This is a genomic window from Marinovum sp. (assembly GCF_034669705.1).
GTDB lineage: Bacteria > Pseudomonadota > Alphaproteobacteria > Rhodobacterales > Rhodobacteraceae > Marinovum.
The window spans coordinates 54,822-110,991 of record NZ_JAXMOR010000002.1; the positions used below are offsets into that span (position 1 = coordinate 54,822).

At 67.1% G+C, this 56,170-nt stretch carries 53 protein-coding genes (2 of these 53 only partly in view); 18 read left to right on the forward strand and 35 right to left on the reverse strand.

Annotation, left to right across the window (positions count from 1 at the left end; translation table 11 throughout):
• Positions 1-1,608, forward strand: the 3' portion of a protein-coding gene (locus tag VOI27_RS01695; RefSeq protein WP_323763554.1) for an acetyl/propionyl/methylcrotonyl-CoA carboxylase subunit alpha. 438 nt of this gene lie to the left of the window's left edge; only the last 1,608 of its 2,046 coding nucleotides appear in the window; its start codon lies beyond the left edge, outside the window; the stop codon is at positions 1,606-1,608.
• A gap of 90 nt (positions 1,609-1,698) precedes the next feature.
• Here VOI27_RS01695 and VOI27_RS23130 read toward each other — a convergent pair whose 3' ends face one another.
• Positions 1,699-2,268 (reverse strand): DUF4174 domain-containing protein, encoded by a 570-nt coding sequence (locus VOI27_RS23130; protein ID WP_416374631.1) that lies wholly within the window; start codon positions 2,266-2,268, stop codon positions 1,699-1,701.
• Positions 2,269-2,423: 155 nt separating this feature from the next.
• Here VOI27_RS23130 and scpA point away from each other — a divergent pair, with 155 nt between their 5' ends.
• On the forward strand, positions 2,424-4,553 hold the full coding sequence (gene scpA / locus VOI27_RS01705; RefSeq protein ID WP_323763555.1) for a methylmalonyl-CoA mutase: 2,130 nt from the start codon (positions 2,424-2,426) through the stop codon (positions 4,551-4,553).
• A 324-nt stretch (positions 4,554-4,877) separates the two neighbouring features.
• Here scpA and VOI27_RS01710 read toward each other — a convergent pair whose 3' ends face one another.
• Positions 4,878-5,549 (reverse strand): thermonuclease family protein, encoded by a 672-nt coding sequence (locus tag VOI27_RS01710; protein WP_323763556.1) that lies wholly within the window; start codon positions 5,547-5,549, stop codon positions 4,878-4,880.
• An 86-nt stretch (positions 5,550-5,635) separates the two neighbouring features.
• Complete coding sequence (locus tag VOI27_RS01715; protein ID WP_323763557.1) at positions 5,636-6,679, reverse strand: aldo/keto reductase; 1,044 nt, start codon at positions 6,677-6,679, stop codon at positions 5,636-5,638.
• A 126-nt stretch (positions 6,680-6,805) separates the two neighbouring features.
• On the opposite strand from VOI27_RS01715, the gene VOI27_RS01720 reads away from it, so the two are divergent.
• Positions 6,806-7,429, forward strand: a complete 624-nt coding sequence (locus VOI27_RS01720) for a hypothetical protein (protein WP_323763558.1) — start codon at positions 6,806-6,808, stop codon at positions 7,427-7,429.
• A gap of 44 nt (positions 7,430-7,473) precedes the next feature.
• Here the strand turns inward: VOI27_RS01720 and VOI27_RS01725 are convergent, their stop codons facing one another.
• The gene (locus VOI27_RS01725; protein ID WP_323763741.1) at positions 7,474-7,752 is read right to left on the reverse strand and encodes a metalloregulator ArsR/SmtB family transcription factor; all 279 of its coding nucleotides are present in this window, start codon (positions 7,750-7,752) and stop codon (positions 7,474-7,476) included.
• A 117-nt stretch (positions 7,753-7,869) separates the two neighbouring features.
• Positions 7,870-9,102, reverse strand: a complete 1,233-nt coding sequence (locus VOI27_RS01730; protein WP_323763559.1) for a mandelate racemase/muconate lactonizing enzyme family protein — start codon at positions 9,100-9,102, stop codon at positions 7,870-7,872.
• Between the two features lie 27 nt (positions 9,103-9,129).
• Between VOI27_RS01730 and VOI27_RS01735 the strand changes: the two genes are divergently transcribed.
• Positions 9,130-9,558, forward strand: coding sequence for a GNAT family N-acetyltransferase (locus VOI27_RS01735; RefSeq protein WP_323763560.1), 429 nt, complete (start codon positions 9,130-9,132; stop codon positions 9,556-9,558).
• A 5-nt stretch (positions 9,559-9,563) separates the two neighbouring features.
• On the opposite strand, the gene VOI27_RS01740 is transcribed toward VOI27_RS01735, so the two are convergent.
• The 7 genes from VOI27_RS01740 to VOI27_RS01770 all read right to left on the reverse strand — a co-directional run bounded on the left by VOI27_RS01740 (position 9,564) and on the right by VOI27_RS01770 (position 16,991).
• On the reverse strand, positions 9,564-10,658 hold the full coding sequence (locus VOI27_RS01740) for a Zn-dependent alcohol dehydrogenase (RefSeq protein ID WP_323763561.1): 1,095 nt from the start codon (positions 10,656-10,658) through the stop codon (positions 9,564-9,566).
• A 151-nt stretch (positions 10,659-10,809) separates the two neighbouring features.
• The gene (pcaD, locus tag VOI27_RS01745) at positions 10,810-11,601 is read right to left on the reverse strand and encodes a 3-oxoadipate enol-lactonase (RefSeq protein ID WP_323763562.1); all 792 of its coding nucleotides are present in this window, start codon (positions 11,599-11,601) and stop codon (positions 10,810-10,812) included.
• 114 nt (positions 11,602-11,715) lie between these two features.
• Complete coding sequence (locus VOI27_RS01750) at positions 11,716-12,921, reverse strand: endonuclease/exonuclease/phosphatase family protein (RefSeq protein ID WP_323763563.1); 1,206 nt, start codon at positions 12,919-12,921, stop codon at positions 11,716-11,718.
• 87 nt (positions 12,922-13,008) lie between these two features.
• Complete coding sequence (locus VOI27_RS01755; protein ID WP_323763564.1) at positions 13,009-13,983, reverse strand: threonine/serine dehydratase; 975 nt, start codon at positions 13,981-13,983, stop codon at positions 13,009-13,011.
• Positions 13,980-14,804, reverse strand: coding sequence for an alpha/beta hydrolase (locus tag VOI27_RS01760; RefSeq protein ID WP_323763565.1), 825 nt, complete (start codon positions 14,802-14,804; stop codon positions 13,980-13,982). Before VOI27_RS01760 ends, VOI27_RS01755 begins: the two co-directional genes overlap by 4 nt.
• 1 nt (position 14,805) lies before the next feature.
• Positions 14,806-15,492 carry a haloacid dehalogenase type II gene (locus tag VOI27_RS01765; RefSeq protein WP_323763566.1) on the reverse strand — a complete coding sequence of 229 codons (687 nt, stop codon included), beginning with the start codon at positions 15,490-15,492 and terminating at the stop codon, positions 14,806-14,808.
• Positions 15,493-15,584: 92 nt separating this feature from the next.
• Positions 15,585-16,991: a PAS domain S-box protein gene (locus tag VOI27_RS01770; protein WP_323763567.1), complete on the reverse strand. Its 1,407-nt coding sequence runs from the start codon at positions 16,989-16,991 to the stop codon at positions 15,585-15,587.
• 292 nt (positions 16,992-17,283) lie between these two features.
• Between VOI27_RS01770 and VOI27_RS01775 the strand changes: the two genes are divergently transcribed.
• A complete protein-coding gene (locus VOI27_RS01775; protein WP_323763568.1) occupies positions 17,284-17,718 on the forward strand; it encodes a peptidylprolyl isomerase in 435 nt (144 codons plus the stop codon).
• Between the two features lie 39 nt (positions 17,719-17,757).
• On the opposite strand, the gene VOI27_RS01780 is transcribed toward VOI27_RS01775, so the two are convergent.
• The 13 genes from VOI27_RS01780 to VOI27_RS01840 form a co-directional block, all read right to left on the reverse strand.
• On the reverse strand, positions 17,758-17,913 hold the full coding sequence (locus VOI27_RS01780) for a hypothetical protein (protein WP_323763569.1): 156 nt from the start codon (positions 17,911-17,913) through the stop codon (positions 17,758-17,760).
• 366 nt (positions 17,914-18,279) lie between these two features.
• The gene (locus VOI27_RS01785; protein ID WP_323763570.1) at positions 18,280-19,209 is read right to left on the reverse strand and encodes a spore coat U domain-containing protein; all 930 of its coding nucleotides are present in this window, start codon (positions 19,207-19,209) and stop codon (positions 18,280-18,282) included.
• Positions 19,209-21,608, reverse strand: coding sequence for a fimbria/pilus outer membrane usher protein (locus VOI27_RS01790; protein WP_323763571.1), 2,400 nt, complete (start codon positions 21,606-21,608; stop codon positions 19,209-19,211). Before VOI27_RS01790 ends, VOI27_RS01785 begins: the two co-directional genes overlap by 1 nt.
• A gap of 60 nt (positions 21,609-21,668) precedes the next feature.
• Positions 21,669-22,112, reverse strand: a complete 444-nt coding sequence (locus tag VOI27_RS01795) for a molecular chaperone (protein WP_323763572.1) — start codon at positions 22,110-22,112, stop codon at positions 21,669-21,671.
• A 32-nt stretch (positions 22,113-22,144) separates the two neighbouring features.
• Positions 22,145-22,642 (reverse strand): spore coat U domain-containing protein, encoded by a 498-nt coding sequence (locus tag VOI27_RS01800; RefSeq protein WP_323763573.1) that lies wholly within the window; start codon positions 22,640-22,642, stop codon positions 22,145-22,147.
• Between the two features lie 257 nt (positions 22,643-22,899).
• The gene (metG, locus tag VOI27_RS01805; RefSeq protein ID WP_323763574.1) at positions 22,900-24,618 is read right to left on the reverse strand and encodes a methionine--tRNA ligase; all 1,719 of its coding nucleotides are present in this window, start codon (positions 24,616-24,618) and stop codon (positions 22,900-22,902) included.
• 334 nt (positions 24,619-24,952) lie between these two features.
• Positions 24,953-26,185: a tryptophan synthase subunit beta gene (gene trpB, locus VOI27_RS01810; protein WP_323763575.1), complete on the reverse strand. Its 1,233-nt coding sequence runs from the start codon at positions 26,183-26,185 to the stop codon at positions 24,953-24,955.
• Positions 26,186-26,629: 444 nt separating this feature from the next.
• Positions 26,630-27,064: a F0F1 ATP synthase subunit epsilon gene (locus tag VOI27_RS01815; RefSeq protein WP_323763576.1), complete on the reverse strand. Its 435-nt coding sequence runs from the start codon at positions 27,062-27,064 to the stop codon at positions 26,630-26,632.
• A gap of 72 nt (positions 27,065-27,136) precedes the next feature.
• On the reverse strand, positions 27,137-28,561 hold the full coding sequence (gene atpD, locus VOI27_RS01820) for a F0F1 ATP synthase subunit beta (protein ID WP_323763577.1): 1,425 nt from the start codon (positions 28,559-28,561) through the stop codon (positions 27,137-27,139).
• A gap of 17 nt (positions 28,562-28,578) precedes the next feature.
• Positions 28,579-29,463: a F0F1 ATP synthase subunit gamma gene (locus VOI27_RS01825; RefSeq protein WP_323763578.1), complete on the reverse strand. Its 885-nt coding sequence runs from the start codon at positions 29,461-29,463 to the stop codon at positions 28,579-28,581.
• Between the two features lie 12 nt (positions 29,464-29,475).
• Positions 29,476-31,014, reverse strand: a complete 1,539-nt coding sequence (gene atpA / locus VOI27_RS01830) for a F0F1 ATP synthase subunit alpha (protein WP_323763579.1) — start codon at positions 31,012-31,014, stop codon at positions 29,476-29,478.
• Positions 31,015-31,581 carry a F0F1 ATP synthase subunit delta gene (locus VOI27_RS01835; protein ID WP_323763580.1) on the reverse strand — a complete coding sequence of 189 codons (567 nt, stop codon included), beginning with the start codon at positions 31,579-31,581 and terminating at the stop codon, positions 31,015-31,017. It lies immediately after the preceding gene.
• A 273-nt stretch (positions 31,582-31,854) separates the two neighbouring features.
• On the reverse strand, positions 31,855-32,601 hold the full coding sequence (locus tag VOI27_RS01840) for a class I SAM-dependent methyltransferase (protein WP_323763581.1): 747 nt from the start codon (positions 32,599-32,601) through the stop codon (positions 31,855-31,857).
• Between the two features lie 63 nt (positions 32,602-32,664).
• Between VOI27_RS01840 and gloB the strand changes: the two genes are divergently transcribed.
• The 3 genes from gloB (at position 32,665) to VOI27_RS01855 (ending at position 36,887) form a co-directional block, all read left to right on the forward strand.
• Positions 32,665-33,435, forward strand: a complete 771-nt coding sequence (gene gloB, locus VOI27_RS01845) for a hydroxyacylglutathione hydrolase (RefSeq protein ID WP_323763582.1) — start codon at positions 32,665-32,667, stop codon at positions 33,433-33,435.
• Positions 33,436-33,609: 174 nt separating this feature from the next.
• Complete coding sequence (clpA, locus tag VOI27_RS01850; protein WP_323763583.1) at positions 33,610-35,940, forward strand: ATP-dependent Clp protease ATP-binding subunit ClpA; 2,331 nt, start codon at positions 33,610-33,612, stop codon at positions 35,938-35,940.
• Positions 35,937-36,887 (forward strand): M23 family metallopeptidase, encoded by a 951-nt coding sequence (locus VOI27_RS01855; RefSeq protein WP_323763584.1) that lies wholly within the window; start codon positions 35,937-35,939, stop codon positions 36,885-36,887. The genes clpA and VOI27_RS01855 overlap by 4 nt, the downstream gene beginning before the upstream one ends.
• On the opposite strand, the gene VOI27_RS01860 is transcribed toward VOI27_RS01855, so the two are convergent.
• The 5 genes from VOI27_RS01860 to lgt form a co-directional block, all read right to left on the reverse strand.
• Positions 36,884-37,681, reverse strand: coding sequence for a Hint domain-containing protein (locus VOI27_RS01860; protein WP_323763585.1), 798 nt, complete (start codon positions 37,679-37,681; stop codon positions 36,884-36,886). The genes VOI27_RS01855 and VOI27_RS01860 overlap by 4 nt on opposite strands.
• Before the next feature lie 300 nt (positions 37,682-37,981).
• The gene (locus VOI27_RS01865) at positions 37,982-38,119 is read right to left on the reverse strand and encodes a hypothetical protein (protein ID WP_323763586.1); all 138 of its coding nucleotides are present in this window, start codon (positions 38,117-38,119) and stop codon (positions 37,982-37,984) included.
• 251 nt (positions 38,120-38,370) lie between these two features.
• Positions 38,371-39,126 (reverse strand): peptidoglycan editing factor PgeF, encoded by a 756-nt coding sequence (gene pgeF / locus VOI27_RS01870; protein ID WP_323763587.1) that lies wholly within the window; start codon positions 39,124-39,126, stop codon positions 38,371-38,373.
• Positions 39,123-40,181, reverse strand: coding sequence for a class I SAM-dependent methyltransferase (locus VOI27_RS01875; RefSeq protein WP_323763588.1), 1,059 nt, complete (start codon positions 40,179-40,181; stop codon positions 39,123-39,125). The genes pgeF and VOI27_RS01875 overlap by 4 nt, the downstream gene beginning before the upstream one ends.
• The gene (lgt, locus tag VOI27_RS01880) at positions 40,178-41,062 is read right to left on the reverse strand and encodes a prolipoprotein diacylglyceryl transferase (protein ID WP_323763589.1); all 885 of its coding nucleotides are present in this window, start codon (positions 41,060-41,062) and stop codon (positions 40,178-40,180) included. The genes VOI27_RS01875 and lgt overlap by 4 nt, the downstream gene beginning before the upstream one ends.
• A gap of 92 nt (positions 41,063-41,154) precedes the next feature.
• Between lgt and VOI27_RS01885 the strand changes: the two genes are divergently transcribed.
• The gene (locus VOI27_RS01885) at positions 41,155-41,400 is read left to right on the forward strand and encodes an accessory factor UbiK family protein (protein WP_323763590.1); all 246 of its coding nucleotides are present in this window, start codon (positions 41,155-41,157) and stop codon (positions 41,398-41,400) included.
• Between the two features lie 639 nt (positions 41,401-42,039).
• On the forward strand, positions 42,040-43,692 hold the full coding sequence (locus tag VOI27_RS01890) for a BCCT family transporter (protein WP_323763591.1): 1,653 nt from the start codon (positions 42,040-42,042) through the stop codon (positions 43,690-43,692).
• 43 nt (positions 43,693-43,735) lie between these two features.
• Here the strand turns inward: VOI27_RS01890 and VOI27_RS01895 are convergent, their stop codons facing one another.
• Positions 43,736-44,884, reverse strand: coding sequence for an HWE histidine kinase domain-containing protein (locus tag VOI27_RS01895; RefSeq protein WP_323763592.1), 1,149 nt, complete (start codon positions 44,882-44,884; stop codon positions 43,736-43,738).
• Positions 44,885-45,204: 320 nt separating this feature from the next.
• On the opposite strand from VOI27_RS01895, the gene VOI27_RS01900 reads away from it, so the two are divergent.
• Genes VOI27_RS01900 through VOI27_RS01910 form a run of 3 tightly spaced genes read left to right on the forward strand, consistent with a single transcriptional unit; the run spans position 45,205 to position 46,886 of the window.
• Entirely contained in the window at positions 45,205-45,705 is a 501-nt protein-coding gene (locus VOI27_RS01900) for a YbjN domain-containing protein (protein WP_323763593.1), read from the forward strand.
• A 34-nt stretch (positions 45,706-45,739) separates the two neighbouring features.
• Entirely contained in the window at positions 45,740-46,555 is an 816-nt protein-coding gene (gene proC, locus VOI27_RS01905) for a pyrroline-5-carboxylate reductase (protein ID WP_323763594.1), read from the forward strand.
• Positions 46,548-46,886, forward strand: coding sequence for a tRNA-binding protein (locus VOI27_RS01910; RefSeq protein WP_323763595.1), 339 nt, complete (start codon positions 46,548-46,550; stop codon positions 46,884-46,886). Before proC ends, VOI27_RS01910 begins: the two co-directional genes overlap by 8 nt.
• Positions 46,887-46,976: 90 nt before the next feature.
• Here the strand turns inward: VOI27_RS01910 and gltX are convergent, their stop codons facing one another.
• On the reverse strand, positions 46,977-48,302 hold the full coding sequence (gltX, locus tag VOI27_RS01915) for a glutamate--tRNA ligase (RefSeq protein WP_323763596.1): 1,326 nt from the start codon (positions 48,300-48,302) through the stop codon (positions 46,977-46,979).
• Between the two features lie 387 nt (positions 48,303-48,689).
• On the reverse strand, positions 48,690-49,124 hold the full coding sequence (locus VOI27_RS01920; RefSeq protein ID WP_323763597.1) for a DUF1801 domain-containing protein: 435 nt from the start codon (positions 49,122-49,124) through the stop codon (positions 48,690-48,692).
• Positions 49,125-49,227: 103 nt separating this feature from the next.
• Between VOI27_RS01920 and VOI27_RS01925 the strand changes: the two genes are divergently transcribed.
• Entirely contained in the window at positions 49,228-50,148 is a 921-nt protein-coding gene (locus VOI27_RS01925) for an MBL fold metallo-hydrolase (protein ID WP_323763598.1), read from the forward strand.
• A 152-nt stretch (positions 50,149-50,300) separates the two neighbouring features.
• On the opposite strand, the gene VOI27_RS01930 is transcribed toward VOI27_RS01925, so the two are convergent.
• Positions 50,301-50,852: a 2OG-Fe(II) oxygenase gene (locus VOI27_RS01930; RefSeq protein ID WP_323763599.1), complete on the reverse strand. Its 552-nt coding sequence runs from the start codon at positions 50,850-50,852 to the stop codon at positions 50,301-50,303.
• A gap of 182 nt (positions 50,853-51,034) precedes the next feature.
• On the opposite strand from VOI27_RS01930, the gene VOI27_RS01935 reads away from it, so the two are divergent.
• Genes VOI27_RS01935 through VOI27_RS01945 form a run of 3 tightly spaced genes read left to right on the forward strand, consistent with a single transcriptional unit; the run spans position 51,035 to position 53,058 of the window.
• On the forward strand, positions 51,035-51,985 hold the full coding sequence (locus tag VOI27_RS01935; protein ID WP_323763600.1) for a 1-phosphofructokinase family hexose kinase: 951 nt from the start codon (positions 51,035-51,037) through the stop codon (positions 51,983-51,985).
• Positions 51,982-52,368, forward strand: coding sequence for a metallopeptidase family protein (locus VOI27_RS01940; protein ID WP_323763601.1), 387 nt, complete (start codon positions 51,982-51,984; stop codon positions 52,366-52,368). Before VOI27_RS01935 ends, VOI27_RS01940 begins: the two co-directional genes overlap by 4 nt.
• A 27-nt stretch (positions 52,369-52,395) precedes the next feature.
• Entirely contained in the window at positions 52,396-53,058 is a 663-nt protein-coding gene (locus VOI27_RS01945; RefSeq protein WP_323763602.1) for an SGNH/GDSL hydrolase family protein, read from the forward strand.
• A 40-nt stretch (positions 53,059-53,098) separates the two neighbouring features.
• Here the strand turns inward: VOI27_RS01945 and VOI27_RS01950 are convergent, their stop codons facing one another.
• Positions 53,099-54,757: an NAD+ synthase gene (locus tag VOI27_RS01950; protein ID WP_323763603.1), complete on the reverse strand. Its 1,659-nt coding sequence runs from the start codon at positions 54,755-54,757 to the stop codon at positions 53,099-53,101.
• Positions 54,758-55,050: 293 nt separating this feature from the next.
• Here VOI27_RS01950 and VOI27_RS01955 point away from each other — a divergent pair, with 293 nt between their 5' ends.
• Positions 55,051-56,170, forward strand: the 5' portion of a protein-coding gene (locus VOI27_RS01955; protein WP_323763604.1) for a 2-isopropylmalate synthase. It continues 338 nt past the right edge of the window; the window shows 1,120 of its 1,458 coding nt (coding positions 1-1,120); it begins with the start codon at positions 55,051-55,053; the stop codon falls past the right edge of the window.

The following is a 56,170-nucleotide window of genomic DNA, read 5'->3' on the forward strand; positions in this document are numbered from 1 at the left end:
ATCTCGAACGAGATCGGCTATCCGGTGATGATCAAGGCCAGCGCCGGCGGCGGCGGCAAGGGCATGCGCATTGCCTGGAACGACGCCGAGGCGCGCGAGGGCTTTCAGTCGTCAAAGAACGAAGCGGCGAGCAGCTTTGGCGACGACCGCATCTTCATCGAGAAATTCGTCACCCAGCCGCGCCACATCGAGATCCAGGTGCTGGCCGATGGCCATGGCAACGCGGTCTATCTGGGCGAGCGGGAATGTTCGATCCAGCGCCGCAACCAGAAGGTCATCGAAGAGGCGCCCTCGCCCTTCCTCGACGAAGAGACCCGCCGCGCCATGGGCGAACAGGCGGTCGCACTGGCCAAGGCGGTGGGCTATGCCAGCGCCGGCACGGTCGAGTTCATTGTCGACGGTCAGAAGAACTTCTTTTTCCTCGAGATGAACACCCGGTTGCAGGTGGAGCACCCGGTCACCGAGCTGATCACCGGCGTCGACCTGGTCGAGCAGATGATCCGCGTGGCGGCCGGCGAAAAGCTCTCGATCACCCAAGACGACGTCACGCTCACCGGCTGGTCGATCGAAAGCCGGCTCTATGCCGAGGACCCCTATCGCAACTTCCTGCCCTCGATCGGCCGGTTGACCCGCTATCGCCCGCCGGCGGAAGTGGCCGCCGGTCCGCTGCTCGACAACGACAAGTGGCAGGGCGCGGCGCCCGAGGGCGAGACCGCGGTGCGCAATGACACCGGCGTCTTCGAGGGCGGCGAGATCAGCATGTACTACGACCCGATGATCGCCAAGCTCTGCACCTGGGCACCGACCCGGGGCGCGGCGATCGAGGCGATGCGCGTGGCGCTCGACAGTTTCGAGGTCGAGGGCATCGGCCATAACATCCCCTTCCTGTCGGCGGTGATGGACCATCCGAAGTTCGTCTCTGGCGAAATGACCACCGCCTTCATCGCCGAGGAATACCCCGAGGGCTTTGACGGCGTGACGCTGGACGAGACGGCCCTGCGCCAGATCGCGGCCTGCTGCGCGGCGATGAACCGGGTGGCCGAGATCCGCCGCACCCGGGTCTCGGGCCGGCTCGACAACCACGAACGCCGGGTCGACAACAAGGCCACGGTGACGCTTCAGGGCACCACCTATCACCTGGCGATCGACGCCGACCATGACGGCGCCACGGTGCACTTCGAGGACGGGCCCAGCCTGCGCATCGACGGCGCCTGGACGCCCGGCCAGACGCTAACGCGGATGACGGTGGACGGCGCGCCGCTGGTGCTCAAGGTCGACAAGATCACCCATGGCTTCCGTATCCGCAGCCGCGGTGCCGAGCTGAAGGTGCATGTGCGGTCCCGCCGGCAGGCCGAGCTGGCCGCGCTGATGCCCGAGAAACAGGCGCCGGACACCTCGAAGATGCTGCTCTGCCCGATGCCGGGGCTGATCGTGAAGGTCGACGTCGAGGTCGGTGAAGAGGTGCAGGAGGGCCAGGCGCTCTGCACCGTCGAGGCGATGAAGATGGAGAACATCCTGCGCGCCGAACGGACCGGCGTGGTGTCGCAGATCAACGCCAATGCCGGCGACAGCCTGGCGGTGGATGACGTGATCATGGAATTCGAATGATCGCGCGATGGCAATGCCGGGCTGGACAGAGGTGACAGGGCACGGCGGGGCGCAGGTGCGGCCCGCCATGGTGCGCGTCCGGCTGCCGGGTCAGCCGCCAGTGCGGCGGTCGCGGATTTCCTGCTGGCGCAGCGGCAGCTTGTCGATCGACCGGGTGATCTCGCGCACCGACCAGGGGAAGGGCTTGCGCAGGTATACCGATCCGTCCTTGCCGATCAGCACCAGCATGAAACCGCGCGGCCGCAGCTTTTCGCGCAGGGGGGTAAGCACCGAGGCATCGGTGTCGGTGAGCACCACCACGTCGCGCTGCGCCAGATCGTCCAGCCGCTCGCGCAAGAGGTCCATCTGCTGGTTGAATCGCGGGTCGGCCGGGCTGTCGGCAAAGACCACCACCGGGCGCTTGAGCCAGAGGTATTCCTCGAGCTCATGCACCCCCGCCGGCTGGATCACCGGCACCTCGACCGGGACGCCTTCGGGCACGCCCTCTTGCACGGCCTCTGGCGCGCCCTCTGGCAGGGTCTCTGGCTGGGTCTCTGGCTCCGCATCGGGCGCCACGGCCTCTTCGGGGCCTTGCGGCCCCTCCTCGGCCGGCAGCGGCCGGGTCTGGGCCACAGCCAGTTCCTGCGCCGCGACGCTGCTGGCAGCCGCGGCAAGGATCATCGTCAGAACGCGGTACATCTGGGCCATGGGTCCTCCTTGTACCCAGCATATAGGCATTAGGCATCTGATTACGACTGAGAATGGCGTGAGCCCGCGCCAATGCAACCGATTTTGCAGGCGCGCATGCTGCCCTGCCGCAAAGAAAGGACAAGGCGATGAGCCAGACCAAGGATGACTGGAAGGCATTGGCGGAAAAGGAACTGCGCGGCCGGCCGCTCGAGGATCTGACCTGGAAGACGCTGGAAGGCATCGAGGTCAGCCCGCTCTACACCCAGGAAGACACCGCCGGGCTGCCGCATATGGGCACCCTGCCCGGCTTTGCGCCCTTCACCCGCGGCCCGAAGGCCACGATGTACGCCGGCCGGCCTTGGACGATCCGGCAATATGCCGGCTTTTCGACCGCCGAGGAGAGCAACGCCTTCTACCGCCGCAACCTCGCCGCCGGCCAGCAGGGCGTCTCGGTCGCCTTCGACCTCGCCACCCACCGCGGCTATGACAGCGACCATGCGCGCGTGGTGGGCGATGTCGGCAAGGCCGGCGTGGCGATCGATTCGGTCGAGGACATGAAGCTGCTGTTCGACGGCATCCCGCTTGATCAGGTCTCGGTCTCGATGACGATGAACGGCGCGGTGATCCCGATCCTCGCCAGTTTCATCGTCACCGGCGAGGAACAGGGCCATGACAAATCGGTGCTCTCGGGCACGATCCAGAACGACATCCTCAAGGAGTTCATGGTCCGCAACACCTATATCTACCCGCCGGAACCCTCGATGCGGATCATCTCGGATATCATCGAATACACCTCGAACGAGATGCCGCGGTTCAACTCGATCTCGATCTCCGGCTACCACATGCAGGAGGCCGGCGCGAACCTTGTGCAGGAGCTGGCCTATACCCTCGCCGACGGCCGCGAATACGTGCGCGCCGCGATCGAGGCGGGGATGGATGTCGACAAGTTCGCCGGAAGGCTGTCGTTCTTCTTTGCCATCGGCATGAACTTCTTCATGGAGGCCGCCAAGCTGCGCGCCGCCCGGCTGCTCTGGCACCGCATCATGACCGAGTTCGGGGCCAAGAACGACCGCTCGAAGATGCTGCGCACCCACTGCCAGACCTCCGGCGTGTCCCTGCAGGAGCAGGACCCCTACAACAACGTCATCCGCACCGCCTATGAGGCGATGTCGGCCGTCCTCGGCGGCACCCAGTCGCTGCACACCAACGCGCTGGACGAGGCGATTGCCCTGCCGACGGACTTTTCGGCCCGCATCGCGCGGAATACCCAGCTGATCCTGCAGGAAGAGACCGGGGTGACCAATGTGGTCGATCCGCTGGCCGGCTCCTACTACGTCGAAAAGCTCACCCATGACCTGGCCGAGAAAGCCTGGGCGCTGATCGAGGAGGTCGAGGAAATGGGCGGCATGACCAAGGCGGTGGCCTCGGGCATGCCGAAGCTGCGTATCGAGGAGACCGCCGCCACCCGCCAGGCGATGATCGACCGCGGCTCAGAGGTGATCGTGGGCGTCAACAAGTACCGCAAGGACAAAGAGGATCCGATCGACATTCTCGACGTCGACAACGTCAAGGTGCGCGAGAGCCAGATCGCCCGGCTCGAGCGGATCCGCGGCAGCCGCGACCAGGCAGCCTGCGACGCGGCCCTGGACGAGCTCAGCCGCCGCGCCAAAGAGGGCGGCAACCTTCTGGAAGCGGCGGTCGAGGCCGCGCGTGCCCGGGCCAGCGTAGGAGAAATCAGCATGGCGATGGAAAAGGTATTCGGACGGCACCGCGCCGAGGTGAAGACCCTCGCCGGGGTCTATGGCGCGGCCTACGAGGGCGACGAGGGCTTTGCCGCGATCCAGAAATCGGTCGAGGAGTTCGCCGAGGAGGAAGGCCGCCGGCCGCGGATGCTGGTGGTCAAGATGGGTCAGGACGGGCATGACCGCGGCGCCAAGGTGATCGCCACCGCCTTTGCCGATATCGGCTTCGACGTCGACGTCGGACCGCTGTTCCAGACGCCCGAGGAGGCCGCGCAGGACGCGGTCGACAACGATGTGCATGTGGTGGGGATCTCGTCGCAGGCCGCCGGCCACAAGACGCTGGCGCCGCAGCTGATCGAGGCGCTGAAGGCCAATGATGCGGGCGACATCATCGTGATCTGCGGTGGGGTCATTCCGCAGCAGGACTACGATTTCCTCAAGGGTGCCGGGGTGAAGGCGATCTTCGGGCCGGGAACGAATATTCCGACCGCGGCGCAGGATATTCTCCGGCTGATCCGTGAGGCGCGGGGCTGAGGCTGGGAGGGGCGCGAGCCCCCCGCTCGGTCTGCTTGGTCGGATGTCGGAGGAGCGGGCGCGTGCGACTGTGAGCTTTGGCGCGCGGGGCCGGCGTCGGCGCGAGGGGGGGCCAGCCCCCCGGCCTGCGGCCTCCCCCTGGAGGTTTACTCGACAAGATGAAGGGGAGCGGAGGCGTGCGACTGTGAGCTTTGGCGCGCGGGGCCGGCGTTGGCGCATGGGGGGCCAGCCCCCCGGCCTGCGGCCTCCCCCCGGAGGTTTACTTGGCAAGATGAAGGGGGAGCGGGGGCGTGTGGGTGCGGGCTTTGGTGGTCTGGGCCGGCGTCAGCGGTGCGCCTTGCGCCAGCCGGCACGGCGGGCCTCGGCCTCGGTGCAGAACCAGCGTTCGCCCTTCTGTAGTGAGATTGCCGTTCTGGCGTAATCGCGCTGTCCCTCGACGTGGAAGATCCGCTCGCCGCTGGACGCGATGTTGCCCTTGATCGTGCAGCCCGCCCGCGTCGGCACCACCGGCTGCACCCTGGCGCGCTTCTGGCTGCGGAAGGCCTCGGGGCGCAGCACCACCGAAGTCCAGAGGCCGCGTCCGGCGGACAGCGCGCGGGCCTCTTGCGGGACGTAGCGGGTCGAGTATGTCTTGTAGGCGAAGGCCAGGCCGGCGCTGACCAGCGCTTCGCCCACGTCGGTGCCGCCCAGGTGACAGGTGGCGACGATGCGGCCGTAACGGTCGGTGTCTTCGCGGGTGCAGCGCAGGGTCTTGCCGTCAAGCCAGGTGGCGACCTCTCGGGTCACCTCGCGGCCGCAGGGCCAGGTGCCGCGCGACGGGTGGCGGCAGGTCTGGTCGCGCTCGACCGAGTCGATGCCAAAGAGGCGGATGCGTTTGCCCCCCACATCGAGCGTGTCACCGTCGATCACCCGGACAAGGCCCGAGATCTCTGCCTGTGCCGCATGCGCCACAGGCAGAGCGATGAGCCCGGCGCAAAGCGTGCCCAGAAGAAGCACAAAGGGTAAACAAAGTCTTAACATCTGGTTAATGTGCGGCGGAAGACCCGCCGGCACAAGGTGAAATGTTAAGAAAGGTTAAGCGCTCAGAAGGGCATCGGATGGGCGCGGTTGAGCGCGTCGATCTCCTTGAGCAGCTCGTCCGACAGGGTGATGTCGGCGGCGTCGAGCGCGTGGTCGAGCTGCGCCAGCGTCGTCGCGCCAAAGATCGACGACGCCACGAAAGGCCGCTGCACGGTCCAGGCCAGCGCCATATGCACCGGGTCAATCCCGTGCTTGTTGGCGAGGGCGACATAGGCATCGGCCACCGCCAGCGCCCGGTCGCCCTGGCGCCCGCCCATGTCGGGGTTGATCGACATCCGCGAGGCCTCTGGCACCGCGCCGCCGCTGTACTTGCCGGTCAGGTAGCCGCAGGCCAGTGGCGAGAACGGCAGCAGGCTGACCTCTTCATTGCAGCACACCTCGGCCACGTCGGTATCGGCCAGGCGGCACATCAGCGAGTATTCGTTCTGCAAGGTCGCCACGCGCGGCCCGCCAATGCGGTTCGCCGCCTCGATCCACTGGGTGGTGCCCCAGGCGCTCTCGTTCGACATGCCGAAGGCGCGGATGGTGCCGCGCTCGACCTCGCGCTGCAGGGCGCCGAGGCAGTCCTCCATGTCGGCGATCACCGCGGCGCGGTCCTGGCCAGAGGGGTCGTAGCGCCAGTTCTTGCGGAACATGTAGGAGCCGCGGTTGGGCCAGTGGAACTGGTAGAGGTCGATCACGTCGGTCTTGAGCCGCTTCAGCGAGCCCTCGATCGATCGCGGAATGGTGGCCGAGGTGATCGGTCCGCCGTCGGGCGACTGGTTCGAGCCCTCGCCCAAGTGCTTGGTGGCCAGCACCACCTCTTGCCGGCGGCCGCTGGCGGCGATCCAGTCGCCGATGATCGCCTCGGTCAGGCCGGTGGTCTCGCGCGTCTTTGGGTTGACCGGGTACATCTCGGCGGTGTCGATGAAATTCACCCCGCGCTCGAGTGCGCGGTCGATCTGGGCATGGGCGGCCGCGGGTGGGGTCTGGGTGCCGAAGGTCATCGTCCCGAGGCACAGCTGCGACACCTCGAGGCCGCTGCGGCCGAGCTTTGTCATCTTCATGGTTCATGTCCCCTGTTCAGTTGCGCCGGAACCTAACGCGCGCGCCGGAAAGTTAAACCCCGGATCGAACCGCCCGGTCGTCGCCATGGCCCTTGAGAACATAGCGCGAACATTTACAATGGCGGCATGAGTCGTCACCACGCCCTTCTGACCCGCGCGCCGCACCGGACGCGCCCTGCCCTGTCGGTGATGGGCGAGCTGTCGTTTTCGCAGATGCGGGTGCACGAGCTCTGCGGCAGGGCGCGGCGCACGCTGGCGGCCTGGGTCGCCGGTGCGGTGCAGGCGGCCGGGCCCGGACCGGTGATCTGGGTGGCGCCGGCCTGGGAAAAGGACGCGCTCTTTGGCCCCGGCCTGGCCGCGCTCTGTGCGCCCGAGCGGTTCCTCTTCGTGCATCCGACCCGGCCCGAGGATGTGCTCTGGACGCTGGAGGAGGTGCTGCGCTCCGGTGCGGCGCCGCTGGTGGTGGGCGATCTGCCGGGCCTGCCCAGCCTGACGCAGGTGCGGCGCATGCATCTGGCGGCCGAGACCGGGGCCGAGGCCTTTGGCGGCCGTCCGCTGGGGCTCTTGCTGACACCGGGGGCCGAGGGCGGCGCGCCGGGGGTGGAGAGCCGCTGGCGGCTCGATCCGGCGCATGCACCGGAGGCGCCGGGCTGGCGGCTGACCCGGCTGCGGGCGCGCACCGCGCCGGTGCGTGACTGGCAGGTGCGACAGGGCGCAGCCGGGCCGGAACTGGCCGCCGCCGCCGGCTGACCGTCGCCTGAGCGACGACCGGCACCGACACCAAAGCAGGCCGGCTAGCTGCAGTAATACTCGTAGAGCAGCCCGATCATCCGCCGAGTGCGCGCGTCGGCCAGCGAATAATGGATCACCTTGCCCTCGCGTCGGGTGACCACCAGCCCCTCGTCGCGCAGCCGGGCCAGCATCTGGCTGACCGCCGCCTGCCGCATGCCGAGGGTCGTCTCGAGCGCGCCAACCGACATCTCGCCCTGCACCAGATGGCACAGGATCATCAGCCGGCCCTCATGCGCCAGCGTCTTGAGATAGCCCGCGGCGGCCTTGGCATTCTCGGCCATGTCGCGCGGTTCGGGATCGGGAGAAGGGGCGCTCACGAGGCCTGGCTGCTGCTTGTCAGATTGCATCGCAACTGACATACCACGCCGCCTGACCCAACGGCAATCGGCTTTGCCGGATCAGTCCTGACGCACCGGCGCGCCGCCGGCAAAGACGTTGCCCGAGACGTAATCGCAGGGTGCCTCCTGCATCTCGAGGTGCAGCCCCTCGCCCTCGTAGGGATGCGCGCGGGCCAGCGCCTCGTCGACCTCGATGCCGAGGCCGGGCGCGGTGGGCGGGGTGACAAAGCCGCCCTCCACCTGCAGCGCACCGCCGATCAGGTCGAGGTGAAAGGGGGTCTCGATGGTCTCGATCATCAGCAGGTTGGGGATCGTCACGGCAAGCTGCACATTGGCCGCCCATTCCACCGGCCCGGCATAGAGATGCGGCGCCACCTGCGCGTTGAAATGCTCGGCCAGGGCGGCGATCTTGCGGGTCTCCCAGAGCCCGCCGGCGCGGCCCAGCGCCGGTTGCAGGATGCTGGCGCCGCCGGTCTGCAGGACGGTGCCGAACTCGGCGCGGGTGGTCAGCCGCTCGCCGGTGGCCAGCGGGATGCGCACCGCCTCGGCCACCTTGCGGAACTCGAGCAGGTTGTCGGGCGGGATCGGCTCTTCGTACCACAGCGGCTGGTAGGCCTCGATCGCCTGCCCCAGCCGGATCGCGCCGCCGGTGCTGAACTGGCCATGGGTGCCAAAGAGCAGGTCGGCGCGGTCGCCCACCGCCTCGCGGATCGCCTCGCAGAACCGCACTGACAGCGAGATGTCGCTGAGCGCCGGCTGATGCCCGCCGCGCAGGGTGTAGGGGCCGGCGGGATCGAATTTGACCGCCGTATAGCCCCGCGCCACCAGATCGCGCGCACTGTCCGCCGCCATCTCGGGCGAAACCCAGAACTCCGGAAGCTTGTGGTGTTTCAGCGGGTAGAGGTAGGAATAGGCCCGGATGCGTTCGTTCATCATGCCGCCCATCAGCGCCCAGACCGGCCGGTCGCGAGCCTTGCCGAGGATATCCCAGCAGGCGATCTCGAGGCCGGAGAAGGCGCCCATGACGGTGAGATCGGGGCGCTGGGTAAAGCCCGAGGAATAGGCGCGGCGGAACATCCGCTCGACGTTCTCCGGGCTGTCGCCGGCCATGTGGCGCTCAAAGACGTCGCGGATCACCGCCTCCATCGCCCGGGGGCCGACCGAGGCGGCATAGCATTCGCCCCAGCCGGTGAGGCCGTCATCGGTGGTCAGCTTGACAAGGATCCAGTAGCGCCCGCCCCAGCCCGGGGCCGGCGGAGCGGTGACAATCACGTCGAGATCGGCGAGTTTCATGGCAGGCTTTCTGTTCGGGGATCGGTCATGCAGGTTCGTATTCTTGGCGCGCAAGATATCGCGCTGTTGGAGAATGTCACCCCGGGGCTCTTCGATCATGCGCTGCGCCCCGATCAGGCACGCGCCTTTCTGATGAGCCCGTTGCAGGCGATGGCCGTGGCGACAGAGGCTGGCGATCTGGTGTCATTTGCCTCCGGCACGGTGCTGTTGCATCCCGACAAGCGGCCGGGGTTCTTTGTCAACGAGGTCGGCACCCGCGAGAGCCACCGTCGCCGGGGCCTGGGACGGGCAGTGACCGAGGCGCTGTTCGCCCATGTGCGCGCGATCGGCTGCGCCGGCATCTGGCTCGGCACCGAGCCCGACAACACAGCGGCGCTGGCGCTCTACCGGTCGCTTGGCGGTGACGAACAGCGGTTTGTCGGCTTTGGCTGGGATGGCGCTTTCGACCTGGAATGATTCCCTCACGCCGGGCGGTCGAAGACGATGACATTGCGCCGGGCGGCGCCGGACTTGGTGTCGGCGATGGCCTCGTTGATCTGGTCCAGCCGCCAGCGGCCCGAGACCAGCTCATCGAGCTTCAGCCGGCCCTGACGGTAGAGATCGGCCATCCAGGGGATGTCGCGGGCAATCACCACGTCGCCCATCTTGGAGCCGACCATCGACGAGCCCATGAAGGCATTCACCACCGGCTCGTATTGCGCCATGGCGCCGCTGTGCGGCATGCCTACCATGACCATCCGCCCGCCCCAGCCGAGATAGCGCTGCGCGTCGTCATAGGCGCGGATCGCGCCGACCGTCACCGCCACCACATCGGCCCCGCGTCCGTCAAGCAGCGTCATCGCCTCTTGCCACGGTGCCTCGCCAGTGGCCAGAATCCCATGTGTGGCTCCAAAGTCGCGCGCCATAGCGAGCTTTTGCTCGCTCATGTCGACGGCGATGATCCGCCGCGCGCCGGCGATCCGCGCGCCCTGGATGGCGTTGAGCCCGACGCCGCCGGCACCGATCACCACCACGTCCTCGCCGGGGCGCAGCCGGCCGGCGTTGATCACCGCGCCGACGCCGGTGATGACGCCGCAGGCCAGCAGCGCCGCGCTCTCGGCCGGCAGGTCCTGGGGCAGTTTCACCACCTGATTGGCACCGACCACGACCCGTTCGGCGAAGGCGCCGCAGTTCATCGCCGCGCCCACGACAGCGCCCTCGCCGTCGGTGAGCTTCGGCGGCTCGATGGTGGGCGTCTCGCAGATCGTCGGCTTGCCGGAGCCGCAGCTCGGACAGCTGCCGCAGGGCTTGATCAGGGTGACGACCACGAAGTCGCCCGCGGCCAGCCCGGTCACCCCGGCGCCGAGCGCGGTCACCCGTCCCGCCGCCTCATGGCCATAGACCGCCGGCAGCGTGCCGCCCCAGCCGCCCTCGGCAAAGGAGATGTCGGAATGGCAGATCGCCACGGCATCGAGCGTGACCTCGATCTCGCCGGCCCCGGGATCGCGCAGCGTGACCTCCTCAATCGCCAGCGGCGCGCCGAAGGCCCTGAGCACGGCAGCTTGGATTTGCGGCATGGTGTCCCTCCCTGTGAAGGCTCCACCCAATCAAACGGCGGGCGGCGAGAAAAGCCGGAAAGTCACGTCAGACGATTGATGACGCAAGGTCATGTCACGCCCTGCACAGAAGGGAGGCCGCGCGAAATACGATGCATTACTCACCTTCCAATCAGACATGGCCGATCTCCCTCAGAAACCCCGACAGCAGCGCCGCATAGGCCTCTGGCCGTTCCACCGGCGCCATGTGTCCGGCGCGGCGCAGCAACGCGAAGCGGGCGCCAGGAATCAGCTCGACGGTTTCCCGCACCAGATCGGCCGGGGTGGAGCCGTCCTCGCTGGCGGCGATGCCGAGGCAGGGCAGGCGCAGCCCCGAGGTGGGGGTATAGAAATCCGTGCCAGAGATCGCGGCGCAGCAGCCGGCATAGCCTTCGCCCGGCTGGCGTTCGACCATGCTGCGGATCGCCTGCGCCGGCGGGCTGTCGCGGAAGGCCCTGGTGAACCAGCGCGGCATCAGCGTATCGGTCAGCGCCGCCGGCCCCCCTGCCCCGACCGCATCGATCCGCTGCTGCCACTGGGCGGCGGTGCCAATTCGGGCGGCGGTGTTTGACAGCACCACGGCGCGCAGCAGGTCGAGCCGCTTGACCGCCAGCCCCTGAGCCACCATGCCGCCCAGCGACAGCCCGACAAAGACCGCCTCGCGCACCTGCAGCGCATCGAGCAGCGCCTCGGCGTCGCGCACCAGGGTGCCCATCGCATAGGGCCCTGGCGGACAGTCCGAAAGGCCATGGCCGCGGGTATCGTAGCGGATCAACCGCAGGCCGGGCGGCAGATGCGGCAGCACCGCGTCCCAGATCCGCATGTCGCAGCCCAGGGCGTTGCCGAAGACCACCGGCGGGGCGTCCTTGGGGCCTGCGTCATCGATGTGCAGGCGGATGCCGTTGGCGGTGATGAACTGGGGCATGGCGGGGGGTCCTTTTGCGGGCGGCGGCGGGTGTGGTGGATGTCGGAGCGGGGGTTTTGCACCCCCGCACCCCCGCAGAGGTTTGTTTGGCAAGATGAACGGGGGAGCGGTGGATCAGTCCTGGGTCAGGCGCATATGGGCGATGATCTGGCCGTGGTCCGAGGCGAGCTTGTTGTAGGGCGCCTCGGGGTGGCTGCCGTCGGTCAGGTGGTCGTTGAGCACGCTGAAATACGCCATCTCGCCGATGCGGTTGCCGTAGTCGGGATGGAAGTGGCGCGAGAGGTAAATCTGGTCGATGCTCTCGAAGGTGCCGCCGAAGGAAGTGGTATAAACCATGTCGCGCAGGGACTTGCGGACGAAGAGCTTTTCGGCCGAATGCAGGCGCACCCGTTCGACATCCTCGGTGATGCGGCGGGCCTCTGTCTCGCTGTAGCGGTCGGCGCGGTGCTGCGCGTCGTGGCGCAGCATCCAGGCGTAGTTGCGGAACGGCACCTCGCCCGAGACGATCTCGGAGCTGACCGCATGTTCGCCATCATTGAGATCCCCCAGCGCGATCACCGGGTGGCCGGCGTCAAGCTCGGCCAGGATCTCGCGGCGCAGCACCCAGGCCTCGGCCATGCGGCGGGTGGCGGCGCGCAGGCTGCCCATGACCCGGCCGAGCGGGTCGTATCGGGTGAGGTCCTGCTCGGGGGCGAAGGCCGCGCCCGCCGGGGGGATGTATTCGCCGAGCTTGGACTTCAGGTGGCAGTTGAATACGGTGACCACATGGCCGCCCACCGGGATGCGCGCCTTGAGGATCGGGCGCGACAGCCGGCGCAGGGTGAAGTGACCGCTGTCGCTGCCCTCGAGACCGCGCAGCGGGCTGAAGGGGATGGTCAGCGGCGTCTCGAGGTCCTGGATCACCTCGGGGTCTTCGGCAAAGCCCCTGCGCGACAGGATGGCCACGCCGGGGCGACGTTCGCCCGGCACCCCCGCGTCGGCGGCATTGGCGGCAAAGGCCAGCGAGGCGTCCTCGTAGGTGCGATAGGCCAGCTTGCGGAAGATCGCCTTGCGGTGATAGCGCCGCGAGGCATCCGGGATCGCGGCGGCATTGAGTGCCGCGCCGCGGGCGTCGGCCTCTTCGATCACCGCGGTCAGCGCCTCTTCTTCGAAGATCTCCTGGAAGCCCACGATATCGGCGTCCATGGTCAGCAGCTGGTCGGCCAGCCAGTCGGTCTTCCAGGCGTATTCCTCGGGGGTGTAGCTCTGGTAGCGGTAGTATTCGCGGTCCGGCCCGATCAGGTTCTTGACGTTGAACGAGGCAATCGTGAAGTCGGTCATCGCGCGCTCCCCCTTGGCTGCGGCATCGAGGGAAGCACCCGCCGGGCCGGCACGCAAGCCCGATTTCATCGGCCGCGCGCGTGGCCCTCAGTCGGGGCCACGGGCCAGGGCCCTGGCAAAGACCTCGGCGTCAACATTGCCGCCGGAGATGGTGCAGATCACCGTGTCACACTCCAGCTCAGCGCCGTGAAACAGCGCCGCCGCCAGCGCCACCGCGCCGCCGGGTTCGGCCACCAGCTTAAGATGGGCGAAGGCCAGCGCCATGGCGCGCAGGGCCTCGTCGTCACTGACCACCACGCCGGGGCCGCAGAGCCGGTGCAGGATCGGAAAGGTCAGCGCGCCCGGGCTGGGGGTCAGGATCGCATCGCAGAGCCCGCCGGCCTCGGTGGCATTGCGCTCGCGTTGGCCGGAGCGCAGCGAGCGGGTGGTATCGTCATAGCCCTCGGGCTCGACCGGGCGGGCGCGCATGGCGGGCGCATGGGCCTCGAGCGCCAGGGCGATGCCCGAGGTCAGCCCGCCGCCGCCGCAGCAGGTCAGCACCTCGGCCCGGGTGATGCCGAGCGCGGCCGCCTGTTCGGCGATCTCCAGCCCGCAGGTGCCCTGCCCGGCAATCACCTCCGGATCGTCGAAGGGGCGGATCAGGGTCAGGCCGCGCTCGGCCGAGAGCCGGTCGCCCAGAGCGTCGCGATCGTCGACGCCGCGGTCGTAGAGCACCACCTCGGCGCCATAGGCGCGGGTGTTGGCGATCTTCATCGCCGGAGCGTCGGAGGGCATGATGATCACTGCTGGCACGCCGAAGCGCCGGGCGGCCAGCGCCACGCCCTGGGCGTGGTTGCCGGAGGAAAAGGCGATGACGCCGCGGGCGCGCACGTCCTCCGGCAGGGCCGAGACCGCCGACATGCCACCGCGGAACTTGAAGCTGCCGGTGAGCTGCAGGCACTCCGGTTTCACCAGAACGCGGCGGCCGGCGATCTCGTCGAGCAGCGGCGCCGAGAGCAGCGGGGTGCGACGGACGGCGCTCTTGATGCGGTCACGGGCGGCTTCGATGCGGTCGATGTTCATGTCAGCTCCTTCAGCCAGGCGGTCAGCGCCGAGAGCGCCTCGGGTTCGTCGAGAAAGGGCACATGGCCGCGGTCTGGCACCACCGCGACATGGGCATCGGGGCGGCGGGCCTGCATCTCGGCCAGGGTGTCTGGCGAGAGCAGGTCGGAATTGGCACCACGAATGATGGCCAGAGGCTTGCCGGCCAGCGCATCGAACATCGGCCAGAGGTCGGGCACCGGCTGGGCTCCGGCGGCGATCACCGCATCGCGCAGCTTCGGGTCATAGGTGAGCGCGAGGCCCGCGTCGGTCTGGTCGAAGAACTTCTCGACCTCGGCGCGCCAGCGGCTGGCGGGCACGTTGGCAAAGCCCTTCATCACCGCCGGACGGGCGGCTGCGGCCTGGTCGTAGCTTGTCCACACCGGGGGCTTGCCGAGGTAGCCCATGATCACCTCGAGCCCGCCCGGAGCGATCACCGGGCCGATGTCGTTGAGCGCCACGCCGCACAGCACGGCCGGTGCGCCCATCGCCAGCCCCATCGCCACCAGCCCGCCGCGAGAGGTGCCGAGCACGGCAACCTGTGCCAGACCCAGATGCGCCAGCAGTTCCAGCACGTCCTGCGCCTCGCGCGGGATGGTGTAGCTGAGCGGGTCGGGCGCGAAATCGGATTTGCCGCGGCCGCGATAGTCGAGGCGGATCACCCGGCAGCCGGTCAGATGCGGCAGCAGATAGTCGAAATCGCGGCTGTCGCGGGTCAGGCCCGAAAGGCAGAGCAGCGGCAGGCCATCGCCCTGGTCGTCGTAGTAGAGCGACAGCCCGTCGGAAGTGGTGAACCGCGCCATCTCAGGCGCCTGCGAGGTCTGGGATGCGGGTCAGGTCGGACAGCACCTCGCCGGGGCGGCCCGGCAGACGGTCCATCGGTTCGCCGGCGCGGTTGACCCAGACGGTGCGGAAGCCATAGGCCGAGGCACCGGCCGCATCCCAGCCGTTCGACGAGACGAAGAGCACCTGGTCGGGGCGGCAGTCAAACCGCGCGCCGACCATGTCATAGACCTGCCGCGCCGGCTTGAAGATGCCGACGCTCTCCACCGAAAGCACGTCGTCGAGCAGCGCCTCGAGCCCGGCGCTGCCCACTGCGCCATTGAGCATGTCTGGCGAGCCGTTCGACAGGATCGCGGTGTTCAGCCCGGCGGATTTCAGCGCCGCCAGCATCTCTGGCACCTCCGGGTAGGCCTGCAATTCCCAGTAGAGCGCCAGCAGCCGCTCGCGCAGTTCGGCATCGCCGTCGAGCCCCTGTTGCTCCAGCGCCCAGTCGAGGCCCTCCTGCGTGACTTGCCAGAAATCGCAGTGATCGCCGGTGATCGCCCGCAGCCAGGTGTATTGCAGCTGCTTGGCCCGCCAGTCGGCGGCCAGTGCCGGCCATTTTCCCGCCCAGTGGTCCTGCCCCGGCGCCTCGGCGGCCAGGCGGGCAGCGGCGGCGACGTCGAACAGCGTGCCATAGGCATCGAAGATGCAGGTGGTGATGGTCATGGGCGTGGCCTTTGGTCATGTCGGTCGCCGCCATCATGCCGATGGGCGCGGCAATTGCCAGCCCTCCCGTGTCACAGCCGGTGGGGGCGATTTCAGCTTGGCAGGCTGAAATGCTCGTCAGGCACCCGGATCGACCATGTCACGCCGTCGCGGCCGATGTCGTATGCGCTTTGCGCCGCCAGCATCGAGGGCGCCAGCGTGGTCAGCACGGTGCTGCCGAAGCCCTTGGCGGCGGGCGCCACCGGGGCCATCGGCACGCCGGTCTCGTCCCAGCAGAGGTGCAGCCTGGCATCCGCGCCGGCTTCCAGCGACCAGCGGATGCCGATCCGGCCATGGCCGTCGCGCAGGGCGCCGTGCTTGACCGAATTGGTCGCCAGCTCGTGCAGCGCCATGCCGATGGTCTGGACGCATTGCGGCCGCAGGTCGATGTCGGGGCCGATACGCTCGATCCGGCCGTCGCCCAGCTCGATGAAGGGTTCGAGATGGCGGTCGATCAGCTGGCTGAGCGAGACCGTGGTCCAATTGCTCTGCACCAGCAGGTCGGTGCTTTGCGACAGCGAGCGCAGCCGCGCCTCGAAGGCGGTGTTGAATTCCTCGAGTGAGCCGGCCCGCCGCGCGGTCTGGCGCTGGATTGCCATGACGATGCTCAGCATGTTCTTGGCGCGGTGGATCACCTCGCCGGCAATTACCTCGCGGGCCTTTTCGGCGCGGCGGATCTCGGTGACGTCGCGGTGGATGTTGGAGATCGCCACCACCTCGCCCTCGGGGCTGCGGATTGGCGCACAGGCAATCCAGACCTCGTGCACGGTGCCATCCTTGGCCACCCGCGGCGCCTCGAACCGCTCGAGCCGCCCGGCGATGATCTCGTCGCGGTACTGGCTCACCGGCTTGGGCCAGCCCTCGGGATAGATCAGCTCGAGCGGGCGGCCCACCGCCTCGTCGGCGCGGTAGCCATAGAGCCGCTCGGCCGAGGGGTTCCATGTGATGATCCGCCCCCGCAGGTCATAGCTGATGATCGCGTCGTTCGAGGTGGCGATCAGCGCGGTCATCGCGCTGGCCTTGATGAAGGCCTCCTCGACCTCGCGCTGCTCGCTCTTGCGGGTGGTGATGTTGCGGTGCTGAACGATGAGATAGACCGCGCCGTCATGTTGCAGCCGGTTGGCCGTCAGCTCGAACCAGCGTTTCAGCGTCGGGCTGTCGCAGGGGTATTCGCAGCGGAACGGTTGGCCGTTGATCAGCACCTTCTGCAACCCTGTCGCGATCAGCCGCGCCTCGGCGCTCGAGTCGCCTTCGGCGGTGTTGCAGGTCTGGAAATAGCTCTGGCCGAGATAGCAGGTGTCTTCGTCGCCGCCGTTCTCGATGCAGAACCGCCGCCAGGCCGCGTTGACCGCGACGATCCGGCCGGTGGCATCCAGCATCACGACCTCGTCATGCATCGCCTCGAGCAGGTCAAGGGCACCAAGCCCGGCAAGCGCCCCGGGGTCGAAATTCAGTGCCAAGCAACCGTCTCCGTCCTATGCGTTTTTTTCGCCGTCTTTCGAAACGGGAAACCGAACCGCAAGGCAGACTGCTTCAATTGTATAGTAAAGCGCCCCACCGCGCCAGATTCAGTTTATCCCCGCGCGAAACCCCGCCGCGGCCGGGAACAATCGGCGCGCTTGAGGCTTTAGGCGGACAGGACGCGTGATTTGCCAATCAGGGCGCAGATCGTTACTGTGGCGCGTCATAAACCCGGAGCACCCGTCAGAGCGGCGGCCTCCCCCTCTCATTCCCCCCAGTTTTGGAGCTTTCATGACCCAGGTCAAATCTGGCGACACCGTTGCCATTCACTATACCGGAACGCTGGAAGACGGCGTCACCTTCGACAGCTCGCAGGGCCGCGATCCGCTGGAATTCACCGTCGGCTCCGGCCAGATCATCCCCGGCCTCGACAAGGCGATCCCGGGCATGGAAGTGGGCGACAAGAAGGTCGTCGACGTGCCGGCCGACGAAGCCTATGGCCAGGCCGATCCCAACGCCCGCCAGGCGGTGCCGCGCGCCGACATCCCGGCCGAGATCCCGCTCGACATCGGCACGCAGCTGCAGGTGCAGACGCCCACCGGTCAGGCGATGCCGGTGACCGTGGTCGACGTGACCGAAGAGCAGGTGACGCTCGACGCCAACCACCCGCTGGCCGGCAAGGACCTGAAGTTCGCCATCGAGCTGGTCGAGATCAAGGCCGCCTGAGGCAAGAACGACCGAGGACCCGCCGCTCTGCGGCGGGTCTCATGCCGCCCGCAGCGGCAAATCGAAATGGGCGCGGATCTCCTCAGCGGCCGCCTGCGCCGAGAGCTGCCCGGTGTCGAGCCTGAGACAGCCGTCCCGCGGGACAGGGGCGATTTTGCGCCGCGCCACGCGAGACGCAGCCGTGACCCGCGCCATCATGATCTCTTCCGGACAGGACAGAAAGACCGGCAGCAGCGTGCCGCCTTCTGCCAGGAGCGCAGCCTCACATGCCTCGAAAACCGGCAGGTCCGCGGGATGATGATAGGCGTTGGTGGTGATCAGCAGGGGCCTCCCGGTGCGGGCCGCGATGGCGCCGCGATCACCAGATCCCAGAACCCCGGCGCGCCGAATTCGAAGACTGACCGCGCCAGATCGATACTCACGTGGTTGTCGAACAGCCGGCCTCCGGTCGGTGACGCGAGGGCCTGGCCCACCGTCAGCTTGCCGGTCGCGGGGGCGCCGTGAAGAAAAACCAAATTCATCGCCCGAGGCTACGGTTGGCCGGGGCGCGGAGCAACCGGGCTAGTAATGCACCGTCACGACAACGCTGTCGCCATAGCTACCTGCCGGCGCCTGCTGACCCGCGTGGATGCGGCCATAGACCGTGAACCTCTGGCCATAGCCGGTGCCGGTGGCGCTGTTGCGCTGGTTGGCCGCCTCGCCCCAGACCAGGCTGCGGGCAGGGTCGCGGTAAAGCCCGTAGGCCAAGGTGCCCAGCGCCCCCTGCATCCGCCGCAGTGCCGGGTCCGACACGCCGGGCCCGTCCCCCAGGCCCATCGAGACCGAATACCCGGTACCCGAGGTGCAACGGATATCGACCGCGGCAGTGGCGTCCGCCGGAGCGGCGAGGTTGCTGATCTGACCGAAATCGAGCGATCCGACATCCAGCTCGCAGCTCGCCACGGTCTGCGCCGAGACGGCGAAATCCGACACCGGGTGGCTCTGGCCGAAGAGCTCGCAACTGACGATGCCGTAGCTCATCTCGATATGCGGCAGTCCGGAGAAGGTCGACTGGTAGGCGCCGGTGACGAACTCGGTGCCATTCGCCAGCAGCTCGGCATAGATCGGGATCGTCACCTGTCCGGCAGAGCTGACCACGGCAACCGGCAGGTAGACCTCGTTCAGCGTGCCATGCACCGCACCGTGTCCGCCAAGGCGCAGCTGATAGGCCAACGACTGGCCGGTCGGGCCGGACATGAAGCGCGGCGCATTGCCGGGCCCTGCCCCGCCGCTGCCGGCACCGAAGCGGAGGCAGACGCCAACCGTCTCGTTCAGGAGACCCGCGCAGGTCACGGTCAGCGTCCCGGAGGTGCGGTTGACCTCGCCGGAGCGCAGGCTGACGGCGCCGAAATCGATGTCGCTCATGTTGGCTTCGCAGGTCGCTGCGCGCAGCGGCGTGGTCATCAGCAGGAGGAGGCACAGGGCCGCGATGACAACCAGGATACGCAGCATCAAAGGCACTCCACCGGATCGATCACCGCCTGCAGCGCCGCCGAGGGGCGGTAGGCGAAGCGCGCGGTACAGGTCCCGCCGGCGATCTCGGCGGTGATGCTGTTGCTGGCTGCGGGCGTCTCGATCCAGGCCTCGCCGTCATAGCCGACATAGGTCTCCGAGCCGCTGCCGTTGACATGGATCACCGTGCCCGCCGGCAGCACCGCGCCGCTGGCATCGCGCAGCACCGCCAGCACCCCGCCTTCGGTCGTGCCGCCAAAGCTGACGTAGTGCCCGGCCCCGCGCGCCGGCACCATCTCGGCCGCCGAGACGCCGAGCGAGGCCGTGTCAGGCAGGTCGCGCACATTGACCGAGAGCCGGTTGCGGCGATAGGCGTTGAGCCCGTTGACCAGCACCCGTCCGCGGGCATTGGTGCGCGCCACCGGGCGATTGTCGAGATAGACCGGCACATCTGAAACGCCGAGGTCGACCACCGCGAAGCCGTCCTTCACGGTATTGCCCATGGCGAACTCGCGCCCTGCAAGCGCCGCCGCGCCGTCGATCTGGCCGCGCAGATAGGCTCCGTCTCCCTGGGTCTGAACCTCGGCCGTAAGCTCGCCGTAGCGGCTGCGGTAGTCGCCCTTCAGCCGCACCGGCACCCGGTCGCCGCGCTGCGCCGCCTGCAGGTGATAGCCCCAGGCGCCGATGCCCTCGCCGCGGGTCCGGCTGAGGGTCAGGTCGCGGGTCTCGCGGCCGGTGCTGTCGCGATAGGCGGTGGCCTGGCCATGGGTGCGCTTGCCCAGCTTCATCGACAGGCCGGCCGTGATCCGGGTGTCGTGGGTCTCGAAGCTGTAGCTGCCGTTGAGGCTGAAGGCGCCGCGCCCGCCGCGGATCGGCGTGCCAAAGGAGATCGAGGCCAGTTCGTCGCGCGAGGTCTCGCGGCGGGCGCTGACATAGGACAGGCCGAGCCGACGGTTCGACTTGCTGAACGGAATCGACAGGCTGACCACGTCCTGCGCAAGCGGCACTTCGAGTAGCGAGCCGGCGGTGCCGCCGGAGGTCTCGAGGTAATCGAGCCCGGTGACATAGGCGAGATCGGCAAAGCCCGGGTCGGTGCGGCTGCTCGAGGTGCGGAGATCGACCTTGCCGATCTGGGTCTGCAGGTCGAGTTGGGCGAAATTGCCTGTGCGGCCCATGAAATCGCTGCTTGCCAGCGCCAGCCGCACCTCGCCCAGTGACAGCGGCACCGCGGTCAGCCCCACGCCCGCCAGCTGCAGCCGGTCGGTGGCGCCGAAATGGCCGTCGACGGTCAGCGTCTTGCTCAACCCGTAGCGCAGGCTGGCGGTGAAGATACCGTCGTTGCCGTAATCGTTGCTGGTGACGCCAAAGCCTTCGCGGGCGCGGCCAAAGGCCAGCGCATAATCCGCCATCCCCGGCTTGAGCAGCCCGTCGGAGCTGAAGAAGCTGACCGTGCGCCGGCTGATCCGGCCATCGATGCCGCGCACCACGATCTCGGCGTCGCCGCCACCCTGCACCGGCACATCCTCGAGCCGAAAGGGGCCATCGGTGACATTGGCGGAAAACACCCGGCTGTTCTCGATGAAGACATCGACCGACGAGGGCACCGCCGCGGCGCCGGAATAGGAAAACCGCTGGTCGGTCACCAGATCCCTGCGCAGCGAGAAGTCCCGCCGCAGCTCGATGCCGGCCATGCGGATCGGCCGGGTCCAGCTGGGCCCGGCGGTGGTGAAATCGCCCAGCGTCAGGCTCAGCGCCGGTTCCGGCAGGTCGGTGGTGAACGAGGTCTCGAGCCGCAGCGAGCGGGCCTCGCCCCCGGGGCCGAGGTCTTGGGTGAAATAGCCTGAACTCGCCAGCCGGCCCAGCGGCGCAAATACCCAACCATCGAGGTTGGCCGAGAGGGTGCCGTCGTAATGTTCGAAACTGTCGCCAAAGCCGGTGTCACCGACCAGCGAGTAATTCAGCACCGCACCCCAAGCGCCTTCGGAGGCTTCGAACTCGGGCGCAAAGGCGGCCGAGACCACTTCTGGCAGCAGGCCGTCATGCGGCACGGCGATATGAATCAGCTGGTTGGCGGGATCGTATTGATAGCTCAGCCCCTCGATCGACGAGAGCCGCACCATCCGAGCGGTGCCGAGCGGCGGCCGGATGCCCAGCTCCTGCAACTCGCTGCGCGGCGCGGCCATGTTGCTGCCGTCGAGATCGGCCGAGAACTCGGCGATCAGCTCGGTGTCGAGCCCGTTGACCGTCACTGCGAGATAGAGCGGCACCGCTTCAGCGTCGAGGTCCTCTGACACCTCGGCGGTGAGCAGCAGATCGGACATCATGTCGGTCTGGGCCACCGCGGCAGTCAGCCCGAGGCCTATGGCGCCGGCAGTGAGGGTCAAGCGGATCGCATACATGGCAGGTCTCCGGCGCCGCCGTCCGACGAGGGCAACGCCGCCTTGGAGGTCAGGGATCGGTCACGACGAAAAACACAGCGGCACCGAGTGGCGCACCTGAAGTTTCACGGCCTTGCCGGACTGCTCCTTGCCGGGCAGCCGGTCGACCAGCACGCGGTAGCATTCCTGCCCCCGCACCGGGCGCCGGTTGGTTCGCACCACGCGCACCGTCAGCTCCTGCCGGGGACGCAGCTTGGCGATCGGCGGGCTGACCACCACATCACGGGTGGCGCTGACCCGGTCGGGGCCATGCCGCGGGTTCCAAGCCACCACCCGCAGCTGCACGACCGAGAGCTCGCGGCCGCCGGCCTTGATCGTCAGCGTCGTCTGCTGGCCCTTGCCGGGCACCGCCAGACGCGTCGGAGAGACCGACACGCTGTCGGCCAGTGTGAGGCCGGGCGCCGAGATCAGCGCCGCAGCCAGAAGCGCGTGTTTCGCGCCGTAGAGGAACCTGGAAATTGTCATGAATCTACCTTTTCGATTAATTGCACGGGCCATTAGTTGGTGCCGTAATTCAGCGTCACCAGCAGCGTGTCGTCATAGGTGCCGGCGGTGTAGCTGCCCGCGGGGATCTGGCCGTAGACTTGGATCGCCTTGGGGGTCAGCGCCTGGACCGCGCCGGAATAGACCGCATCGTTGACCCCGACCTCGGTCGAGCGGGCACTGGAATCAAAGACCTTGTAGGGCATCAGCGCGCCGCTGGTGGACTTCATGTGGCGAGCGCCGCCGCTGACATTCGAGCCGCCGCCGAGCGTGACAGAAACTGACTGGTGCGTCCCGGTGCAGGTCACCGTGATCAGGCCCTGGGTGGTCTCGTTGGTGGCTTGGCTGGTGCTGATCGAGGCAAAGCTCATGCCGGTCCCGGCAGCCAGAAGACAGGTGTCGGCGACGATCGCCTGTACCCCGAGGTTGGCGGTGGATTGCGCGGCACTGGCAGGTGCGGCAAGGATCGAGAGAGACAGGCAGAACGCGCCTGCGAGCAGTTTGGTGGTCATTTGCGTCTCCTTGGTTGAGGCACGTCCCGGCGGTTTCGTCGGGGAAAACGTGCAGTTCAGGTGCATCTATTTCTGGGTCGCGATTGCGCCGGAAATGTGTCTCGGAAACGCATTGATTCTGTCTGATTTGGAGGCTTGTTTGACTAAACCCTTTATAAACCGGCTGGATAAATAGGCCGCGAAACGAAAAACCCCCGGCGCGAACCGGGGGTGACTGGTGTCAATTCAAAGGCGTTTTGGCCGGCGCGCGGCGGCCTTCAGTCGCGGGTGCCGGCGAATTTTTCCTGCCAGCCGGCGCGCTCGTCGTCGGTGATCTTGCGGAAGGTCACATCCGGCACGGTAAAGCCGTGCCCCGGCGCCAGCTCGGCCAGTGCCGCGTCCAGATCGTCGGGCCAATCACTGGCCTCGCTGTGCATGGCCGCCATCAGCTGCTCGCAGGCGTCCGGGATGAAGGGGCTTGAAATCACAGCGTAAAACCGGATCAGACTGAGCGCCAGCCGGATCTGCGCCGCCGCCTGCTCGGGGTCGGTCTTGAAGGTCGACCAGGGCGCGGCGTCCTGCAGGTACTCGTTCCCGGCGACCCAGATGGCCCGCAGTTCCTGCGCCGCCTTGCGCACCTCGATCGCCTCCATATGGCCTTCGTAGGCGCGCAGGCGGGTGGTCAGATCGGCAATCAGCTGCGCCTCGCGCGGGCCGAAGCTGCCGCCTTCCGGCACCTCTTCGCCGAACTTCGAGCGGCAGAACTTGGTGACCCGGCTGACGAAGTTTCCGAGCACGTCGGCCAGGTCCTTGTTGACCGAAGCCTGGAAGTTCTCCCAGGTGAACTCGCTGTCGGAACTTTCCGGAGCGTGGCTCAAAAGCCACCACCGCCAATAGTCCGCCGGCAGGATCGCCAGCGCCTGGTCCATGAATACCCCCCGGCCCTGAGAGGTCGAGAACTGGCCGCCGTCGTAATTGAGGTAGTTGAACGACTTGATGTAGTCGACCAGCTTCCACGGCTCGCCAGAGCCCAGGATCGTCGCCGGAAAGCTGAGGGTGTGGAACGGCACGTTGTCCTTGCCCATGAACTGGGTGTAGCGCACGTCCTCCGCGCCCTTGTCGGTGCGCCACCAGCGCTGCCAGTCGGCCTCGCCCTTCCCGTTGGCCTCTGCCCATTCACCGGCGCAGGCGATATATTCGATCGGCGCGTCGAACCAGACGTAGAACACCTTGCCCTCCATCCCGGGCCAGTCCTCGTCGCCCTTTTTGACCGGGATGCCCCAGTCGAGATCGCGGGTAATGCCGCGGTCCTGCAGCCCGTCACCGTCGTTCAGCCATTTCCTGGCGATCGACGTCGTCAGCACCGGCCAGTCGGACTTGCCGTCGATCCAGTCGTTCAACTGACCGCGCATGCCGGATTGCTTCAGGTAGAGGTGCTTGGTCTCGCGCACCTCGAGATCGGTCGAGCCGGAGATCGCGCTGCGCGGCTCGATCAGGTCGGTCGGGTCAAGCTGCTTGGTGCAGTTCTCACACTGGTCGCCGCGGGCGCGGTCGTAGCCGCAGTTGGGACAGGTGCCCTCGATGTAGCGGTCCGGCAGGAAGCGGCCGTCCGCGTGGGAATAGACCTGCTTCTCGCTGACCTCGCGGATCAGCCCCGCCTCGGCCAGCCGGCCGGCGAAATGTTGGGTCAGCGCGTGGTTCTGCGGGCTCGACGAGCGGCCGAAGTGATCGAAGCTGAGGCGGAAGCCGCGGGCGATCTCGGCCTGTGTCGCATGCATTTCGGCGCAGTATTCCGCGACCGGCTTGCCGGCCTTGGCCGCGGCCAGTTCCGCCGGGGTGCCATGTTCGTCGGTGGCGCAGAGAAACATCACCTCCTGCCCGCGGGCACGCTGGTAGCGGGCGAAGAGATCGGCCGGCAGCTGGGAGCCGATCAGGTTGCCCAGATGCTTGATCCCGTTGATGTAGGGAATGGCAGAGGTGATGAGGTGGCGTGTCATGAGCGTCCCCGCAAATCGTTTGGCCCCGTTTAACGCAGGCCGCCACGGGGGGCCAGAGGCTCAGTCATGATGTTGCCGTGCCGCGCGCCGGACCGGGGAATGGGGGGCTTCTGGCTGCGTCCCGGCACACATCGCCGGCGTTCCCGCCCCCATGCGCCACGTGAGCCGGGCCAGCGCCGTCCCGCGGGGGGCACCCTTCAGTCTCAGTCTGGCAGTGTATCCCGGCAAAGCCCGTGGGTCCTCTCAGGATCGCGGGAACGCAAGCCAAAGCGCCGCCCCGGGGGGGGGACGGCGCTGGCCCGGCGGCTTCGCCTTTGTTCCGGGCCGGGATGCCTCAGTCGGCGTCGTCCATGTCGAAGCCGAGGTGCTTGGCCACCGCAAAGATGTCCTTATCGCCGCGCCCGCACATGTTCATGATGATCAGGTGATCCTTGGGCAGCTCGGGGGCGATCTTCATCACATGCGCCAGCGCGTGACAGGGTTCGAGCGCCGGGATGATCCCCTCCGACGCACAGCAGAGCTGGAACGCCTCCAGCGCCTCCTTGTCGGTGATCGCCACGTATTCGGCGCGCTTGGTGTCATGCAGCCAGGAATGCTCCGGCCCGATACCGGGATAATCGAGGCCCGCCGAGATCGAATAACCCTCGAGAATCTGCCCGTCATCATCCTGCAACAGGTACGTGCGGTTGCCGTGCAGCACGCCGGGGCGGCCGCCGGTGAGCGAGGCGCAATGCTCCATCTTGGCGTTCACCCCCTTGCCGCCGGCTTCGACGCCGATGATGCGGACCTCCTTGTCATCAAGGAACGGGTAGAACAGGCCCATGGCGTTCGAGCCCCCGCCGATGGCGGCGATGATCGTATCGGGCAGACGGCCTTCGGCCTCCTGCATCTGGTCCTTGGCTTCCTTGCCGATGATCGACTGGAAATCGCGGACCATCGCCGGATAGGGATGCGGCCCGGCCACGGTGCCGATGCAGTAGAAGGTGTCGCGCACATTGGTCACCCAGTCGCGCAGCGCGTCGTTCATCGCGTCCTTGAGCGTGCCGCGGCCGGAGGTCACCGGCACCACCTCGGCGCCCAGAAGACGCATGCGGAAGACGTTGGGCTTTTGCCGCTCGACGTCATGCGCGCCCATGTAGACCACGCATTTCAGTCCGAACTTGGCGCAGACCGTCGCGGTGGCCACGCCGTGCTGGCCGGCGCCGGTCTCGGCGATGATCCGGGTCTTGCCCATGCGCCGCGCCAGCAGGATCTGGCCCAGCACGTTGTTGATCTTGTGCGCGCCGGTGTGGTTCAGCTCGTCGCGTTTGAGATAGATCTTGGCGCCGCCCAGACGCTCGGTCAGGCCCTCGGCAAAATAGAGCGGGCTGGGCCGGCCGACGTAGTGCTTCCAGAGGTGCTCCATCTCGTCCCAGAAGCTCTGGTCGGTCTTGGCCTTCTCGTATTCCTCTTCCAGCGACAGGATCAGCGGCATCAGCGTTTCAGAGACGAAACGTCCGCCGTACTTGCCGAAGCGGCCCTTCTCGTCGGGGCCGGTCATGAAGGAATTGAAGAGATCGTTGGACATGGTGCACCTGTATCGGTTTCGCCGCTCTGAATATAGCCGCGGGGCGCGGAAGGAAAGCCTTTGTGCGGCGTGGTCTGCCACCGGAACCGCGCCCGTCCCGGGCCTGCCCCGGGACCTCTTTCAATGGCCTCGCGGCGCCCGAAATCAAGTCGGGGGCGTGAACCGAAGCCTTTGCGCCGCGCGAGTGGCGCCACCTCCTCCGCCGTCCCGGGCTCGGCCCGGAACCTCTTGCGGAGACCGCGAGGCCCCGGATCAAGTCCGGGGCGTGAACCGCAGCCCATGCGCCGCGCGAGTGGCGCCATCTCCCCCGCCGTCCCGGGCCTGACCAGGGACCTCCCGCGGCGACCGCGAGACGCCGGAGCAGGTCCGGGGCCAAGCGGCACGGGAAACGCAAAACGGCGCGCCCCGGGGGCACGCCGCTTCATAATCACTGGCCGGTGAGGCTCAGAGGTTCGGCTGTTGCGAGGACAGGCCGATCTCGCCGCCCATGGCGACCATGTCCGCCACCAGCTTGACCGCCTCGTCGACGGCATTGGTGTCGGGCTCTTTCGCGTCCTTGGCCGATTTGTGCACGGCGGCGGCCTCGGCGATCATCTCGTCGAGCAGCTCCTGCGTCATCTCGGCGCGCGGAATGGCGCGTTCGGCCAGCACGGTCACGCCGTCGGACTTGATCTGGGCGAAACCACCGGTGACGACATATTCCGCCGTCTCGGCACCTTCGATCCGCAGAACGCCGGGGCGCAGCGTGGTGATGGTCGGCGAATGATCGGCCATCGCCGTCATGTCACCGTCCGCACCGGGGATCTGGACCGCGGTCACCTTCAGCGAAGCAAGGCTGCGCTCGGGGCTGACCAGGTCGAATTGCATTTCGTCTGCCATGTTCTTCTCCTTGGGAGAGGTCGTCCCTCTGCGGGCCCGGGCGGGCCCTCATCGGGACGACCGGCCGTTTCCTCAGGCCGCGTCGGCAGCCATCTTCTCGGCTTTGGCTTTCACCTCGTCGATGCCGCCCACCATGTAGAAGGCGCCCTCGGGCAGGTGATCGTATTCGCCGGCGACAACCGCCTTGAACGACGAGATGGTGTCTTCGAGCGGCACCTGGACACCGTCGGAGCCGGTGAACACCTTCGCCACGTCAAACGGCTGCGACAGGAAGCGCTGGATCTTCCGGGCGCGGGCCACGGTCAGCTTGTCCTCTTCCGACAGTTCGTCCATGCCGAGGATGGCGATGATGTCCTGCAGCGACTTGTAGCGCTGGAGGATGTTCTGCACATCCATCGCGACACGGTAGTGCTCTTCACCGACGATCGCCGGGTCCATCAGACGCGACGAGCTGTCGAGCGGGTCGACCGCCGGATAGATGCCGAGCTCGGAAATCGCGCGGCTCAGAACGGTCTGCGCGTCGAGGTGGGCAAAGGTGGTGGCCGGTGCCGGGTCGGTAAGGTCATCGGCCGGCACGTAGACGGCCTGGATCGAGGTGATCGAGCCGCGCTTGGTCGAGGTGATGCGTTCCTGCATCGCGCCCATGTCGGTGGCCAGCGTCGGCTGATAGCCCACCGCCGAAGGAATACGGCCGAGCAGAGCCGACACTTCCGAACCCGCCTGGGTAAAGCGGAAGATGTTGTCGACAAAGAACAGAACGTCCGACCCGGTCGAGTCGCGGAACTGTTCGGCCAGGGTCAGACCGGTCAGAGCGACGCGCATCCGCGCACCCGGAGGCTCGTTCATCTGGCCGTAGACCAGCGCGATTTTCGAGTCGGTCATGTTATCGGGGGTGATAACGCCGGATTCGATCATCTCGTAGTACAGGTCGTTGCCCTCACGGGTCCGTTCACCAACACCGGCGAACACCGAGAGACCCGAGTGCACCTTGGCGATGTTGTTGATCAGTTCCATGATCAGAACGGTCTTGCCGACGCCGGCACCGCCGAACAGGCCGATCTTGCCGCCCTTGGCATAGGGCGCCAGCAGGTCGATCACCTTGATGCCGGTGATCAGCACTTCGGCTTCGGTCGCCTGGTCGGAGAAATCCGGCGCGGGCTGGTGGATGGCGCGGGTTTCGCTGGCTTCGACCGGGCCCTTTTCGTCGACCGGGTCGCCGATGACGTTGATGATGCGGCCGAGCGTGGCGTCGCCCACGGGCACCGAGATCGGGCCGCCGGTGTCTTCCACGTCCTGCCCCCGGACGAGACCTTCGGTGGCCTCCATCGCGATCGTCCTGACGGTGTTTTCGCCGAGGTGCTGGGCGACTTCCAGAACCAGAAGGTTGCCGTTGTTGTCGGTGGTCAGCGCGTTCAGGATCGCCGGCAGCTCATCGTCGAACTGTACGTCGACAACGGCGCCGATGACCTGGGTCACTTTGCCTTGTGCGTTTGCCATGTATTGGTCTCCGGTTCTTAGAGCGCTTCCGCGCCCGAGATAATTTCGATCAGTTCATTGGTGATGACGGCCTGACGCGAGCGGTTGTACTCGATGGTCAGCTTGTCGATCATGTCGCCGGCATTGCGCGTCGCGTTGTCCATGGCGGACATCCGGGCGCCCTGTTCCGACGCGGCGTTTTCCAGCAGACCGGCAAAGATCTGGGTCGCCACGCCACGCGGCAGCAGATCGGCCAGGATGGCCTCTTCGCTGGGCTCGTAATCGTACAGCGTGCTGGTGCCCGTCTCTTCACCGTCCTCGTCAGCCTCGAAGCTGGCGGGGATGATCTGTTGCGCCGTGGGTATTTGCGTCACCACGTTCTGGAACTTCGAATAGAACAGCGTCGCCACGTCGAACTCGCCCGCGTCGAAGCGGCCAAGCACGTCCTTGGCGATCTCCTGCGCATTGGCATAGCCGATGCGCTTGACCTCGCTCAGGTCGACATGGCCGACCAGATGCTCGGCATACTCGCGCTTGAGCACGTCACGGCCCTTCTTGCCGACGGTCAGGATCTTGACCGTCTTGCCCTTGGCGAGCAGCGCCTGCGCGTGTGACCGCGCAAGCTTGGCAATATTGCCGTTGAAGCCGCCGCAGAGGCCGCGCTCGGCGGTCATGACGACGAGCAGATGCACGTCGTCACTGCCGGTGCCGGCCAGAAGCCTGGGCGCGCTGTCGCTGTCGCCCACCGATTTCGCGAGCCCCGCCATCACGCTGTTGAAGCGTTCGGTATAGGGGCGCGCCATCTCGGCCGCTTCCTGGGCCCGCCGCAGTTTCGCGGCGGCCACCATCTGCATGGCCTTGGTGATCTTGCGGGTCGACTTGACCGACGCGATCCTGTTTTTCAGGTCCTTGAGATTTGGCATTGCCCTATCTCCTTATGAGAAGTCGGCGGCGAATTCGTCCAGTGCGGCGCGGATCTTGTCCTCGGCTTCACCTTTGATCTTGGGGTCTTCCTCGGTGATGTAGTCCAGAAGGTCGGCGTGCTTGGAGCGCAGGTGCTGCAGCAGGCCCTTCTCGAAACGACCCACGTCCGAGACCTTGATCTTGTCGAGGTAGCCCTTGGTGCCGGCGAAGATGACGCAGACGATCTCGGCGTTGGTCAGCGGCGAATACTGCGGCTGCTTCATCAGCTCGGTCAGACGCGCACCACGGTTCAGCAACTGCTGGGTCGCGGCGTCGAGGTCGGACCCGAACTGCGCAAAGGCCGCCATTTCGCGGTACTGCGCCAGTTCCAGTTTCACCGGGCCGGCGACCGATTTCATCGCGTTGGTCTGGGCGGACGACCCCACCCGCGAGACCGACAGACCGGTGTTCACGGCCGGGCGGATACCCTGATAGAACAGCTCGGTTTCGAGGAAGATCTGGCCGTCGGTGATCGAGATCACGTTGGTCGGAATAAACGCCGACACGTCGCCGCCCTGGGTTTCGATGATCGGCAGAGCGGTCAGCGAGCCCGAACCGTTGTCTTCGTTCAGCTTGGCCGAACGCTCCAGAAGGCGGGAGTGGAGGTAGAAGACGTCACCCGGATAGGCTTCGCGGCCCGGCGGACGACGCAGCAGCAGCGACATCTGACGGTAGGACACGGCCTGCTTGGAGAGGTCATCATAGATGATCAGCGCGTGCTTGCCGTTGTCACGGAAGTACTCGGCCATCGCGGTCGCGGCATAGGGCGCGAGGAACTGCATCGGCGCCGGCTCGGAAGCGGTGGCGGCAACGACGATCGAATAGTCGATGGCGCCGGACTCCTCGAGACGCTTCACCAGCTGCGCCACGGTCGAACGCTTCTGGCCGATCGCGACATAGACGCAGTAGAGCTTCTTGCTCTCGTCGTCGCCGGCGGCGTCGTTGTAGGATTTCTGGTTCAGAACCGCGTCGAGCGCGACGGCGGTCTTGCCGGTCTGACGGTCGCCAATGATCAGCTCGCGCTGGCCACGGCCGATCGGGATCATCGAGTCGACGGCCTTGAGGCCGGTCGCCATCGGCTCATGCACCGATTTACGCGGAATGATGCCGGGGGCCTTCACGTCTGCAATGCGGCGCTCGGAGGCATTGATCGGACCCTTGCCGTCGAGCGGGTTGCCGAGACCGTCGACCACCCGGCCCAGCAGCTCGGGGCCGGCGGGGACGTCCACGATCGAGTTGGTGCGCTTGACGGTGTCGCCTTCCTTGATGTCCCGGTCGGAGCCGAAGATCACCACGCCGACGTTGTCGGTCTCGAGGTTGAGCGCCATGCCCATGATGCCGCCGGGGAATTCGACCATCTCGCCCGCCTGGACGCTGTCGAGGCCGTAGACCCGCGCGATACCGTCACCGACGCTGAGCACGCGGCCCACTTCGGCGACTTCGGCTTCTTGCCCGAAGTTCTTGATCTGCTCCTTTAGGATCGCAGAAATCTCGGCTGCTTGGATACCCATTTATCCGACCTCTTTCATTGCATTCTGGAGGGAATTGAGCTTCGCGCGGATCGACGTGTCGATCATCTTGGAGCCCACCTTGACAACAAGACCGCCGATGAGGCTCTCATCGACGGTCGCATTCACTTTGACATCCTTGCCCACGGATTTCTTGAGCGACGCGGCCAGCGCATCGGCCTGCGCCGGGGTCAGTTCCTTGGCGGTGGTCACATCCGCGGTGACCTCGCCCTTGTGCTCGGCGATCCGGGCGCGCAGCTGGGCCACCAGTTGCGGCAGCACGAAGAGGCGGCGCTTGGCCGCCATCAGGCCCATGGTGTTGACGAGCACCTCGAGGAGATCCATCTTCTTGCCGATGGCAAGGATTGCATCCTGCTGGTCGTCACGGGAATACAGCGGGTTGCCGATCAGGTCGCGCAGATCCTCGCTGCTGTCCATCGTGGCAGCCAGATCGTCGAGGCTGGTTTCAAGTTCGGCGAGGTTGCCGTTCTCATTGGCAATCTCGAACACGGCCGTCGCATAGCGATCGGCAATACCCGAGGAAATCGAAGCTGGTTCGGACACGTCCACCCTTCCGACTATCTGGCCCCGGTTTGCCACAGTCCTGTGGCGTCCGGGGGCGTTTCCCGGCCCTGACAACTCTCAAGGCGCTAAATCACGCCGGATGTAGCAGAGCCTTCCCAACCCCGCAACATACTTGAGGGTTTTTAAGGTTGGTGGATAAATGAGTAAAATCAGATATTTGCTCGATGTGCGACCGAATGCGCACCCGCAAGCCGTTCAAAAACCTTTCATTTTCGTGAACGGTGACGATTCCCGGGGTGGAAATTTCACCGTTAGCGCCTAAACCGGCTTGGCTTCTTTCGCCGGTTTCGGGCTCAGAACCTCTAGCGGGCTGGGCACCCGGACCCCGACACCGGGGTCATGCGGGGCCTGCACCCGCTTGCTGGCCTCGACCATCAGCACGCCGGCCGGCAGCGGCAGGCCAAAGCGCTGGCCCGAACTTTCCCAGAGCCGCCCGGTCTTCATCCAGAACCGCCGCGGCGACGGCGGCTGATAAAGCGCGGTGGCGTGTTTCTCGGGCATGAAGCCATGGGTGCGCAGCTGGATCTCGAGCTGGCTCTGGGTATAGGGCCGGCCAAAGCCGAAGGGCGTGGCATCGCTGCGCGACCAGAGCCCGGCGCGGTTGGGCACCACGAAGAGCACCTTGCCCCCCGGCCCCAGCACCCGGTGGCATTCCTCGAGCAGCACCGAGGGCCGCTCAGAGGTTTCCAACCCGTGCATCACCACCAGCTTGTCGATCCGCCCGGTCTCGACCGGCCAGAGGGTTTCCTCGGTCAGCACCGAGACATTGGGCATCCCGGCCGGCCAGCGCATCACCCCCTGAGGCCCCGGCATCAGCGCCATCACCCGCCGCGCCTCGGCCAGGTAGGGCCGCAGCAAGGGCACCGCAAAGCCGAACCCCGCCACCGTCTGCCCCTTGGCCTCGGGCCAGAGCCGCAGCATGCGCTGGCTCACCGCCTTCTGCGCCGCCCGGCCAAGCGCGCTGCGGTAATAGAAATTCCTCAGGTCCTGTACGTCCAGGTGCATTGCGATCCGCGTCGGCTTGGGTCAGACTTGAGGGCCACTCTAGCAACGGAGCCGCGAATTGCCATGCCCCTTGAGCTTGTCACCATTGCCTGCCTGACTGACAACTACGCCTATCTCGTGCATGACGACAAAAGCGGCGAGACGGCGGTGTTCGACGTGCCGGAGGCCGGGCCGATCCTGGACGCGCTCGCGGCGCGCGGCTGGACCCTCAGCCACGTCTTCCTGACCCATCACCACCCCGACCACGTTCAGGGCACCGCCGAGCTTCTGGCCAGCGCGCCGGCGCGGGTGATCGGTGCCGCCGCCGACACCCACCGCCTGCCGCCGCTCGACATCGAGGTGTCCGAGGGCGACGTCGTTGCGCTTGGCGGCGAGAGCGTCGAGGTGCTCGAGGTGCCGGGCCACACCGTGGGCCATGTCGCCTATCACCTGCCGACCTCGGCGATCCTGGTGACAATGGACAGCCTGATGCACCTGGGCTGCGGCCGGCTGTTCGAGGGCACGCCGGCGCAGATGTTCGACAGCCTGTCGCGGATGGCCGCCCTGCCCCCCGAGACCACTGTCTGCTCGGGCCATGAATATGCCGAAACCAATGTCCGCTTTGCCCTGACCATTGAACCCGACAATGCGCGACTTATCTCTCGCAGAGACGAGATTGCGGCGGCGCGCGCAGCGGGGCGCGCCACCGTCCCCACAACCCTTGCACTCGAGCTCGACACCAACCCGTTTCTGCGCTGCCATGTCCCGGCGGTTCAGGCGACGGTCGGTCTGGCAGACGGCGATCCCCTGGCCGTCTTTACCGAGGTTCGGAAGCGTCGCGACAGCTTCTCCTAGGCTTCGCTGCGCTGCCGCATATCACGGCGCTGTGCACACACAGTTTGGAAATGTGACCGGTAACGCAAAGAAAAAACTTGAAGCGGTGCCGGGATCGACCAAACTTTAACCTTATGAGGCCACGGTTGGCAGGGCGTCTTTCGCCGCCGACACAGATCAGAAGGAGCACGCAGAGTGCCTTCATTCTCTAATACGCTTGAACAGGCGATCCACGCGGCCCTGGCCCTGGCCAACAGCCGCTCGCATGAATTCGCAACGCTGGAGCACCTGCTGCTGGCGCTGATCGACGAACCCGACGCAACCCGCGTGATGAAGGCCTGCTCGGTCGACACCGAGGAGCTGCGCACCAAGCTGGTGGAATACGTCGACACCGACCTGTCGAACCTGGTGACCGACATCGAAGGCTCCGAGGCGGTGCCGACGGCGGCGTTCCAGCGGGTGATCCAGCGCGCGGCGATCCACGTGCAATCGTCGGGCCGCACCGAGGTGACCGGCGCCAACGTGCTGGTGGCGATCTTTGCCGAACGCGAGTCGAATGCCGCCTATTTCCTGCAGGAGCAGGACATGACGCGCTATGACGCGGTGAATTTCATCGCGCATGGCGTCGCCAAGGACCCCGCCTATGGCGAGGCCCGTCCGGTGACCGGCGCGCAGGACATGGACGACGACAGCCAGTCCACCGACAGCACGCCAGAGGCCGATCAGAAGGAAAGCGCGCTCGGCAAATACTGTGTCGACCTGAACGAGAAGGCCCGCCTTGGCGACGTCGATCCGCTGATCGGCCGCGAGAGCGAGGTCGAGCGCTGCATCCAGGTGCTCTGCCGCCGGCGCAAGAACAACCCGCTGCTGGTGGGCGACCCCGGTGTCGGCAAGACCGCCATCGCCGAGGGCCTGGCCCGCAAGATCGAGTCCGGCGAGACCCCCGAGGTGCTGGCAAACACCACGATCTATTCGCTCGACATGGGCGCGCTTCTGGCCGGCACCCGCTATCGCGGTGACTTCGAGGAGCGGCTGAAGGCGGTGGTCAACGAGCTTGAGGAACACCCCGACGCGGTGCTCTTCATCGACGAGATCCACACCGTGATCGGCGCCGGTGCCACCTCTGGTGGGGCGATGGACGCCTCCAACCTGCTGAAACCGGCGCTTCAGGGCGGCAAGCTGCGCACTATGGGTTCCACCACCTACAAGGAGTTCCGCCAGCATTTCGAGAAGGACCGGGCGCTCGCGCGGCGCTTCCAGAAGATTGACGTGGTCGAGCCTTCGGTCGAGGACTCGGTGAAGATCCTCAAGGGCCTGAAGCCCTATTTCGAGGATCACCACCACATCAAGTACACCGCGGACGCGATCAAGACGGCCGTGGAGCTCTCGGCGCGCTACATCACCGACCGGAAACTGCCCGACAAGGCGATCGACGTGATCGACGAGGCCGGGGCGGCGCAGCATCTGGTGGTGGAGAGCCGCCGCCGCAAGACCATCGGCACCAAGGAGATCGAGGATGTGGTCGCCAAGATCGCCCGCATTCCGCCGAAGAACGTCTCGAAGAACGATGCCGAGGTGCTCAAGGATCTTGAAGCCAGCCTGAAACGCGTGGTCTTTGGCCAGGACGATGCCATCGTGGCGCTCAGCTCGGCGATCAAGCTGGCCCGTGCCGGCCTGCGCGAGCCTGAAAAGCCGATCGGCAACTACCTCTTTGCCGGCCCCACCGGCGTCGGCAAGACCGAGGTGGCCAAGCAGCTGGCGGATACGCTGGGCGTGGAACTGCTGCGCTTCGACATGTCGGAATACATGGAGAAACACGCGGTCTCGCGGCTGATCGGCGCGCCTCCGGGCTATGTCGGTTTCGACCAGGGCGGCCAGTTGACCGATGGCGTTGACCAGCACCCGCATTGCGTGCTGCTGCTCGACGAGATGGAAAAGGCGCATCCGGATGTCTACAACATCCTGCTGCAGGTGATGGACCACGGCGCGCTGACCGATCACAACGGCCGGACGGTGGATTTCCGCAACGTGATCCTGATCATGACCTCGAACGCCGGCGCACAGGAACAGGCAAAGGCTGCCATCGGCTTTGGCCGCGACCGGCGCGAGGGCGAGGACACCGCTGCCATCGAGCGCACCTTCACGCCGGAATTCCGCAACCGGCTCGACGCGGTCATCAGCTTCAAGCCGCTGCCGAAAACCGTGATCTCTCAGGTGGTCGAGAAGTTCGTGCTGCAGCTTGAGGCGCAGCTGATGGATCGCAATGTCACCATCGAGCTGTCCAAGGCGGCGGCCGAATGGCTGGGCGACAAGGGCTATGACGACAAGATGGGTGCACGCCCCCTCGCCCGCGTCATCCAGGAGCACATCAAGAAGCCGCTGGCCGAAGAGCTGCTGTTCGGCAAGCTGGCCAAGGGCGGGATCGTCCGCGTCGGCGTCAAGGACGGCAAGATCGACCTGCAGATGAGCGGCCCGGACAACCCGCGCCTGACCGGCAAGAAGCCGCCGCTGCTCACCGCGGAATGATCCGCAGGCTCGCTGCCTGCCTGATTTCGGGCTCGGCCTCCCTCGTGGCGGCCGAGCCCTTTTCTTTGGTCTTCCCCGTCGACTGCACCCTGGGCGAGACCTGTCACATCCAGCACTATCTCGATCATGATCCCGGCCCGGGCGCGCGGGATTACACCTGCGAGGGGCTGAGCTACGACGGCCACCAGGGCACCGACATCGCCCTGCCCTCCATCGCGGACATGAGCGCCGGCGTCACCGTCCGCGCCGCCGCCCCCGGCGTGGTGCGGGGGCTGCGCGACGGGGTGGCCGACCGGCTGTATGACGGCCAGGACCTGTCGGGGCAGGACTGCGGCAATGGCATCGCCATCACCCACGCCGAGGGCTGGGAAACCCAGTATTGCCACCTGCGCAACGGGTCGGTGGCGGTGACGCCCGGCCAGCAGGTCGCCGCCGGTACGCCACTGGGCGAAGTCGGGCTGAGCGGCCGCACGCAATTCCCGCATCTGCACCTGACCCTGCGCCGCGACGGCGAGGTCATCGATCCCTTTGCCCCCGAAGGGGCCGGGACCTGCGACAGCGCGGCAACGCTTTGGCAGGACACGCCGGCCTATCGCCCCGGCGGGCTGCTCTCGGTGGGATTTGCGCAGCGCGTCCCGAGCCTTGCCGAGATCACCGAGGGCAGCGCCGATGACGCCCCGCCCCGGCGTGACACCGCCCTGGTCGGCTTTGGCCAGGTCTTCGGCGCGCGCGCCGGCGACAGCCTGCGGATCGTGATCGAAGGGCCTTCGGGCCGGGTGATCGGCCATGACGCGCCGATCGACAGGCCGCAGGCGGTGCTGTTCCGGGCCGCCGGCCGCAAGGCGCAGCCCGGAGGCTGGCCGGCCGGCAGCTACAGGCTGAGCGTGACGCTGCTGCGGGACGGCCAGAGCCTCGAGACCCGCAGCACGGCACTGAGACTGGACTAACCCAGCCGCAGGCCTTCGAGCATCTCCAGCTCGACCCGCGGAAAGCCCAAGGGGCCGAAATCGCGCGGATGCATCAGGAAGGGAAACAGCGACAAGTAAAGCCGCTGCGCGTTCTCGCCCATGCGGGTGACGTTGCCGCTGCCGGGATGATAGGTCTCGACCTCAAGGCCACCGGCCTGCACCGCGGCATGGCGGCCGAGCGCCAGATGATAGACCTTGACCGCGCTCGGCGGCGTCACCTTGAAAACGCTCACCCCGTCAATGAAGTCCTGCAGCGGCGTCAGCACGTGGCCCTGGCCGTTGGCGGCACGGAACTGCGGCGGGTTGTGCAGGATCGCGGCACCGGGGCCAAGCACCACATCGTTGCCCGGACGGCCCATGCCAAAGGCCTCGGCGGTGACCCGGATCAGCCCGTCGAGCATGCTGCCCGGCTGCGCCTGCCCCGGCATGATCGCCGCCGACCCGATCCAGAGCACGCGCTGCGGCCCTTCAGAGGAATTGACCGTGTCGCCCGGCAGCAGATCCTCGATCGCCAGCGGCCCGTCCGGGGTGGCGAGCACCGTGCCGCGGGCAAAGCCCGAGACCGCACGCTCGAAGACCTCGGTCTGCGGCACCACGTGGCTCTGTTCCGCGATCTCGTAGTTGGACGTGAGCGACAGGGTTTCCATCCGCCGCATCATCGGCATGTCGCGGCGGGGTCTGGTCTCGGCGCGGGAAAAGCGTTCGACTGCGGGAACCGGCAGGTTCTGTGCGCCGGCGTTGCGCCGCTGGTGCGGCAAGAGGGGACTCGTCATGATATGCTCCCAGAGTTTGGGTCACATCCGCGTCGGCCCCCACCGACAACGACAGATTGACTGTGAACGTCGCATCTAGCGCGACCAAAGAACCAGATCGTCGCCGATCCGTCAAAGCCGGGCACCGATTGGATGGCCCGGGCCGACCAATCCGCCGCTGGCCGGCGGGATTGTCGCGGCGATGACAACACCGCTGCCACATTTGCCGGCCCCCGCGAATCGGCCCGGCGCAACAGGCAAAAGCCGCGCCCTTGCACGGGAACGCGGCTTTTGCTCAAGCGGCCCAAGAGGGCAGCGCAGTCAGGCACTCTTGCGGACCTCGACGACCGGTTTGCGGCGGGCAATCATCTCGGCGCGGCGCTGGCCGCGGGCAAAGGGCAGATCGATCTTGCTCTCCCGCGCACGCTGCACGGCGGATGTGATGAACCGGGTTTTCATGTCGCTGACCTCATATGTGATCGGGCGGCAGGGGGCCGCGCTTGTGCGATCACTATGGCGAAGGTTTCCGGCAGACATGCGGCAGGCAGATGGATTTCCGAGGACATCGCCGCCGCCGCAACACCTCAATGGTGGCCGACGCGGAGGACGGTTTTTATTAAATCTTTCAGAAGGTTATTTCCATTCCGGCCGATCTGTCAGGTGACACTATGGCCGCACCAAGGCAGCCCCCCGCCCGGCCCCCGCCGCAATCAGAGCCTTATCGCCGACATCAGCCGGCCATAGTCGGCCTCGCCGGCGTGGACCGAGCGGCGGTAGGAATAGAACCGGTCGGCATCGGCATAGGTGCAATGGCGGCACCATTCGGCCTCGCCCACCCCGGCCAGTCGCAGCCGGTAAAGCCCGAAGCCCGGCAGATCAAACAGATAGCGGTCGCCCTTGCCGCGGGCAAAGAACTGCGCGCTCTGCGGGTCCTCCGCCATGAAGTCCTCGACGAACTCGGGACCGACCTCATAGGCGCTTTGCGAGATCGCCGGGCCAATCACTGCCTGCACGTCCTCGCGCGCGGCCCCCAGCGCCTCCATCGCGTCGAGCGTCGCCTCGAGCACCCCGTCGAGCGCGCCGCGCCAGCCGGCATGGGCCGCGCCGATCACCCCGGCCCGGTGGTCGGCAAAAAGCACCGGCTGGCAATCGGCGCTGAGCACCCCGAGGGCCAGCCCCGGTGTCGCCGTGACCAGCGCATCGGCGCGCGGCGGCGTGTCGAATGGGGCCTCGACCGGCACCGCCAGGGCGGAATGCACCTGGTACACCGTCACCAGCTGCTCCGGCGGCAGGTCGAGGCTCGCGGCCACCCGGCCGCGGTTGATCGCCACGATCTCGGACTGATCGGAGGAGCCCTGGCCGCAATTGAGCCCCTGGAACACCCCGGACGAGGCGCCGCCACGGCGGGTGAAGAACCCGTGTTTCAGCGGGGCAAGCAGATCGGAGGTGAGGATTTCCAGCGTCATGTGTCCAGTCCGGCTATCGGCGGGGCGCCCTCGGGCAGCAGCCCCAGCACTTTGAAGAGAGTTCCCATTTCCTCGGGGTGCGTCAACCGCCGATGTGCCGCCACATGGTTCTCAAGCGCGGCGCCCTGCAGGCCGGCGGCCAATTGCTGGGCGCGGGCGGTCACGCCAAGCCGCTCGAGAAAGACGCCCTGCGGCGTGAGGCGGGTATGGGCACAAGGCACAGCCGCGGTGATGGCTTCGAAGTCTACATGGGTGGTGAGATCGGCCTCGCCCGGCGCGGCCAGCGGGTCGACCCGTTCATGACGCCGCAACGCCTGCAGCGTGTCGCCCAGCGAGCGCCAGTCGCCGTAGTCGACGATCAGCGCCGCGCCGCCGTGATCGGCGATCCGCTGGCCGATGGCCTCGGCGATCGGCGGCAGGCTCGGGGTCAGTTCCACCACGTCGCCCTCGCGGGTGTCGTCGAGCCGATGCGCCAACGCCGCCACCTCCGTGGCCTCGGTCAGCCCCAGCACCAGCGCACCGTCGCGCGCCCCGACGCGGCGCTCGCACCAGCCGGTGCCGCGGCGCTCGAACTGGCGCACCGGCAGCGCGTCGAAGAACTCGTTGGCAATGAGCCAGAGCGGCGCCTGCGGCAGCTTGTCGGCGTGATCGGTCCAAGCCACCTGGTGACCCTCCAGCGCTGCCTTCTGACGGTCCCGCAGGTGCGGCGAGGCCTCAACCAGCACCACCTGGGCGGCGTCGAGAAATCCCGGCACCTTGCGTCCGACCCGCAGGATATCGGCCATCAGCGTGCCCCGCCCCGGCCCCAGCTCGGCGAGGGTAAAGGCGGGCTGGCCCTGATCGATCCAGGCCCGCGCCAGCGCGAGGCTGGTCAGCTCGCCGAACATCTGGCTGATTTCCGGCGCGGTGGTGAAATCGCCCGCCGCCCCCAGCGGATCGCGTCCGGTATAGACGCCGTGCTCGGGATGCAGCAGGCAGGTCGCCATGTAATCGGCCAGAGAGATCGGTCCTTCGGCGGCAATGCGTTCCCGCAGGATCGCCGTCAGGGCGCTCATGCCGGACGGTTCCGTGCCACCAGCCAGAGCCCGATGACGATCATCGGCAGCGACAGAAGCTGCCCCATGGTCAGCCCCCAGCCGCCAACCTGAAAGGCCAGGCCCAGCGGGTTGCCGGCGGTGACGAACTGCGCGTCGGGCTGGCGAAAGAATTCGACAAGGAACCGCGCCGCGCCGTAGCCGGCAAAGAACAGCGCCGCGATCCGCCCCGGCGTCTTCAGCCAACCGCGCGCCAGCGCCAGCCAGAGCAGCAGCGCACCGAGCAGCAGCCCCTCGAGCCCGGCCTCGTAGAGCTGGCTCGGGTGGCGGCCGCAGAGCGCGCCCGCCGGCTGACCGCAATCCTGCGCCGCCGCGCCGGGAAAGGCCACCGCCCAGGGCAGATCGGTCGGCCGGCCCCAAAGCTCGGCGTTGACGAAGTTTGCCAACCGGCCAAACAGCAGCCCCGGCCAGGCGCCGAGCGCCATCAGGTCGGCCAGCGGCAGCCGGCGCACGCCGTTGCGCGCGCTCCAGATCCAGGCCGCGAGGGCGACGCCCAGAAGACCGCCGTGAAACGCCATGCCGCCCTGCCAGATCATCAGGACCTCGCCCGGGTGGCTCAGGTAGTAGCCCGGCTGATAGAACAGCACGAAGCCCAGACGCCCGCCAAGGATGATGCCGAGGATGATCCAGGTCATCAGGTCCTCGAGCTGCGCCGGGGTCAGCGGCGGGCTGTCGCCTTGCCACAGCGCGGGTCGTTTCAGCAGCCGCACCGCCAGCATCCAGCCGGCCACGATCCCGACGATATAGGCCAGCGCGTACCAGCGCAGGGCAAAGCTCATGCCGAAGAGATCGATCGAGAAAATCTCGGGGCTGAGCGGGGGGAAGGGAATGGGTGATGCCATGCGGCTCCTTTGCCTTTCGCTTTTGCCGAGGTCAACCTTGTCGCCCGGGGTCCTGGGGGCCATATAGGTAACAAATGTAACGGAGAGACCCCATGCAGACCCGCAACAAGGTATTCGACGACCTGTCGCAACTGATGACCAACGCCATGGGCGTGGCCCAGGGCGCCCGGACCGAGGCCGAAACCGCGATGAAATCGATGCTCGACCGCTGGCTGGCGGATCGCGATTTCGTGACCCGCGAAGAGTTCGACGCGGTGCGCGGCATGGCCCAGAAGGCGCGCGAAGAGAACGAGATGCTGAAGGCCCGGCTCGACAAGCTGGAGAGCAAGCAGGGCTGATCGGTCGGCATCGGGTAGAAGTGAAAGGCCGGGGGAGACCCCGGCCTTTTGGCGTTTTCCGGCCGAAACGTTCAGCTGCTGCGAGCTGCCGGACCCGGGGTCTTTTCGGAGCCGCGCATCGCCGTGCCGAGGGGGGCGTCCTGCCAGAGGCATGCCTTTGGCAGGACGATGCGCGGCGGGCTTGCTGCCCGCTGTTGACGCGCGGTGCCCAACAGCGGGCGGCTCAAAGCGGAGAACAACATGGGACAGACAACTCTGCCCTGACCTGAACAGCGGATCGTCAGGCTGCCATGCTCGCAAAACAACGAGCCAAAGCGCCAAATGACCGCTGCTGACGCTCGGGGCGAAACCGTCAATTGCTTCAATGCGCCGACGTGCCTCAGACCGCCCCGCTCAGCCCCCTGCCCGAAAACCGGCACCTTCCGTTTGAAATCAACGCCTTTTCCCGCTACCATCACTTGGGCGCGACCCGTTCGATCCCCCTCCGGGCCGTGCATCTCTGAGTGATCCGCAGGCCCCCGCCTGCGCGCCAAGGCCGGGCTTCCCCCGGCCTGTTTCGCTTGAACGCCCGGCCGCCTTCCCGGTGCCGGCACCCGACGCAGACTGATGAAAGAACCCATAGGGCAAGGACATCATGCAATGACAGACACCACCACCGATCAGGGCATTCCCGCGCCGGAGGGCGCGGCGAATGTCATCGACACCGACTACGAGGTCGGACAGGACAATATCGAGACCAGCGTCGGCCCGATCGGCCTCGATATCCACAATCCCGTCTTCCTGATCTCGGGCCTCTCGATCGTCGCCTTCGTGGCCTACGCGCTGCTGGCACCCGCCCAGGCCGAAGAGTTCTTCGGCTGGCTGCGCCCGGCGCTGACCTCCAACTTCGACTGGTTCTTCCTCTGGTCGGCCAATATCTTCGTGCTGTTCTGCCTGTTCCTGATCGTTTCGCCCTGGGGCTCGGTGCGGCTGGGCGGGCAGGATGCCACCCCCGACTACGGCTACCCCGGCTGGTTCGCCATGCTGTTTGCCGCCGGCATGGGCATCGGGCTGATGTTCTTCGGTGTGCTGGAACCGGTCTATTACTTCGGCACCCCCTGGGGCGACGAGCCGCTGGGCGTGGTGCGCCCGTTTGCCGAGGATGGCACGCTGATCGAGGCCAATGTGGCCGAGGCGCGCCGCATGGCGCTGGCCGCGACCTCCTATCACTGGGCGCTGCACCCTTGGGCGATCTATGCCGTGGTGGCGCTGGCGCTGGCGCTTTTCACCTACAACAAGGGGCTGCCGCTGACCATCCGCTCGGCCTTCTACCCGATCTTCGGTGAACGGGTCTGGGGCTGGACCGGCCATGTCATCGACACCCTCGCGGTGTTTGCCACCCTCTTTGGCCTCGCCACCTCGCTGGGCTTCGGCGCGCAACAGGCCAACGCCGGGCTGGAATACGTCTACGGCGTGCCGATGAGCGTGACGGTACAGGTGGTGCTGATCGTGGCGATCACCGCGGTTGCGCTGATCTCGGTGCTTCGCGGTCTTGACGGCGGCGTCAAGGTGCTGTCCGAGATCAACATGGTGATCGCCCTGCTGCTCTTGCTCTTCGTCCTCGTGGCGGCCGGGGCCGGCACCATCCTGACCGAGTTCGGCCGCGGCATCCTGGCCTATTTCCAGGAGGTCATCCCGCTGTCGAACCCGCACGGCCGTGAAGACACCGGCTACATGCAGGGCTGGACCGCCTTCTACTGGGCGTGGTGGATTTCCTGGTCACCCTTCGTCGGCATGTTCATCGCCCGGGTCAGCCGCGGCCGCACGGTGCGCGAATTCGTGACCTGCGTGCTGATCATCCCGTCGTTTGTCTGCCTGCTGTGGATGGCGGTCTTCGGTGGCGCGGCAATCGAACAGGTGATCGCAGACCCCGCCGCCAGCGCGGTCAAGGCGCAGGTGATCGACAGCTACAACCCACCTCTGTCGCTCTTTGCCATGCTCGAAGGCCTGCCCTTCGCGGCGATCACCTCGACCATCGGCATCATCCTCGTGATCGTGTTCTTCGTAACCTCGTCGGACTCGGGCTCGCTGGTGATCGACACCATCACCGCCGGCGGCAAGGTCGACGCACCGATGCCGCAGCGGGTGTTCTGGTGCACCTTCGAAGGCCTCGTGGCCATTGCCCTGCTGCTCGGCGGCGGGCTGGTCTCGCTGCAGGCGATGGTGATCTCGACCGGTCTGCCGTTCACGGTGATCCTGCTGATGATCTGCGTCGCCATCGTCAAGGGCCTGCGCTCCGAACCGCGCGGCTGACCGCCAGCATGACTGCGGGCCCCGGTGCAGACCGGGGCCTCGCCTACCGCGCCAGTTCCTCCATCGGAATCGCGATCTCGTGGTGCGGACCGTCCGCCAGCCAGTCGCTCTTCAGCGTGCCGCGCAACTGGCCTGTCACCGTCATCGAGATCAGCCTGCTGCCAAAACCCTGCCGCTGTGGCGGCCACTCGCTCGCTGGGCCACCGGTTTCGCGCCAGCTCAGCCGGAACTGGCCGGCGTCTTCCCGCCACACGATGCTCAGCCGCCCCTCGGGCACCGAGAGCGCGCCGTACTTCGCCGCATTGGTCGCCAGCTCATGCACCACCAGCGCCAGCTGGGTGGCACAGGAGGCGCCGAGGATCAGGTTCGGCCCGTCGAGCGTCATGTGATTGCCGCCGGGCACAACATGCGGCTCGATCAGCGTCGCCAGAAGCGTCGAGACCACCGCGTCGCCGCTGCTCACCGCCTCGCCGGTGATGGCCGGGCGGATGATGTCATGCGCCTGTGACAGCGCCGCCAGCCGGCCCTGCAGGGCGGTGGTCATTTCGTCCTTGGTCTCTGTCATGCGGGCGGTCATGGTGATCATGCCACCGGTGATGGTGAACAGGTTCTTGACCCGATGATGCAGTTCCTCGGCCAGCATCTGGCGCATCTGCACCTCATGGCGCAGCCTGAACTCGGCCTCGAGCAGCTCTGACAGCCCGGTCAGGATGCGCAGCTCGCGCGCGGTCCACTCACGCGGCTGGCTGTCGATGGCACAGAATGATCCCAGGGGCTGACCATCCGGCGCATGCACCGGCACGCCGGCATAGGCAATCACGTCGAGATCCTCGATCGCCATGTTCTCGCGCAACAGCGGATGCTCGCGGGCATCCGTGACGGTCAGCGGCGTGTCGAGGCTGACGACATATTGGCAAAAGGAATGCGACAGCGGCGTCTGCCGGGCGCGGGCCGTCTCCTCCGGCAGACCGATCTGCGCCTTGAAGAACTGCCGCTGGCCGTCGACCAGCGACAACAACCCCACCGGCACACCGATCGCCTCGGTGGCGATGCGCACCGTGCGGTCGAACACCGCCTCGGTCTCGCTGTCCATCAGCCGGGTGCGGGCAAGCGCCGCCAGTCGGTTCGGATCGACCAGCCTTGCTCGATGCGCAGGGGTCTCTTCGGTCGGAAACTCGCGGTCCTTGGTCATTGCGCCGGTTGGCCCCTTCCATGATGAACCCCGCCGGCGTGGGCCAGACCGACCCTACCCTGCCGCAATCGCCGGCGCATCCCCTTTTTGCCCCCGGGGCCCGCTGGGGGCAGACCCGGAAGCCTGTGCAAAAGTTTAGTGCTCTGCACCATTCCATCCACAACTTATTGAGGGGGTCACCGAAATATCGCTTTACTTGAGAGGGGCCGACCGTCACCATATCAGGTAGGGGCAGCGGATACGCCCACCGCCCCTAGAGCAGGCACCTAGCGCTTGGGGCGCTGCCACCCCCTCGCGCTATCAAAACAAAGAGGTGGCGCATGGCACTTTCCGAGCAGTACCTGGAGGACGATCTCCACCCGATCGACATCGTCGAGCATATCGCCGACCACAACGATTGGGACTTCGACCGCATCCACGACGACCAGATCGCCATGGCCGTCGAGGGCCAGTGGCGCACCTATTCGATCACCCTGGCCTGGTCCGCCTATGACGAGACGCTGCGGCTGATCTGCAGCTTCGAGATGGAGCCGCCGGAGGAGAAGACCCCGCAGCTCTGCGAGGCGATCAATGCGATCAACGACCAATGCTGGGCCGGCGCCTTCACCTGGTGGGGCGAGAACCAGCTGATGGTCTATCGCTACGGGCTGGTCCTGGCCGGCGGACAGGTCGCGAGCCCGGAACAGATCGACACGATGATCAGCGCCGCGGTGACCAGCGCCGAGCGCTACTACCCGGCGCTGCAGCTCGTGGTCTGGGGCGATCGCAGCCCGAAAGAAGCGCTGCAGGTTGCCATTGCAGAGGCCTACGGCCGCGCGTAACACTCGCCCCCGAATGCAAGGACAGGAGGGGGCGATGACCTCGAACGATCTGGCCCGTCGCGGCCTCGTGCTATTGGGCTGCGGCAAGATGGGCTCGGCCATGCTGCAGGGCTGGCTGAGTGACGGTCTGCCCGCCACATCGGTGCATGTGATCGATCCCGCCCCGTCCGACTGGCTGCAGGCCACCGGCGTCAGTCTCAACGCCGAGTTGCCGGCCTCACCCGCCATCGTGCTGATCGCCGTCAAGCCGCAGATGATGGGCGATGCCCTGCCCGCGATCCAATCCATGGCCAGCGGCGAAACGCTGTTTCTCTCGGTCGCCGCCGGCGTCACCCTGGCGCGCTTCGAGGCGGTGCTGGGCACCGAAAGCCCGATCATCCGCGCCATGCCCAACACCCCCGCCGCCGTCGGCCGCGGCATCACCGCGCTGATCGGCAATGCCCGGGTCTCTGAGGAGCACATGGCGCTGGCCGAAAGCCTGCTGCAGGCGGTGGGCCAGACCGTGCGGCTTGAGGACGAGGGCCAGATGGACGCGGTCACCGGCGTCTCCGGCTCCGGCCCGGCCTATGTCTTCCACCTGATCGAGACCCTGGCCGCCGCCGGCGAAGCCCAGGGCCTGCCCGCCGGGCTGGCGATGCAACTGGCGCGCGCCACCGTCGGCGGCGCCGGCGTGCTGGCCGAGACCGCCGAGGACAGCCCGGCCCAGCTGCGCAGGAATGTCACCTCGCCGAATGGCACGACGCAAGCCGCGCTCGAGGTGCTGATGGATGCCGAGACCGGCTTCGGGCCGCTGCTGAACCGCGCGGTCAGGGCCGCGACCGAGCGCTCGAAGGAGCTCAGCAATGGCTGAGATCAGCTTCGACGATTTCCTCAAGGTCGACATCCGCGCCGGCACCATCCTGCGCGCCGAACCCTTCCCGGAGGCGCGCAAACCCGCGCTCAAGCTCTGGATCGATTTCGGCCCCGAGATCGGCGAGAAGAAGACCTCGGCCCAGATCACCGACCATTACACGCCCGACAGCCTGATCGGCCGACAGGTGATGGCGGTGGTCAACTTTCCACCGCGCCAGATCGGCCCCTTCATGTCAGAGGTTCTGACCCTTGGCCTCAGCGACGCCGCCGGCGGCGTCGTCCTTCTGGCCCCCGACCAACCGGTCGCCAACGGCGCACGGATGCACTGAGGGCGCACATCGCGCCCCTTGCTTCTTCTGTTCAAAAATACCCTCGGGGGGGTCGCCGCAGGCGACGGGGGCAGAGCCCCCTCTGCCGCCTCAGCCCCGCGCCTTGACCACCTGCAGGAGCGGCATCACGTCGGACATGTCCGGCCCGCGCTCCATGCCGGTCAGCGCCTTCCTCAGCGGCATGAACAGCCCCCGCCCCTTGCGTCCGGTGGCGGATTTGACCTCGCCGGTCCAGCGGCCCCAGGTCTCGCCATCGAACGGACCCGCCGGCAGCAACGCCATCGCCTCGGCCACGAACGCCGCGTCCTCCTTGGCAATCACCGGCTCGGCGCCGTCGCGGAACATCTCCCACCAGGCCTTGAGCTCGCTCTTGGTCGAGATGTTCTCGCGGGTCACCATCCAGAACCGTTCGGCCTGATCGTCCGGCACGCCCAGCGCGCGGATGTCCGCGGCCACGTCGGCAAAGCTCAGGGTCTGCAGGAAGCGGCCGGTCAACGGATAGAGGTCCTGCTCGTCGAACTTGGTGGGGGCCGAGCCGAATTTCGTCAGTTCGAAGCCCTCGATCAGCGCCGCCATGTCGGTGCGCAACTCGACCGGGTCGGAGGAACCCAGCCGCGCCATCAGGCTCAGAAGCGCCATCGGCTCGACCCCGCGCGCGCGCAGGTCGCGCAGCGACAGGGTGCCCAGGCGTTTCGACAGCGCCTCGCCCTGCGGCCCGGTGAGCAGCGAATGGTGGGCAAAGGCAGGCGCGGTGCCGCCCAGCGCCTCGATGATCTGGATCTGGGTGGCGGTATTGGTGACGTGGTCGGAGCCGCGCACCACATGGGTCACGCCCATTTCGGTGTCATCGACCACCGAGGCCAGGGTATAGAGCATCTGGCCGTCGGCGCGGATCAGCACCGGGTCCGAGACCGAGGCCGCGTCGATCGAGATGTCGCCGAGGATGCCGTCGCGCCACTCGATCCGCTGCTGGTCGAGCTTGAAGCGCCAGACGCCGGGGCCGCGCTCCTCGCGCAGTTTTGCCTTATCGGCGTCAGACAGCGCCAGCGCGGCGCGGTCATAGACCGGCGGGCGGCCCATATTGAGCTGCTTCTTGCGCTTGAGGTCGAGCTCGGTGGGGGTCTCGAAGGCCTCGTAGAACCGTCCCTTGTCGCGCAGCGTCTCGGCGGCGGCCTGATAGCGCTCAAGCCGTTCGGATTGCCGTTCCACCCGGTCCCATGTCAGACCAAGCCATTCGAGGTCTTGCTTGATGGCGTCGACGTAGTCCTCTTTCGACCGCTCCGGATCGGTGTCGTCGATGCGCAGGATGAAGGTGCCGCCAGCCTTGCGCGCGATCAGCCAGTTGAACAGCGCGGTGCGCAGGTTGCCGATGTGGATATAGCCGGTGGGCGACGGGGCAAAACGGGTGGTGGTCATGGGGGTCTCCTGTTGGCCCGAGCCTTTCCCATGATCCGCCGCTCTTGTCCAGCTTTCCCGCCAGCCCGACACGGCGCTTCGGTCCTGCGCCGGACCCTCCCGGCCCCGGCGCCCCCGACCTGATCCAGCTCGCCCGGTCGCCGCGCACCAACCCCGACGCGGACCTGATGCGACCCGCCCGCACCCCCCCCGCGCCCCGGACCTGATCCGGGGCCTCTCCCTCACCTCCAGCCCCGACGCCAACCAAGACCGCGCCCCGGCCCCAACCCCGCGGCCCGGCCTCGCGCCGGGGCCTCACCGCCCGCCACACGCGCGCCGTGCGGTCCGCGCCCTCTCTCGCCAGGAGGCCCCGGCGCAAGGCCGGGCCGCGGCCCTGTCTCGGCCCGCTCAGGTCGGCGCCACCGGCCAGTGGCCCTGCAGATCCCGCAGCCCGGCACGGATCAGCTCGGACAGCACCGCGAGGTCGATATCCGCCAGCTTGTTGACATAGAGACAGGAGACCCCGGTCTTGTGCTTGCCCAGCCGGTCCAGCAGATCGGCGAAATTGGCATAGCCCGGCATGATGTAGATCGACAGGCTGGCCTTGCGGGGGGAAAACCCGGTCGCCAGAAAGTCGCCCTCCCGGCCGCTGGCATAGCGATAGTGGTAGCGCCCGTAGCCGATGATGCTCTCGCCCCACATCTGCGGCGCGAAGCCCGTCACCTCGCGGAAGAGCGTATCAAGCGCCTGCGCGTCCGCCCGCCGCCGTACCGGCGTCACCCCGGCCAGAAACTCCGCCACCGAAGCGCCGGTGGGTTGGGTCTTGTTGTCTGACTGTGCCATCCGGTCTCTCCTCGCGGACCCCCGCCGTCACGAAATTGTGAGCGACAGGGTAACCCTGTCACAGCGTGTTACCTTTGTCCGCACATTGCAGGGAGAAAATTGCATGACACCGAAACTGACCCGTCGGGGCCTTCTGGCCTCAGCCGCCGCGACACCGCTTGCCGGACTCGCGGTCTCTGGCGTTCAGGCGCAGGCCGCGCAACAGGGCATCAACACCACCGATTACCGCCGGGTGAAGCTGGGCGACTTCGAGGTGACGACGCTGCTTGCCGGCACCCGCACCGTGCCGGACCCGCAGACCATCTTCGGTCTAAACGCCAGCGAGGAGGAATTCGCCGCGGCCTCGCAGCAAGCGCATATCCCGACCGACAAGGCGCAGTTCTTCTTCACGCCGACGCTGGTCAACACCGGGTCCGAGCTGGTGCTTTTTGACACCGGGCTCAACCCCGAGGGCATCACCGCCGCGCTCGAGGCCGCCGGCCATGCGCCCGGTGACATCGACGTGGTGGTGCTGACCCACATGCACGGCGACCACATCGGCGGGCTGGCCGGCGAGGCCGGGACGACCTTCGCCAACGCCCGCTACGTCACCGGTGCCACCGAATTCGACTATTGGTCAAACGCCGGCAACGATGGCTTCGAGGCCAAGGTGCGGCCGCTGGCCGAGCAGATGGAGATGCTTTCCGGCGGTGACAGCGTCGCCTCTGGAATCGAGGCGGTCGAAGCCTTCGGCCATACGCCCGGCCACATGGCCTATCGGCTGGAAAGCGGCGGCCAGAACCTGATCATCGGGGCCGATTTCGCCAATCACTACGTCTGGTCGCTGGCCCACCCCGAGTGGGAAGTGAAGTTCGACATGGACAAATCCGCCGCCGCCGCCACCCGCAAGGAGCTTCTGGACATGATGGCCGCCGACAGGCTGCCCTTCATCGGCTATCACATGCCCTTCCCCGCAATCGGCTACGTCGAGGCGCGCGATGGCGGCTATCACTACACGCCAATGTCCTATCAGTTGATGCTGTGACGAAACGGGGGCTCTGCCCCCGCCCGGCAGAGCCGGACTCCCCCGAGGGTATTTGTGAACAGAAGAAGGCGGATCGGAGTGGCAGGGGGTGGGGTCAGGCTGTTTTGCCGGACCCCAGCCAGGAAAGGCCCGTCTGCGGCCCCGGTCTTCGCTCAGCGGAAGGCCGGGCCATGGGCCCAGATGGTCAGGGACTGCCGCGCGCCGCGGGTGACCGGGGTGACCCGGTGCAGCAGGAAAGAGGGAAACAGCGTCGCCGTGCCGCATGCGCGGTTCGCCACCACCACGTTGGCCGAGCGCATGACCTCGAGCGCGCCGCCGTCATAGGCCGCGCCGCCGGCCAGTTGCACCACCATGGTCAGCTTGCGCCGGGCCGCCAGCGGGCCGTCACCGATATCGGCATGCCAGTCGAAATGTCCTTCGCGCTCGGCGCCATAGCGCGCCACCTGGGCGCTTTCCGAGAAATCCTGCAGGTCGAAGCCGAACACATCGCGGTTTGCCCCGCGCACAAGGTCGATGACCCGGTCCATCACCCAGTCAGCGCCCGCCACCCCATCGAGCCAGACCAGATCGGCGCGCCGCAGATTGTGGTCGCGCAATTGCCCGACGAGACGTGCATCGCGGGCCTCGGAGGCGGCGGCAAGGGTCACGATGTCGTGGCATTCGGCGGGCGAGAAGGCGCCGGCCACCTGGTGGACTGCGATCATCTGGGGGTTCCGGTTGGCGGCTCAGCCGGTGCCATGCCCGGAAACGCCCCCCTCCGCGCGGCGAATAGCGACGCCGCGGGTGGAAAACGACAGAAATCTGCACTGCCAGGGCTGGAAAACAGCGGCGGAGAGTGAGACTGTGAGCGCTAACTGCGGCGAGCCGCGCGCATATCGGAACCCAGATGCAGACCAATATCCTGACCATCACCCTCAACCCGGCGGTCGATTTCGCCACCTCGGCGCCGCGGGTCTATCCCGAGCACAAGCTGCGCTGCACCGATCCCTCGATCGACCCCGGCGGTGGCGGCATCAACGTCGCCCGCGCGGTGCAGATGCTGGGTGGCCATGCCACCGCGCTGATCGCCATCGGTGGCGCCACCGGCGCGCAGCTCCTGCAGCTGCTGGCGCTCGAGGGGGTGCCGACGGTGGCTTTTCAGGGGCCGGGCGAGACCCGGACCAGCTTTTCGGTCACCGACCAATCCGACAATCAGCAATACCGCTTCGTGCTGCCAGGCGACGCCTGGGGCGAGGAAGACGTCGCCCGGGGCCTGCGCAGCATCGATCAGGCGGCGGCGGACAATACGCTGGTGGTGCTCTCGGGCTCGCAGCCGCCCGGCGTGGCCAAGGAGTTTCCGTCGATCCTGGCGGCCCATATCAAGGGCCGCGGCGCGCAGATCATCGTCGACACGTCTGGTCCGGCGCTGTTTCAGCTGGCGCGCGAGCCGCATGAGACCATCTTTGCCCTGCGCATGGATGGACCCGAAGCCGAAGAGCTGGCCGACCGCCCCCTGCCCACCCGCGAGGACAGCGCCGCCTTTGCCCAAAGCCTTGTCGAGCGCGGCGTGGCGAAAAACATCATCGTGGCGCGGGGCGCCGATGGCTCGGTTCTGTCGAACGCCGAGGGGTCTTGGCACGCGGTGGGGCCGAAGATCGAAGTGGTCAGCAAGGTCGGCGCCGGCGACAGCTTTGTCGGCGCCTTTGCCCTGGCGCTGGCGCGGGGCGAGCCGGTGGAGGACTGCCTCAAGGTGGGCGTGGTCGCCGCCGGCGCGGCCTGCATGACGCTGGGCACCCGGCTTTGCGAAAAGGCCACCGTCGACCGGCTGTTGCCGGACGCCACGCTCACCCGGCTGTGACCCCCGACGCCGAGGGCTTCGAACACCTGGCGGCAGAGGCGATCGACGCCCTGCCCGATCCGTTTGCCGCGGCCGCGCGGGCGGTCATCATCCAGGTTGTCGACTGGCCGTCTGACGAGATGCTCGAGGCGCTGGACATCGATCATCCGCTCGACCTCACCGGGCTTTACGAAGGCATCCCGCTGACCGAGAAGTCGAGCTTGGACCAGCCGCTGACACCGGACATGATCTGGCTGTTCCGCGAACCGATCCTCGCGGAGTGGCGTGACCGGGGCGATATCGACCTGGCTGATCTGGTCCGCCACGTGCTGGTGCACGAGCTTGCGCATCATTTCGGCTGGTCCGACGACGACATCGCCTTAGTTGACAGATGGTGGGAGTGAGCGGCTCCCCTTGATGCGAGGTGAGACATGACGCGGTTCCTGGTGCTTTTGGCCTTTGTTCTTCAGCCGGTTCTGGCCGGCGCGCAGGAGCGGGTGCTGGTGATCGGCGACTCGATCCTCTGGTGGAACCAGCTCAGCGGCAACTCGATCCCGCAGCTGCTTGGCACCCTGCCGCGCTATGATGTCACCAACCGTGCCGCACCGGGGGCGGCGTTTTCGCATTCCGGCAACTTCCGCTCGATGCTGCAACGCGAGATCCGACAGCAGCTGACCGGCGGGCCATGGGACATCATCATCCTCAACGGTGGCGCCAACGACCTGGCCCGCGAATGCGACTGCCGGCGCTGCGACCAGACCCTGAGCCGGATGGTCAGCCCGGACGGGCGCCAAGGCGAAGTGCCGGCCTTTCTTGATCTGCTGCGCAGCCGGGCGGCGCGGGTGGTCTGGATGGATTACTATCCCGGGTCGGTGCGCGGCGGGCCGTTTGCCGGCTGCACCGACGAGCTGGCAGACTACCAGATCCGGATGAAGCGCGCGTCGGACCTGCGGCCCTGGGTGCGCTTCGTCGACGCGGGCGATGTCTATGACCCGCGCGATCTGTCGCTCTATTCCCGCGACCTGGTGCATCCGACGCCCAAGGGCGGCGCCCGCATCGCCAACCAGTTGGCCCGCGCCCTCGCCGGGCGATGATCCGCGATGACAGGCCGCAAGGGCTGGAAAAGCGGCCGCGTCAGGAGGGGTCGCGCCAGCCGTTGATGATCGGGTAGCGGCGGTCGAGCCAGAAGGCGTGCTTGCTCAACCGCGTGCCCGGCGCCGACTGGTGGCGCTTGTACTCGCTGATGTAGAGCAGGTGCTCGACCTTCTTCACCGTCGCCCGGTCAAAGCCCGCCGCCACGCAATCCTCGACCGAGCCGTCGTCGTCGACGAGGATCGTCAGGATGGCATCGAGCTCGGGGTAGTCGGGCAGCGAATCGCTGTCCTTCTGATCGTCGCGCAGCTCGGCCGAGGGCGGTTTTTCGATGATCGACACCGGGATCACCGCGCCCTCGGGCCCCTGCATCCAGTCGCGGTGGTTGGCGTTGCGCCAGCGGCACTGCTCGAAGACGCGGGTCTTGTACAGATCCTTGATCGGGTTGTAGCCGCCGGCCATGTCGCCATAGATCGTGGCATAGCCCACCGCCACCTCGGATTTGTTGCCGGTGGTCAGCAGCATCTCGCCGAACTTGTTAGAGATCGCCATCAGCAGCAGCCCGCGCAGCCGCGACTGGATGTTTTCCTCGGTCAGCCCCGGCTCGGTGCCCTCGAACAGCGGCGCCAGCGTGTTGGTGATCGCCGCCCGCCCCTCGGAAATCGGCACGTAGTCGTAGCGGCAGCCGAGCCGCTCGGCCAGCTCCCTGGCGTCGTCGAGCGAACCCTGAGAGGTGTATTCCGACGGCAGCATCACGCAGCGCACGTTTTCGGGCCCCAGCGCATCCGCCGCGATCACCGCCACCAGCGCCGAGTCGACGCCCCCCGAGAGGCCCAGCAGCACCTTGGAAAAGCCGGTCTTGCGCAGGTAGTCGCGCACCGCCAGCACCATGCAGTTGTAATCCTGCTCCCAGTCGCCGGGATGCTGCACCACCTCGCCGGGCCGGATGCGCCAGCCCTCGGCGGTGCGGTCAAGGTCGACATGCGCCAGCCCGGCCTCGAACACCGGCATCTGGAAGGCGATCTCGCCATGCGGGTTGATGCCGAAGGTGCCGCCGTCGAACACCTGGTCATCCTGTCCGCCGACGCAGTTGAGATAGATCAGCGGCAGCCCGGTCTCGACCACCCGGCCGACCATGTGGCTCAGCCGGACGTCGAACTTGCCGCGGTAATAGGGCGAGCCGTTGGGCACCAGCAGGAACTCGGCGCCGGTCTCGGCATGGGTTTCGGCCACATCGGGAAACCAGGCATCCTCGCAGATCGGGCTGCCGATGCGGAGCGGGCCAAGGCCGTAGGGCCCCTGCATCGGGCCGCTGTCAAAGATGCGCTTTTCGTCGAATACCGTCTCGTTGGGCAAGTGATGCTTGAGCTGGGTGGCGACGATCTCGCCGCCCTTGCAGATCAGGTAGGCGTTGTAGAGCTCGGCCCCCTCGACCCAGGGGCAGCCCATGGCGATCGCCGGACCCTCGGCACAGTCGCGCGCCAGCGCCCGCACCGCCTCGATCGCGGTGGTGTGAAAGGCCGGCTTCATCACCAGGTCCTGGGCGTTGTAGCCGGCGATGAACATCTCGGGAAAGGCCACCAGATCGGCGCCGGCCGCCCTGCCCGCCTCCCAGGCCTCGCGTGCCAGAGCCGCGTTGCCGGCGATATCGCCCACCATCGGGTTGAGCTGCGCCAGCGTGATGCGGAATGTGTCGGCCATGTCCTGCCCTTTCGGTAACCCGCCCTTCCCTTACCCGGACCGACCGGCAGGGAAAAGACCCGCCGCCGCCGGCTGTCGCAAAACCGCGGCGTCCGGAGGGTGTCCTGCCTGCGCGCCGGGCAGTCCCCTGACAGGCGCGCCCCGGGACCGGCGCGCGGCAGAAACCCGCCGTCCCCGGCTCGAAAGGTGAAGAAACCCGTCAGATCAATCGCCTGCGGTCAAAAGGCATTGTCTGCACTGGCCCGCTCCTTTACCTTCCTCGAAAAGCACAATCCGGGGGCAAGTTGGGGCACATGAAGCAAACCATCCGCATCGCAGGCGTGACGCTGGCACTGCTCGTCGCCTATCCGGCCCTGTCGCAGGATGGCGATGTGCTGACCAAGCAATATGACGATGGCGGGGTCTACGAGGGCACCTTTCAGGACGGGCTTCAGCATGGCGAGGGCAGCTACCGGCTGCCCAACGGCTATGAGTACCGCGGCCAGTGGGTCGCCGGCGAGATCAAGGGCCGCGGCGTGGCGCGCTTTCCCAACGGCTCGATCTACGAGGGCGAGTTCGCCAAGGGCAAGCCGCATGGCATCGGCAAGATCACCTTTACCGACGGCGGCACCTACGAGGGCACCTGGGCCGATGGCGAGATCACCGGTCAGGGGGTGGCGATCTACGCCAATGGCGTGCGCTACGAGGGCAGTTTCCGCAACGCCATGCACCACGGCCGCGGCATCATGACCAGCCCCGGCGGCTATGTCTATGACGGCGACTGGGTCAATGGGGTCAAGGAGGGCAATGCCACGATCTCCTATCCCGATGGCTCCACCTACGAGGGCCGGGTCTCGGACGGGCTGCGCGACGGCCAGGGCAAGCTGGTGATGATCGACGGTCTGATCTACGAGGGGCTCTGGCGCGCCGGCCAGATCTCCGGCAGCGGCAAGCTGATCCAGCCCAACGGCGATGTCTACGAGGGCGAGCTGGTCGAGGGCCGCCGCGCGGGCCAGGGCCGGGTGACCTATGCCAATGGCGACGTCTACGAGGGCCAGTTCCGCGAGGACCAGCGCAACGGCAAGGGCGTCTTCACCGGCGAGGACGGCTATCGCTACGAGGGCGACTGGCAGGACGGCAAGATCCAGGGGGTCGGCACCGTCACCTATCCCGACGGCTCGATCTACGTCGGCGAGTTCCGCAACGATCTGGCGCATGGCATCGGCAATATCACCTATCCCGACGGCTCGACCTACGAGGGCCAGTGGGTCGACGGGGTGATCGAGGGCGAGGGAAAGGCCACCTATCCCAACGGTCTGGTCTACGAGGGCGGCTTCAGGAACGCCCGCAACCACGGCTTCGGCGTGATGACCTATGCCGACGGCTACCGCTACGAGGGCGAGTGGGAACGCGGCCGCCGCCACGGCAAGGGCA

Coding starts and splice junctions, on each gene's coding strand:
- lgt (WP_323763589.1), bottom strand. CDS start 41,062: ATGGCATCACCCATTCCCTTCCCCCCGCTCAGCCCCGAGATTTTCTCG.
- VOI27_RS01895 (WP_323763592.1), bottom strand. CDS start 44,884: ATGACCAAGGACCGCGAGTTTCCGACCGAAGAGACCCCTGCGCATCGA.
- VOI27_RS01900 (WP_323763593.1), top strand. CDS start 45,205: ATGGCACTTTCCGAGCAGTACCTGGAGGACGATCTCCACCCGATCGAC.
- VOI27_RS01920 (WP_323763597.1), bottom strand. CDS start 49,124: ATGGCACAGTCAGACAACAAGACCCAACCCACCGGCGCTTCGGTGGCG.
- VOI27_RS01875 (WP_323763588.1), bottom strand. CDS start 40,181: ATGAGCGCCCTGACGGCGATCCTGCGGGAACGCATTGCCGCCGAAGGA.
- VOI27_RS01890 (WP_323763591.1), top strand. CDS start 42,040: ATGACAGACACCACCACCGATCAGGGCATTCCCGCGCCGGAGGGCGCG.
- VOI27_RS01800 (WP_323763573.1), bottom strand. CDS start 22,642: ATGACCACCAAACTGCTCGCAGGCGCGTTCTGCCTGTCTCTCTCGATC.
- VOI27_RS01790 (WP_323763571.1), bottom strand. CDS start 21,608: ATGTATGCGATCCGCTTGACCCTCACTGCCGGCGCCATAGGCCTCGGG.
- VOI27_RS01760 (WP_323763565.1), bottom strand. CDS start 14,804: ATGGCGCGGTTCACCACTTCCGACGGGCTGTCGCTCTACTACGACGAC.
- VOI27_RS01795 (WP_323763572.1), bottom strand. CDS start 22,112: ATGACAATTTCCAGGTTCCTCTACGGCGCGAAACACGCGCTTCTGGCT.
- VOI27_RS01765 (WP_323763566.1), bottom strand. CDS start 15,492: ATGACCATCACCACCTGCATCTTCGATGCCTATGGCACGCTGTTCGAC.
- VOI27_RS01735 (WP_323763560.1), top strand. CDS start 9,130: ATGCAGGTTCGTATTCTTGGCGCGCAAGATATCGCGCTGTTGGAGAAT.
- VOI27_RS01860 (WP_323763585.1), bottom strand. CDS start 37,681: ATGACGAGTCCCCTCTTGCCGCACCAGCGGCGCAACGCCGGCGCACAG.
- VOI27_RS01855 (WP_323763584.1), top strand. CDS start 35,937: ATGATCCGCAGGCTCGCTGCCTGCCTGATTTCGGGCTCGGCCTCCCTC.
- metG (WP_323763574.1), bottom strand. CDS start 24,618: ATGACACGCCACCTCATCACCTCTGCCATTCCCTACATCAACGGGATC.
- gloB (WP_323763582.1), top strand. CDS start 32,665: ATGCCCCTTGAGCTTGTCACCATTGCCTGCCTGACTGACAACTACGCC.
- VOI27_RS01925 (WP_323763598.1), top strand. CDS start 49,228: ATGACACCGAAACTGACCCGTCGGGGCCTTCTGGCCTCAGCCGCCGCG.
- VOI27_RS01930 (WP_323763599.1), bottom strand. CDS start 50,852: ATGATCGCAGTCCACCAGGTGGCCGGCGCCTTCTCGCCCGCCGAATGC.
- VOI27_RS01780 (WP_323763569.1), bottom strand. CDS start 17,913: ATGGCGCGGGTCACGGCTGCGTCTCGCGTGGCGCGGCGCAAAATCGCC.
- gltX (WP_323763596.1), bottom strand. CDS start 48,302: ATGACCACCACCCGTTTTGCCCCGTCGCCCACCGGCTATATCCACATC.
- VOI27_RS01775 (WP_323763568.1), top strand. CDS start 17,284: ATGACCCAGGTCAAATCTGGCGACACCGTTGCCATTCACTATACCGGA.
- VOI27_RS01815 (WP_323763576.1), bottom strand. CDS start 27,064: ATGGCAGACGAAATGCAATTCGACCTGGTCAGCCCCGAGCGCAGCCTT.
- VOI27_RS01910 (WP_323763595.1), top strand. CDS start 46,548: ATGGCTGAGATCAGCTTCGACGATTTCCTCAAGGTCGACATCCGCGCC.
- VOI27_RS01715 (WP_323763557.1), bottom strand. CDS start 6,679: ATGAAGATGACAAAGCTCGGCCGCAGCGGCCTCGAGGTGTCGCAGCTG.
- VOI27_RS01720 (WP_323763558.1), top strand. CDS start 6,806: ATGAGTCGTCACCACGCCCTTCTGACCCGCGCGCCGCACCGGACGCGC.
- VOI27_RS01785 (WP_323763570.1), bottom strand. CDS start 19,209: ATGCTGCGTATCCTGGTTGTCATCGCGGCCCTGTGCCTCCTCCTGCTG.
- VOI27_RS01885 (WP_323763590.1), top strand. CDS start 41,155: ATGCAGACCCGCAACAAGGTATTCGACGACCTGTCGCAACTGATGACC.
- pgeF (WP_323763587.1), bottom strand. CDS start 39,126: ATGACGCTGGAAATCCTCACCTCCGATCTGCTTGCCCCGCTGAAACAC.
- atpA (WP_323763579.1), bottom strand. CDS start 31,014: ATGGGTATCCAAGCAGCCGAGATTTCTGCGATCCTAAAGGAGCAGATC.
- VOI27_RS01945 (WP_323763602.1), top strand. CDS start 52,396: ATGACGCGGTTCCTGGTGCTTTTGGCCTTTGTTCTTCAGCCGGTTCTG.
- VOI27_RS01950 (WP_323763603.1), bottom strand. CDS start 54,757: ATGGCCGACACATTCCGCATCACGCTGGCGCAGCTCAACCCGATGGTG.
- VOI27_RS01750 (WP_323763563.1), bottom strand. CDS start 12,921: ATGACCGACTTCACGATTGCCTCGTTCAACGTCAAGAACCTGATCGGG.
- VOI27_RS01840 (WP_323763581.1), bottom strand. CDS start 32,601: ATGCACCTGGACGTACAGGACCTGAGGAATTTCTATTACCGCAGCGCG.
- VOI27_RS01755 (WP_323763564.1), bottom strand. CDS start 13,983: ATGAACATCGACCGCATCGAAGCCGCCCGTGACCGCATCAAGAGCGCC.
- proC (WP_323763594.1), top strand. CDS start 45,740: ATGACCTCGAACGATCTGGCCCGTCGCGGCCTCGTGCTATTGGGCTGC.
- scpA (WP_323763555.1), top strand. CDS start 2,424: ATGAGCCAGACCAAGGATGACTGGAAGGCATTGGCGGAAAAGGAACTG.
- VOI27_RS01865 (WP_323763586.1), bottom strand. CDS start 38,119: ATGAAAACCCGGTTCATCACATCCGCCGTGCAGCGTGCGCGGGAGAGC.
- VOI27_RS01725 (WP_323763741.1), bottom strand. CDS start 7,752: ATGGCCGAGAATGCCAAGGCCGCCGCGGGCTATCTCAAGACGCTGGCG.
- VOI27_RS01730 (WP_323763559.1), bottom strand. CDS start 9,102: ATGAAACTCGCCGATCTCGACGTGATTGTCACCGCTCCGCCGGCCCCG.
- trpB (WP_323763575.1), bottom strand. CDS start 26,185: ATGTCCAACGATCTCTTCAATTCCTTCATGACCGGCCCCGACGAGAAG.
- atpD (WP_323763577.1), bottom strand. CDS start 28,561: ATGGCAAACGCACAAGGCAAAGTGACCCAGGTCATCGGCGCCGTTGTC.
- pcaD (WP_323763562.1), bottom strand. CDS start 11,601: ATGCCCCAGTTCATCACCGCCAACGGCATCCGCCTGCACATCGATGAC.
- VOI27_RS01740 (WP_323763561.1), bottom strand. CDS start 10,658: ATGCCGCAAATCCAAGCTGCCGTGCTCAGGGCCTTCGGCGCGCCGCTG.
- VOI27_RS23130 (WP_416374631.1), bottom strand. CDS start 2,268: ATGATCCTTGCCGCGGCTGCCAGCAGCGTCGCGGCGCAGGAACTGGCT.
- VOI27_RS01935 (WP_323763600.1), top strand. CDS start 51,035: ATGCAGACCAATATCCTGACCATCACCCTCAACCCGGCGGTCGATTTC.
- VOI27_RS01825 (WP_323763578.1), bottom strand. CDS start 29,463: ATGCCAAATCTCAAGGACCTGAAAAACAGGATCGCGTCGGTCAAGTCG.